Below are 57,671 nucleotides of genomic sequence, written 5' to 3' on the forward strand. Positions count from 1 at the left end.
CTGAGGTGGAAGTGTGGCGACACATGGAGCTGACAGATACTAATCGATCGAGGACTTAACCAATTTGAATGTATGCTTACTGTTATCTAGTTTTGAGAGAACACTCTCAATGGTTTGGTGGCGATAGCGAAGAGGTCACACCCGTTCCCATGCCGAACACGGAAGTTAAGCTCTTCAGCGCCGATGGTAGTCGGGGGTTTCCCCCTGTGAGAGTAGGACGCCGCCAAGCTTTTCTAAAATTTTATCATCGCGGGGTGGAGCAGTTCGGTAGCTCGTCGGGCTCATAACCCGAAGGTCGCAGGTTCAAATCCTGCCCCCGCAACCAAAAATTAAATGGTCCGGTAGTTCAGTTGGTTAGAATGCCTGCCTGTCACGCAGGAGGTCGCGGGTTCGAGTCCCGTCCGGACCGCCATTTTTATTGTAAACGAAACGATCATGTTTTCGTTTTTTTTGTGTTTTCTTTTAAATGCTGGCAGCTTGGTATCTAACCAAGCTTTCTTTTATATCGTTAAAGTCTTGGATATTGAAACATAATCCGATACACTAGAAAGAGCTGTATTTCACAAGAGCGTCAGAAAGGGAGACGGGAGATATATGGATGAGTTTGATTTGATTCACAGTATTACGCCGCATTCGCATTATCATCCTTCCGTCGATGTAGGGATCGGTGATGATGGTGCGGTTTATACAGCGTCACCCCATATGCAGCAAATTGTCTGCCTTGATACAATGGTGGAGAATGTCCATTTTAAATTAGAGTATTCCTCTCCTCATGATATCGGTTATAAGGCGCTTGCTGTTAACATTAGTGACGTGGCGGCGATGGGAGGCATTCCGAAGTTTTATTTGGTTTCTCTAGCGGTTCCTTCTTGCTGGCAGAAAGCTGACGTCCAGGCAATGTATGAAGGAATGGCGGAACTGGCGAAACTATATCAAATGGATTTGATCGGGGGAGATACCGTCTCCGCTTCCGGTCAAGCCGTAATAACCGTTACTGTCATCGGAGAAGTTGAGAAGGATCGCGCTTGTCTGCGAAGCTCGGCAAGACCCGGGGATGTTGTGTTTGTTACGGGGGATATCGGCTCGTCCGCAGCAGGACTGTCTCTTTTGTTGGGAGAAACACTCCCTTCTGCTTTTCATACGAGTGATTATTTTATCCGAAAACATAAACGGCCCGTTCCGAGAGTTCAGGTCGGCCGCTTCTGCTCTCAGCTTCAGCGCGCGGCTCTGAATGATATCAGTGACGGATTGGCCAGTGAGCTGCATGAAATAGCTGAGGCAAGTTCAGTTACGATAGAAATTGAAGAACAACTTCTGCCGGTGCATCCGGATTTGCCTGAGGCAGATTCTGAGTGGAAGAAATGGGTGTTATTCGGCGGTGAAGATTTTGAATTGGTTGGAACGGTTTCTCAGCAAGAGTGGATTTCTTTGCTTGATTACTGCACTCAATCGGGCATTCCGATTGCGAAGATAGGAGCGGTGTCTGAACGGAAGGAAGCATGTGTTCTTTTGACAGCCAATGATCACAGACAAATCGTCCTTGAGAAAAAAGGATACAATCATTTTAAATAAGACGGGTGACTCACTTTGAAGACATTACAATGGAGAACGAAAAACCCCGAAGAAACGAAAGCCGTAGCCAAGCTTGCCGCTTCTTTGGCAAAGCCGGGAGACATTTTGACACTGGAAGGCGACTTAGGCGCGGGAAAAACGACTTTTACAAAGGGTTTTGCCGAAGGACTGGGAATCACGAGAGTGGTAAACAGCCCGACTTTTACAATTATAAAAGAATACCATGACGGTTCGCTTCCTCTATATCATATGGATGTGTATCGTATGGAGGATGAAAGCGAAGACTTAGGGCTTGAAGAATATTTTGAGGGACAAGGCGTCTGTTTAATTGAATGGGCTCATTTAATTCAGGATCAGCTGCCTGCTGAACGGCTGCAGATCGTCATCAAGAGAGCCGGTGATGAGGCAAGGGACATTACCTTTACGGCTTGCGGAACACGGTATGAAACGCTTTGTGAGGAGATAAATAAACATGACAATACTGGCAATTGATACGTCAAATTACACGCTGGGTGCCGCGCTCGTTCGTGACAAAACGGTGATGGCGGAGTATATTACATATTTAAAAAAGAATCATTCCGTGCGGGCCATGCCTGCTGTCAATTCATTGCTGAAGGATTGCGGCCTGACACCGCAGGATCTTACAAAAATAGCGGTGGCGAAAGGACCGGGATCGTATACAGGTGTCAGAATCGGTGTGACGCTGGCAAAAACATTGGCATGGTCGCTGAAGCTTCCGGTTTCCGCTGTCTCGAGTCTGGAGGTGCTGGCGGCTAACGGACGGCACTTTCAAGGACTGATCTGCCCGTTATTTGATGCCCGGCGCGGACAGGTATATACGGGACTTTATGAATATCAGGACGGCCGATTACAATCCGTTCTTCCAGATCAGAATGTCCTTTTGACTGATTGGCTCGGCATGCTGAAAGAAAAAGCGTCTCCGGTTTTATTTTTAGGGCACGATACAGCGATTCATGAAGAAACCATTCTGCATGAGCTGACATCTCAAGCAGTGATAGGAACGGCTGCACAGCATAATCCGCGGCCGTCAGAGCTGGCGTTTTTAGGCTTGGAAAAAGAAGAAGCGGATGTCCACAGCCTTGTTCCGGATTATTTGCGTCTGGCAGAGGCTGAAGCGAAATGGATGGAATCTCAAAAATAGGGTGATAGGGATGAAAACGAAAACGGCGATTCGAAGCATGCGGCCGGAAGATATTGATCAAATTTATGAAATTGAAACAGCATCCTTTACTTCTCCGTGGACGAAGGATTCATTTTATCATGAGCTTTTGGAAAATCCGTATGCCCACTACCTTGTCATTGAAAAGGACGGCTGTCTGGCGGGGTATTGCGGAATCTGGATTATTATAGATGACGCGCAGATTACGAACATAGCCATTAAGCCGGAATATCGGGGCCAATCATTGGGAGAAGCGCTGTTTCGCTCTGCGATAGAATTGTGCAGAGAAAAAAAGGCAAGAAGGCTCTCTCTCGAAGTCAGGGTCTCAAATCATCCCGCCCAATCCTTATATAAAAAATTCGGTCTTCAGGCCGGTGGAATCAGAAAACAATACTATACAGATAACGGGGAAGATGCGTTATTAATGTGGGTGACATTACATGAGTGAAAAACAAGATATTTATGTATTAGGAATCGAAACAAGCTGTGATGAAACAGCGGCCTCAGTCGTAAAAAACGGGAATGAAACTATTTCAAACGTTGTCGCTTCTCAAATTGAAAGCCATAAACGTTTCGGCGGGGTCGTGCCTGAAATAGCGTCCAGACATCATGTGGAGCAGATTACCCTTGTGATTGAGGAAGCTCTTTCAAAAGCGGAGATGGGCTTTGATGATCTTGATGCGATTGCCGTAACGGAAGGACCCGGACTTGTCGGAGCTCTGTTAATCGGAGTTAATGCGGCAAAGGCGTTAAGCTTTGCCCATCAAATACCGCTAGTCGGTGTCCATCACATAGCGGGTCATATTTATGCAAACAGGCTGATAGGAGAGCTTCAGTTCCCGGCGCTTGCTTTGGTTGTGTCAGGCGGACATACGGAATTGGTTTATATGAAAGAGCACGGTTCATTCGAGGTTATCGGTGAAACGCTGGATGATGCCGCAGGCGAAGCTTACGACAAAGTGGCAAGAACGATGGGGCTTCCTTATCCGGGAGGGCCGCAGATTGATAAGCTGGCTGCTGTGGGAACGGATTCCATTCCGCTTCCGCGTGCATGGCTGGAAGAAGGGTCTTACAATTTCAGCTTCAGCGGCCTAAAGTCAGCCGTGATTAACACGCTTCATAACGCCTCGCAAAAAAATGAGGTGATTCCTCCGGAGGATCTTGCAGCAAGCTTTCAGCAGAGTGTCATTGATGTACTGACGGTAAAAACCTCTAAGGCCGCGAAACAATACGGGGTTAAACAAGTGCTGCTGGCAGGGGGCGTAGCCGCTAACAAAGGGCTGAGAGCCGCACTGCAGCAGGAATTCAGCCATTCGGGAGATCCCGAGCTTGTCATCCCGCCGCTTTCTTTATGCACGGACAATGCAGCGATGATTGCGGCTGCCGGAACCGTTGCTTTTGAAAAGGGGATTCGGGGCTCATATGATATGAACGGACAGCCCGGTTTGGAATTAACATCCTTTGATCGTCTCACGTTGTAAAACGTGAGGCTTTTTTTACTTATTAACAGATAATTCTAACATATCCACAGGATTGTGAGTATATCCAGAAATCCAGGCTGGATAAGGGGCTGTAAGTTGTTAGTAAAGTGGATAAAGTCAGAAAATTTTGTGGATAGTGTGTATAAAACGCTTACTTACATGGCTGACAAGGAGGATAGCTGTGGATAAAAAAGCACCCCTTAAAGAGGTGCTTGACGTTTTCTATTCTTCTGAGGAGAGTTCCTCCCATTCTGCTAATAAGTTTTCGAGCTCTTGATTCAGAGTTTCATTCTCCGCGTGAATGGTCTGTACCTTTTCATGATCCTGATACACGTCAGGATCGCACAGCAGCTCCTCATTGGCGCTGATTTTCTCTTCGGCGGATGAGACGGCCGCTTCGATTTCTTCAATGCGTCTCAGGCGCTGCCGTTCTTTCTTCTTCCATTCTTTTTCTTCCTCGTAAGTTCTTTTCGTATCCTGTTTGACCTTGCCGGCAGGCTGAGCCTGCTCCTTTTCCTGCCGCTTCATTTCTTCCAGTTCCAGCTGCTGGGCTTTTTTCTCGGTGTAATAGTCATAGTCTCCCAAATATTCTTCTGCATGATCAGGTGACAGCTCCAGCACTCTTGTGGCGATTCTGTTAATAAAGTAACGGTCATGCGAGACAAATAACAGTGTTCCCGGGTAGTCGATCAGGGCGTTTTCCAGCACCTCTTTACTGTCCAGGTCAAGGTGGTTTGTCGGTTCATCTAGGATGAGAAAGTTTGCTTTTTGAAGCATCAGCTTGGCAAGCGCGACTCTTGCTTTCTCCCCGCCGCTTAACGAACGGACCGGTTTCAGGACATCGTCTCCGCTGAACAGAAAGTTGCCGAGGCATGTCCTGATCTCTTTTTCCGGCATGTCCGGATATTCATCCCACAGCTCGTCCAGCACGCGTTTGGACGAGGTCAGTTCAGCCTGCTCCTGATCATAATAGCCGATTGTGACATTGGAACCGTACGTGATCGATCCGGATTCCGGACTGATTGTATTCATAATGGTTTTCAGCAAGGTTGATTTGCCGATTCCGTTCGGACCGACGAGGGCGGCGCTTTCGCCTCTTGTGATGCCGAAGGTCAGGTTTTTCAAGAGCGGCGGCTGGCCGTCATAGCTGATGGAAACATCCTGTACGCGCAGGACGTCGTTTCCGCTCTGTTTTGTAATGTCAAAACGGAAGGCGGCTGATTTTTCATCCCCGAGCGGTTTTGCCATGACGTCCATCCGTTCAAGCTGTTTTCGTCTGCTTTGAGCTCTTTTCGTTGTAGAAGCTCTGGCCAGATTGCGGTCGACAAAATCTTGAAGCTTGGCGATTTCGTCCTGCTGTTTTTCATACAGCTTCAGGTCTTTCTCATACTGCTCAGCTTTTTTTTCTAAATAGGCGCTGTAGTTGCCGAGGTATTTTTTGCTTTCTGTCCGTGAGACCTCGTACACTTGGCTGACGACTTTATCAAGAAAGTATCTGTCGTGGGAAACGATCAGAATGGCGCCTGAATATCCCTGTAAATAATGCTCAAGCCATGTAAGCGTATCGATGTCGAGATGGTTCGTCGGTTCATCCAGAATAAGCAGATCAGGCTGGGTCAGCAGCAGCTTTCCGAGCGCAAGTCTTGTTTTCTGACCGCCGCTCAGGCTTTGCACTTTCACGGAATCGTCAAATTTTCCGAAGCCGAGGCCGTGAAGGATAGAGCGGACGTCCGCTTCATATTGATAGCCGCCTTTATCCTTGAAATCCTGCTGAAGCCTGTCATAGGTTTTCATCAGCGTCTCAAGCTCCGCCGGGGCGGCCGTGGCCATCTTTTCTTCAATAGAGCGCATCTCTTTTTCCATTGCTTTCAGGAAATCAAAAACGCTCAGCAGTTCTTCTTTTATGGTAAGCTGGGATTCCAAGCCTGTGTGCTGGGCAAGATATCCCATCGTTAATTCTTTCGGTTTGATTAATTCACCCTTTTCATATGAAAGGTGACCTGCGATAATTTTAAGGAGAGTTGATTTGCCGGCTCCGTTTCTGCCTACTATGGCGATGCGATCCCGAGATCTGACTTCAAGCTTTATATTGTTTAAAATAGGATCAGCGCCAAAAGATTTGGATAGCTGATTAATTTGTAAGATCATCATATTATTTCACCTCTGTTATAATAAGTTAAGTGTAGCTTATCAACCTGCTGTCAGCAAACAATACATCAGAATTGGAACATTATAGGATAAGACATCAGGGAGAAAATAGTGTATGATCAGAAGTAAGGAGAGTTTAAATATGAATGGATTTTCTCATTTTAATGAAGAAGGCCGTGCCCGCATGGTGGATATAAGCGATAAATCTTCAACAGTCCGTACTGCCGCTGCGATATCCAGCGTACACATGAAGCATGACGTGTACAGCAGAATCAAAAACCGCGAGATCGGAAAAGGAGACGTGCTGGCTGTCGCACAGGTGGCAGGAATTATGGCCGCAAAGCAGACGTCAGCGATTATCCCGATGTGCCACCCGCTTTCTTTAAGCAGCGTCGACATTTCATTCGGCTGGGAGGAAAAGGATTCCGAAGCCGTTCTTCATATACAGGCAAGCGTAAAAACGAAAGGGAGTACAGGTGTGGAAATGGAAGCGCTAACTTCCGCTTCAGTCTGCGCTTTGACCGTTTATGACATGTGCAAGGCGCTGGATAAAGGAATGGTCATCGGCCCGACCTGCCTCATGGAAAAAACAGGAGGCAAAAACGGTGATTTTAAAAGAGATGCATCTGAGTATAAAGTGGAGGACCAATCATGAACAAGGATCAATCAAAAATTCCACAGGCGACGGCAAAACGGCTGCCGCTTTATTATCGCTTTTTAAAGAATTTACACGCGTCAGGAAAGCAGCGCGTTTCATCAGCTGAACTGAGCGACGCGGTAAAAGTCGATTCGGCCACGATCCGCCGGGATTTTTCCTATTTCGGGGCGCTCGGCAAAAAAGGATACGGCTATAATGTGGATTACCTGCTGTCATTTTTCAGAAAAACACTGGATCAGGATGAAACGACGAATGTCATTTTGATCGGTGTCGGGAATTTAGGGACGGCGTTTCTTCACTATAATTTCACAAAAAATAATAACACCAAAATATCTATGGCTTTTGATGTGAATCAGAGTAAAATAGGAACTGAGGTAGGCGGTGTGCCTGTCTTTGATCTTAATGATTTAGAGCTTCACATTAAGGATGAACCCGTGGCGATTCTTACCGTTCCGGCGGTTGCCGCGCAGTCAATCACCGACCGGCTCGTGTCGCTCGGAATCAAGGGAATCCTTAACTTTACGCCGGCCCGTTTGAATGTGCCGGATCACATTCGAATTCATCATATAGATTTAGCTGTAGAGCTTCAATCATTGGTTTATTTCTTAAAGCATTATTCTGTTTTGGAAGAAATTGAATAGCGAAAGGAGGAGCTGCACATGATCGGTCCTGGAAGCCTGGCGGTTATCGGTGTGGTGGCGGTGATTATTTTCGGTCCGAAGAAGCTTCCCGAATTAGGAAAAGCGGCGGGAGACACGCTTCGTGAATTTAAGAACGCTACTAAGGGATTAGCCGGTGAAGAAGAGGAAAAAAAGAAAGAAGAACAGTAAGATAGGATGACGCGTATGAGAGTGAATCAAATGACGCTTGTGGAGCATATTGCCGAACTTCGGAAACGATTGCTGATTGTGGCGTTATCCTTTACGGTTTTCTTTATTGCCGGCTTTTTTCTGGCAAAACCTATCATTGTGTATCTTCAAAAAGCCGATGAAGTAAAAGAGCTCACCCTTAATGCTTTTAACCTGACGGATCCGCTGTTTATCTTTTTGCAGTTCGCGTTTATCATCGGCATCATTTTGACTTCGCCGATTATTCTCTATCAGATTTGGGCGTTTGTCAGCCCGGGTCTGTATGAGAAGGAGCGCAAAGTAACACTCAGCTATATTCCGATTTCGATCGTGCTGTTTGTCGGCGGTGTGTCGTTTTCTTATTATATTTTATTTCCGCTGGTCGTTGATTTTATGAAGCGGGTTTCGAATGACCTGGATGTCAACCAGGTGATCGGGATTACCGAGTACTTTCATTTTCTGCTGCAGCTGACGATTCCGTTCGGACTGCTGTTTCAGATGCCGGTGCTGATCATGTTTTTAACGAGACTCGGTGTTATCACGCCGAGGTTTTTATCGAAGATCAGGAAGTATGCGTATTTTGTGCTGCTTGTGATCGCCGCGATGATTGCGCCGCCTGAGCTGCTGTCTCACTTGATGATTACCATTCCGCTTTGCATTTTATACGAGATCAGCATTCTGATTTCAAAAGCGGCGTACCGGAAAAGACAGACCGGCAGTGAATCTGACCAGGACGTATCAGCATAAAAAAAGCCATTTCTCCATGATGAGAAATGGCTTTTCTTTTATTTTTGATTTTTCTTCACTTTAAATGAGAAGGCGAACATTTTAAACGAGATGCTGATATTATAAGCGGCGAAAACCATCAGCAGTATGGAATAAAAAGACCACATGCTTCCCGGAGAGCTTGCGGCCAAATACGTAAAGATACAGCCGACTGCGAAATAAATCAAGCCCCAAGTCATTGGGTTCCTCATACAAACAATCCTCCAATAATTAATTGCATTTGCTCACTATGCTGTTCAATATATTTTTGGGCGGGGCCGAGCTGCATGACCACGACAATGGTATTCATCATGACATGGGCGAATATCGGCACAATAATCCGTTTCGTCTGCACATACAAGAACGCAAAGGTAAAGCCCATGGCCGTATACAGCAGCAGGTGCGTGAGGTCTTGATGCACAATGCCGAAAATGACGGAACTGATCAGTCCGGCGATAAAGAAATTCGTTTTTTCATATAATACACCGAAGATGATCTTCCGGAAAATGATTTCTTCAAGAATCGGCCCGACGATAGAAGAAACGATAATCATGAGCGGCATGGCTTTAATAATGTTGAGAATGGCTTTCGTGTTTTCGGAACCGCTGCCCACATGAAAGACATACTGCTCAATCATCCCGGCGATTCCCTGAGAAAATAAAGCGAGCCATATTCCCGCGACCGCCCAGAGAACGGACATGCCGGCGGATGCTTTCTTCCCGTTTCTTAATGTCTGCTTCGGCGCGGTTCTCAAAATCAAGAGAACGATAATCAGGCAGATAAAAAAGCTTACGACGGAATAAATCCCTTGAGCCATGGTGAGATTCGCATTCGTAGGATGCCCGCCCGCATAGCCGAATTTGTACATTAAAGGAATGCCGATCAATGCGGAAAGCTGCATGATAACGTATGTCAAAATGATATACCAATACTGTTTTCTCAAATGATATGTACTCCTTTATCCTATAAAATCAACTTATTTGTTCTTATTGTAACACAAGTGAACCAGACGTGAAAAAAGGAGAAAATCAGTGTGAGAGAGAATGATGTAAGCGTGAAAATTTTTTATTCTTATGACTTGAAATTGGAAGTGAGATTCTTTATTATAATAATTGTGTTAGCACTCTTTAGAGCTGAGTGCTAAAATTACATATTCATACTATTGAGGAGGTTATTACATTGTTAAAGCCATTAGGTGATCGCGTTGTCATTGAACTCGTAGAATCTGAAGAAAAAACTGCCAGCGGAATCGTATTACCGGATTCTGCAAAAGAAAAGCCGCAAGAAGGCAAAATCGTGGCAGCCGGTTCAGGTCGCGTGTTGGAAAGCGGAGAGCGCGTTGCTTTAGAAGTAAAAGAGGGCGACCGCATTATCTTCTCAAAATACGCCGGTACTGAAGTGAAATACGAAGGTACTGAATACTTAATCTTACGTGAAAGCGACATTTTAGCTGTTATCGGCTAAGCAAATAAATACTTTTAAAAATTCGAGGAGGTTTCGTTAACATGGCAAAAGATATTAAGTTTAGTGAAGAAGCACGCCGCGCTATGCTTCGCGGTGTCGATGCGCTTGCTGACGCTGTAAAAGTAACTTTAGGGCCAAAAGGACGCAACGTGGTTCTGGAGAAAAAATTCGGTTCTCCGTTAATTACAAATGACGGTGTGACAATCGCAAAAGAAATTGAACTTGAAGACGCGTTTGAAAACATGGGTGCGAAGCTTGTAGCTGAAGTAGCCAGCAAAACAAACGACGTTGCCGGTGACGGTACGACGACTGCGACTGTACTTGCGCAGGCTATGATCCGCGAAGGCTTGAAAAACGTAACTGCGGGGGCTAACCCTGTCGGCGTGCGTAAAGGTATGGAACAAGCCGTGACTGTAGCAATCGAAAACTTAAAAGAAATTTCTAAGCCGATCGAAGGCAAAGAGTCTATCGCTCAGGTTGCTGCGATCTCTGCTGCTGATGAGGAAGTCGGAAGCCTTATCGCTGAAGCAATGGAGCGCGTAGGAAACGACGGCGTCATCACAATCGAAGAGTCTAAAGGCTTCACAACTGAGCTTGAAGTTGTGGAAGGTATGCAATTCGATCGCGGATATGCGTCTCCTTACATGGTGACTGACTCTGATAAGATGGAAGCGGTTCTTGATAATCCTTACATCTTAATCACAGACAAAAAAATCACAAACATCCAAGAAATCCTTCCTGTGCTTGAGCAAGTTGTACAGCAAGGCAAACCATTGCTTCTGATCGCTGAAGATGTTGAAGGGGAAGCTCTTGCTACACTCGTTGTCAACAAACTTCGCGGCACATTCAACGCTGTTGCCGTTAAAGCTCCTGGCTTCGGTGACCGCCGTAAAGCAATGCTCGAAGACATCTCTGTTCTTACAGGCGGAGAAGTAATCACAGAAGACTTAGGCCTTGACCTGAAATCTACTGAAATCGGACAATTGGGACGCGCTTCTAAAGTTGTGGTAACGAAAGAAAACACAACAATCGTAGAAGGCGCCGGCGACACTGAAAAAATCGCTGCACGCGTCAACCAAATCCGCGCTCAAGTGGAAGAAACAACTTCTGAATTCGACAGAGAAAAATTACAAGAGCGTCTTGCGAAACTTGCCGGCGGCGTAGCTGTCATCAAAGTCGGCGCTGCGACTGAAACTGAGCTGAAAGAGCGTAAACTTCGCATCGAAGACGCCCTCAACTCAACTCGCGCAGCAGTTGAAGAAGGCATCGTATCCGGCGGTGGTACAGCGCTAGTCAACGTATACAACAAAGTCGCTGCAGTGGAAGCTGAAGGCGATGCGCAAACAGGTATCAACATCGTGCTTCGCGCGCTTGAAGAGCCGATCCGTCAAATCGCACACAATGCAGGTCTTGAAGGATCTGTCATCGTTGAGCGCCTGAAAAACGAAAAAATCGGCGTAGGCTTCAACGCTGCAACCGGCGAATGGGTAAACATGATCGAAAAAGGTATCGTTGACCCGACAAAAGTTACACGTTCAGCCCTGCAAAACGCAGCTTCTGTAGCAGCAATGCTCTTAACAACTGAAGCCGTTGTCGCTGACAAACCGGAAGAAAACGCCGGCGGCGCAGGAATGCCTGACATGGGCGGCATGGGCGGTATGGGCGGCATGATGTAATTAAACGGCGAAAACCCTTGATATAACAAGGGTTTGTAAGCAGAAAATAATTTAGGTGCCGTAAAGGTTCCTAAAACTTTTAATAAATGGAGGTTTCTCATTAGTTTAGCAAACTTTTGAGAAACCTCTATTTTTTCTTTTGTAATACGTAAATAAACTGTATAGTGGTTTCAGTTTCTGTATGCCCAAGCAGTCCATAATTTGAAGTGATGTCACACTAGCTTCAGCAAACTATAATATGTGAGTATGGACATTATGAACGTAGTGTAACCCTTCTGTTTTTAGATGGTGTTTTCTTGAACTCGCGATGTCTTATTGAAAAAGGATCTTGATTCAGGAGCAAAGATTAGTTAGTTTTATGGATTTGACAATTTTTTTATTATTTCGTGATGTATTCAGCATTGCTTGATAGCACTACATAACAAGGTTATTCCGGCACAATTCTGCTCCATGAATTTTATATAAAAATGGAGGTGGATTTTCAACAAGTGGAGGAAATTGAGTTTGGATAAAGCTTTTATTAGGGAATTACAGGAGTGGTTTTGTTTTACATATTGTTTATATCCTCCTAAGGTCAAACAAACCAGTTTTGTCTCGGTGAAGCAGCTAAGGAATATGAGAATTTTCAAAAATTGAATCATTACTTAGCTCTTTTGAGTTTTTATATCAAGAAATCACAGAGTGCATTTCACTTTTGTTGGGTACATATCAACAACATTTGATAACGCATCTCAACTTAAAGGTCTCTTTTGGAATCCATTGCTGTATTAAATTTTAAAACGTATGTTAAACAGTTAAAGTGATTAATTGAATAAATAATTATTTCATTTTTTGAAAAAGTGTTTTTTCTATAACCGCTAATGCGTTCATTCTCTGAATCAATATTTGATAAATAAAACTCCTTTGACATGAGATATGTATTAGTAGCTAATAAGCTGCAATAAAATAATGTTCAGTATATAGAACCAGTGTATGGAGTTTTTTAATTGGTATTTTAACATTAATATCCAATGATTTTTATGACATTTTTGAAATTTTATGTTATGTTTTATCTGAGTCAAAATTTTAGAAAGGAGAGGGATTCGTTGGAGAAAAAATTAACAGGAAATAAACTTTAATTGGTTATTATGTATCTACTTTGGAAAATTGAGCATCACAATAGCATGAAAACAAAGTCCTTTTTTTAATAAACGATTGTGAAGGATTAAGGAGGAAAAAATGTATACAGAAATCTTTAACAAGAAAATAAATTCCTTAAAAGAAAGTGGTCAATACCGGGAGTTTTTAACAATTAACAGAATTAATGGACAATATCCATCAGCTATATTAAATGGGAAAGAAGATAAAAACTCTGTAGTGGTTTGGTGTAGCAATGACTATTTAGGTATGTCGCAGCATCCCCTTGTTACTGAAGCTATGCATAAGGCAATTAGATTATATGGTGCAGGATCAGGAGGATCTAGAAACATTGGGGGTACACATTATCACTATTCTTTACTTGAGTCTTCATTAGCAGATTGGCATGGTAAGGAAGCCGCACTTGTATTTCCAACTGGCTATAGTTCAAATGATGCTACTTTACAATGTTTGTTGCGATTATTACCAGATTGTATTGTTTTTTCGGATGAACTTAATCATGCTTCAATTATTAATGGAATACGTAGTACAAAGGCAGATTGTCAAATTTTTAAACATAATGATGTAGAACACTTAGAGTCATTATTAACTGCTCAACCGTATGAGCGACCAAAAATTATTATTTTTGAATCTGTGTATTCAATGGATGGAGATATCTCCCCAATTGAAAAAATTGCAGATCTTGCTGAAAAATATAATGCGCTAACCTTTCTTGACGAAGTACATGCAATTGGTATGTATGGTCCCCGTGGGGCTGGAATGGCAGCTTCTTTAGGAGTAGCAAATCGTATAGATTTTATTCAAGGTACTATGGCTAAAGCAATTGGTATAATTGGAGGTTACGTCACTGGGACAAATGTACTTATTGATGCTATCCGGTCATTTGCTACAGGTTTCATATTCACCACTTCTTTACCACCAGGTGTTGTGGCTGCTTGTTATGCAAGTATTGAACATTTAAAAACCTCTGACAAAGAGAGAAATGAACTACATAACAAAACAAAACTATTGAGAAATTTTCTTGCTGAGGCTGGTATCCCAGTTTTGGATTGCAGTGAAACACATATCCTTCCGGTTCTAATTGGTAACGCGAAAAAATGTAAGGATGCGGCGAAAAGATTATTAGAGAAACATCTTATCTATTTACAACCAATAAACTCTCCGACTGTACCCGTAGGGACAGAACGTTTTAGAGTAAATGTAACACCGAATCATTCAGAGGAGCAGTTACTACAACTAACAAACGCATTAGTTGAAACTTTTGATTATTTTGATATCCCTCTTACGGAAAAAGGATTATTGCAAATATGATCCCATTCATGTATGTATTTTGCCTCTTAGCATGGGGATTGAACTTCATTGCAGTCAAAATACAAGGTGCTCCTGTCAGTCCGGCAGTGTCATTAACTTACCGTATTATTGGATCTGCAATTATGTTTGTGATACTTACTTTAATAGTACGCCCAAAAGGACGCCCATCCTTTAAAGATATAGGGCCTCTTGTCACTTTCGGGATATGTAACTTCGCCCTTAGTTACTTATTTTTATATTATGCAACTATTTGGAGTACTGCTGCCTTAGTGACTTTAATATACTCCCTAAAAACTGTTTTAACTCCAGTTGCTCTACGTGTTTTCATAGGAGATCGCCTTCATCCTCGTATTTTAATTGGTGGTTTAATAGGAATTACTGGTGTGTGTATATTAATTTATCCTCTTCTTACAGAGAGCTTGAGCTTGGATAATTTAAAGGGGATAGGGATAGCACTGTTGGGCACAATACTGACAGCAATAGGAGACGCAAGCTCAGCAGTAAATGCCAGAAATAGAATTAATCCTTTATACGCTAACAGTGTTGGGTTTATCGTAGCTTCTTTACTCCTTCTTATAATATGTTTGTTTCAGGGACTGAAGTTTACTTTACCTATATCGGTATCCTATCTGAGCTCCCTTATTTATCTAACAGTAATAGCTTCTTTTTTTGCGTGGTTTTTCTACCTAAAATTAATCGAAAGAATTGGGGCAGCAATAAGCAGTTACATGGTTGCACTTTTTCCAGCAGTAGGTGGAATAGCATCAGTTTGTATTGGAGATTCGAAACCAACAATTTATTTATTTCTTGGCTGCTTATTTAGTTGTGTCGGAGCTGCTATTGCTTTAGGATTTCTCTTTTCTATAAAGAGAGTCAAAAACACATCTACTGACAAAACAACTGAACAACAGACGTAAACGAACCTTTATACTACAGGAGAATATTGTCTGACAGTTTTATGAGAACCTAATGAGGTCTAGGGTAACACATGAAAATTCATTGTAAATAAGGTGATAAATGGGTTGCATTCTTATTTGAAACAGGAAATGATAAAGAGCAATCTGTCATTAAGACTTCATATCTTAAAGATAGCAGCTCTAGCCACCTGCTAGTCAATGCCGCATGCTTAGCTAGTGTGCGGTTTAATTAAGGTTATATATGATGTTATCATGTTATCCGAAATCTGTGGATAGAATAATGGAAATCAACGAAAAAGCATTATTAAGTCTGTTATAAACTTCAGAGGCTTCTCTCTTAGTGAAAAGCCTCTTTCGACTGTTGTAGTGCATAAAAAATTGAATTAGTATAGCTTAACCATCCATCTAGTCTATGCTGAATTTACTTCGCTTTTTAATTTCTTATTCTAGAAATTTGGTGTGATTTTTTCGAATTGATAGTTAACTGAATTTGAATAAAGAGTATTGTATGTCATAATTGCTGAACAGATCCAAATAATTCATTCCACAGTAAGGCGGTCTTTGTTTTTTCAGTGATGGTTTTGGAGAAATCAGGCATTATCGGGTATGAGAAAACAGCTAAACTTTTTAGAATATGAAAATTATCCAGTGCATTCAGGTTTTTAATTTCAGTAATAAATTCTTTTATTAAGGTAGCAATAGTCTTTAAAGAGAAAACTTCAAGTTGAAATGCCTGATAGAAACGTTCCGTATAGGTTTCCAATAACAAAGCGATAGGCTCAGTGATTTCTCGATTTAAAGATTCAATAGTGCTTATCAGCATATTTAATTCTTTAAAATTTTCGTACTCCTTAGCTACTTCCTTAGGCTGATAACTGGTTTGTTGAGTTTCCGGAGAGGTTAAAGATAAGTAATAACGTACAAAATCACAGGTATATTCATCAATAAAATCTTTTCCCCATATTGCATTTCCTCTACTCGTGGAAAATTTATCTCCATTTATTAAATAAAATTCGTTCGAATAGAAATATTTTGGAATAATCTTATTATTCATTGCATGAAGTAAAGCAGGGTACATCACTAAATAATAAAAAATATTATCAAACCCAAAAAACTGGATAATGTTTGTTTCTGAATTTGATTCCTTATTCCAGAGCGAATCTTGGGAATCAGAATTATTGATATGACCTGGCAATATCTCGAACCAAGCATTTATAACTTGTCCCTCAAATCCCCTTATTGGTACATTAATACCCCAGTCATTCATGTTAGTAAGAATAATATCATTTAAATGTTTGTTTATAATTTCCTTCGTATAATTTTGTGTGTTTTTACGCCATAAATAATTATATTTCCTATAAAAGTTTTTTAAAAAAGGTTTGTATTTTTCAATAGGAAATACAATTACATCTAATTCTTTAAGTTGAGCGTCTCTCCCGCATTTCTTACACTTTGGATACTGAAGAGTTTCAGAATCATTTGGCAGACCACATTTTTCACAGTAGCTCCCCCCGCATTGGTGAGCACAATGCGGACATTCACCAATCACATAAGCTTCATATAGGTATTGGTTACATTGCTCACAGTGATTAATCTTTATTGTTTTCTTAATAAAAACACCTTTTTCATATAAGTCCACAAACAATTTTTGTGTATACTTCTGATGTTCAATTCTAAAAGGATTATAAAAGTCAAGATGTACATTTAATTTTTGTAATGTATTTAATATGTTATTGGTGTTGTCCACACTGACTTGTTTGGGTGATTTCCCTAATTGGAAGGCTTTAAAAGTTACATAACTTTGGAAACTATCTGTGCTAAAAGGATATTGATATTGTTTATTATTTAATTTGAATATTCTAGAAAGCACGTCCGCAGCTAAAAAGGGCCCTGATAAATGGCCAATGTGAAGGTCTCCATTAGGTGTAGGCGGCGGAACTGTTATAAGATATCTTTTATTCATATTTTCCTCCTATTTGTTCCAATAAATTGTTAGAAAAATAAGTTTATTTTCTTTCTTATTTTTAATGGTATGCTCCTTATTAGGAGAGATATAAATGACGTCACCGCTTGTAACTATTTTTTCTTCTCCATCTATATTTAGTATTCCTTCACCTTCAGTTATGAAGAAAACTTCATGGAGATCATGCCGGTGAGGATCAGTAAATTTATTTTTTTCCACTATGACCCATGATGATGAAAAAGGTATATTTGAATCTATACATTGTTCATTTGCTGGAAATAGCCTCCTTAGAATAACGTTATATTCTTCTGTGAAATTCTCTGGATTTCTACTAATGACTTGCAAATAAACTCCCCCTATAAATTTACATATTGTAATTTTCACAATAATCATTATAATGAAAATAGTGGTATTTATCAACATATATGGGGGGCTGTTTTTTGAAAACTAATGAGGCAATTCTTTTTAAAAAGAGTGATTTAGAAGCAGGGATAAACGTCCCAGACTGGTTTACGGAAGAATATCTCAATTACAAAGAGAAGGTATGTAATAAAGATTTTCCTTGCTATTTTGCTACAACGGCTGAAAACAAAGGGGATTTATATTATTCATATGTTGAGGATGACTTGTTAGATGCTGTTAAAGCTTTGAAAACGTTCCTAGAAAAAAGGGATGCAAATAATATATACGAACAGAACATTATTATTTTTTTTAAACCAGAATTACAAAAAAAAAATATTGAATTTTATCGGAAAAGAACGTGGGAAATACTTAATTTTCTTCATGAAAATGATCCATCAGGTTGGCCATCAGATGTACCAAAAGATCCTGAAGATCCCCAGTGGGGATTTTGTTTTGGTGGAGAGGAGTTATTCATTACCTCATGTTTTCCCCCATTATTGAAAAGAAAGAGCAGAAACCTTGGGAATTCACTTGTATTAGTAATACAGCCTAACTCTATTTTTAATGGGATCGAAAGTCATAATCCTAAAGGCAGGAAGGTGCGACAGCTTATTAGAACTAGATTAGGAAAATGGGATGATGTACCTCCGCATCCCGATCTTTCAGAATTGGGGGAAGTTCAAGGCGAGAGATGGAAGAATTATGTTTATGATGATGACAATATTCCATTTAAGGGAAAATGTCCATTCAAAAATACTCTGCAATACAAATAAAATTTAACTAAAAAATAAAGGATGTTGTTCTTATGTCAAAAATTGATTTGAAAATTAGACCTGTTACGAAAAACGATACACTTGAGTTAATCCCTGTGGTTAGATCTTATATTGTTGATTTTTATAAATGCCCAGATCCTACTGATAATGAATTAGAAAATCATATAAATTATTTAGTCGATAACCCCGGATCAGGAAAACAGTTTTTGATGGAGAAAAATGGTGAGATTATTGGTTTTGCTACTTTATATTTCACATTTAGTACTACTAAGGTTAAAGCAATATCTATTCTAAACGATTTATTTATTTCATCAGAATATAGAGGGAAAGGGTTAGGAGAAATGTTGTTTAAATATGCCTTGGAATTTTCTAAAGAAAACGGCTATGCAGTCATGAATTGGAAAACATCTCATGATAATTTGAAAGCTCAGACACTTTACGAAAAAATGGGTGGTGTGAATACTAATAAAAATTGGATAAACTATGAAATAATACTATGAAAATGCATTTTGATGTAGTAATTATTGGTGCAGGTATAATGGGAGCAAGTTTATCATACTATTTAACAAAATTAGGGTTGAAAAATATTGCGTTATGTGAACAAGGTATTCCACCAGGGAATGGAGCAACACACAAATCTGGTGGATTCATAAGAATTTTTCATGAAAACGAATGGTATACTAAAAGGGCTGTTGAAAGTTATGATACTTACGCTGACTGGGGAAATAAAATTGGTGGAAGCTGCGGTTTTAAAAAAACTGGGTTTTCATTTATAACAGATTCTACTCGTTCAGACCAATTAAGAGCAAATGCGAAAAAAGTAAACCGATATTGTTCCCAGGTCTCAGTTTTGTCACCAGATGAGTTCCAACAGTTTCAACCAGATTTTTCTCTTGAGGGAATAGGTGCGATTGTTTACGAGCCTAACGGCGGTTATGCCGATCCTGCAAAAACTGCTTTAACCTTTATTAAACAATCTGAAAAGAAAGGTATGAAGCTTTTAGAAGGGGTCAAAGTCGAGAGGATATTACATCACAGAAAAAAGATTACAGGGATACAAACAAATATCGGGAGTATTCGTGCAGATAAATATGTGGTTGCCAATAATATATGGGCAAATTTTTTGTTGGAAGAACTAGGATTGAGACTGCCTATGTTTAAGAAATCGATTGGCCTTGGTTTTATTGAATGGGATAAAGAAAAATCGGTATCACACTTAACAAGCTGTATTGACGAAACTATAGGTACATACTTTCGAATTTTCTCAAATTACCGTCTTTTATTTGGAGTTCAAATGAGTCACTCAGGTGCTCTGCTTCAAGATCGTTCTTATTTAGACTATGGAGATATGCAGATTGCAAAAGAGAAACTGGTAGGAAGATTACCTTTGCTTCATAAGGCAGAGTATCTTGGGAGCAGACTAAGTTTCGATTCTTATACAAGTGATGGGCTTCCAATTATCGGGGTTCATCCTGAATTTGATGATCTGTATCTTATGGTTGGATTTAATGGCAGCGGCTTTAAAATTGCACCTTCTATAGGATTAATCTTGGCAAGAGAGATTTTCCATAACGAAAGAATGGCTGAATTGAATAATACCAGAATGGAAAGGTTCAATAAACAAAGCCCAATATAGTTTTTTGGGCTTTTTGTGTTTAAAGATATGTTTCTTAATCTTAATAGGAGAGATACTATGGAGGACAAACTATGGACAAATTCGTTTATGGCCTTAATAACAGCCAGTTTTTTTATGTTCTTCAGTTACTATATGTTAATGGCTGTATTACCAATGTATGTAGTTGACATAATGAATAAAAGTTCAATCAGTGCCGGAATTATTTTAACAGTATTTATTATTGGCTCAACAATTGCAAGATTTTTTATTGGAAATTGCCTCGATAGTTTTGATAGAAGAATATTATTACTAATATCCTCTATATTATTTTTAATTGCTAACCTTTTATATTATGGAGCACAGACATTTGAATCTTTGCTATTGCTTAGAATATTTCATGGTTGTACTTATGGTATGATGACTACAACTCTAAGTACAATTACAGCCGAACTTGTTCCAAGCTCAAGAAAGGGAGAAGGCATAGGATACTATGGCACTGGAATGAGCCTTGGAATGGTACTAGGTCCTTTTGTAGGTCTATATATATTCTCAAATTTTGGAGTTCACGAAATGTTTTTAATTGCAACAGTATCTTCATTTTTAACATTTTTGATAGGTATGTTGGTTCAAGTTCCTCGCATGAATAAAGAAGGGAAAATAAAAAGAAAAATTAAGTTTTTTGAGAGAGCTGTTTTGAAAATTTCTTTTATAGCATTTTTATTAGCACTTGGATACTGCTCGATCAGTTCTTTTTTGTCTCTGTATACTGAGGCTATGGATGAGCCCCATGCTGGTGGTTATTTTTTTCTATGTTATGGGGTTGCAATGATTATATCTCGTCCTGTAATTGGAAAAATATTTGATAAGGCTCAAGGGAAAAAAATTATAACTGTTTCATATTTTGTTTATATCTGTGGAATGTTATTGCTTAGTTATTCCTCTTCATATGTAGATTTTTGCATTGCAGGTTTATTATTGGGGATTGGTTTCGGATCTGTATTTTCTTGTTTGCAAACCATTATGGTGAATAGTGTTAATTCCTCGGCTCTAGGGACAGCGAATTCAACCTATTATTTATTTTTCGATAGCGGAATTGCATTAGGTTCTTGTTTATTGGGGCTTTTGGTGAATATTTTGGGATTTCAGTGGATGTTCAGAATTTCAAGTTTAATTATTTTTTATTCATTTCTGTTCTTCTATTTGTTCTTTATTAGACAGACAAATGTTCTACGAATAAATAAAGGTAAAGGAAGAGATAGTTCCTTGAATTAAAATATTTAAAAGGAATGATAACAAATTAATTTGGTTCGATTTAAATTGAAGATTCCTAATATTAACTGAATTCGAAAAATGATCGCAAGTTTTTCTATTTCCCATTTGGAACAGTCCCATTAGAATTATTATCTGACTCATATATTCAGTATGGTCTGTCAATCGTAGCTATAAATGAATAGAACATGGATCGAATTTGCTGTAATTAACTTGAATAACTATTTGATTTTATCTGAAATGCTCATGAGGCCCTATCAGATAGCCCTTATCAGTTTACTCAACTGATAAGGCCTGATTTATTTATAAATAAGGTGTGAGGGGTTTATCTTAGATGGAATTCACACTTTCCTAACTACAATGTGACTTCACCATTTCCTTCAAGCACCATTCTCAGCTGCTCCACCTCACCCCGAATCCCAATCCCCGGCTCCCACGAATCAATCAGACGAATTGCTTTCTGATTCGATTCTATTGCTTTCGTTTTCTCTCCTTTTCGGTACAACAGCTGTGCCATTCCATAATGATAATAGATCAGTTCAACTTGATTGGCGTTGTGTTTGTCATAGAGCATCTGTTCAAAGGCTTTTTCCGCTTTTTCGAGTTGATCACACTTGACGTAAGCCATGCCGAGGTTGAAATAGGCTTCTATCGTTTTTTCGCCGCCGTATGCGGCGCTGGTTGTGTTTGCCGCTTCGTATAATGTGATGGCTTCTTCATAGTGAGAGCGGGCGAAACTCAGGTCGCCGCGGACCAGAAGAACCCTGTGCCGGATAATGGGCGAGACGGGCTGATCTTTGATGCCGTCCAGCATTGCTGCCGCTTTGTCCGGATCTCCGGTTTTTAACAGCAGCCTCGATTGCAGGGCGATTCCCCATACTTTCAAGTCATCGTGATCCGGTGCGCCTGATTGTTCGAGTATCTTCAGGCCGGCTTCTATTTGCCTGAGAGCTCCGTCTGAATCGTTGACTTCCATCAGCGCCCAGCCTGCCGTGTCGATCCTGAAGTAGGCTTCCCGTGTGTGTTCGTCTGATTGACGGGCGGCATCGGCGGCTTTTAATCCGTATTCGATTCGCAGAGGCAGGTTGATTCTGCTTAGAAAATGGCTGATGCGGATGATGAGTTTAATCAGGATGTCATGTTGTCCGGTTTCGCCCGACCATTCGATGACCTTTAGGATGTTCGGCCATTCCTTTTTCATTAGCTCTAAATTCCGTCCCAGCAGATAGCTCCAATAGACGGAATTCGGCTTTTCCCGTTTTATATGGGTTTCCGCATAATCCATATAATAATGCGCCCAGCGGCTTCGGGCTTCTTTTGCAAAATCATGATTTTCAGATAAGTGCTGTTCTCCGTAAGCGACAACGGTTTGATGGGCTGCGTATTGAATTCTTCCTGCGCTTCGTTCCGGCTGTATTAAAGCATATGACCGCATTTGCTCAATCGCGTAATGAAACCGCCGGACGTCTAATCCGGCCGCTTGAGCCAAGCTTTTTTCATCAGGGGGCTTAGCGAAAAAGCAAAGCGTCTGCCATAGTTTTCGTGTGTCTTCATGACATCTGTCCCATGTGCGGCCAAAGAGAACCTCAAACAATTCCAATAATGAGTAGCCCGCTTGTTTAAGTTCTTGAATGAGCTGCGGAGCGGGGATGTCGTCGTCTGACATGTAAGCGATGCTCAGTGCCATGGCCTTCGGGTTGCCGGCGGCTGCTAAGATGAATTCATTTTTAAGGTCAGGCGATAGCTCCAACAGCTGCTCCAGCTTTTCCCGTTTTTGCGGGAGGTTGCATGTTTGCAGACAGCGGTGCACTTCTTGATGGAAAAATTCAAGGGCATCCGTTTGTTCAAGGCCGCTCAGCTGGATGGCCGCCAGTTCCCCGAGGCCGTCCCGGTATGTCTGTTTTACGTTTTCCCGTGCGGTAAGGAGGACTTTTACGCCTTGCGGAAGGCCGATGATAAATTCGTGAATGTCACGTTCCGCTGTATCGATGCTGTCAACGATCAGCAATACCGGTTTTTTATTTGAATGAGCGGCTAATGCATTGCGGACGACGAACCGTTTTTCGTTGATTGATTTATCGATTTGTTCGGTGCGTCCGAGCTGATAGGCGATCGTGTTTAAAAAATCGCTGAAGCTCAATCCTTTCCAGTCAGCGCTGATCCAGATGATGCTGTTGAATGCTGGCCAGTCTGGTGAACTGCCGGCACAAAGGTAGGCTGCTTCAAGAGCGATCGTTGTTTTCCCCATGCCGGCCCAGCCTGTGATTAAACAGACCGGTGACGGAGACAGCATCCATTGCCGGATCGCCTCTATATCAAAGTCGCGGCCGATAAAGTTTCCCGTCCGGCGTGACGGTAAGTTATGCGTGACGGAGTTTCTTGTAAGCGCATTCGTTTCGTGGCTTGGTCTGTCATGAAACAGCCGCTTTACTGCTTTTTCAACATCGTCATCACTCGGCGCTCCGAATGATCCGTCTTTCCGGAGTATTTTTGCTTTTTTTAGACAAGACGCCGTCCAAACGGGCAATGCGGGTTTGATGACGGGAATGGTGGTGGTTTCCAGAAGATCGGTCAGCCATTCAGAATCCATATCAGTCTTTTCTATAATGATCCAGATCATGCCGAACAGCTTTCCGTCGTCAATTCGTCCGGGAATGTAGTTTCCGCCCATCTGTCCGATCCAGCTTTTGATCGTGTTAGAGGAAACGCCTAATCGGAGTGCGATTTGATCTATATAAGACTGTCCTGTTTTTTCGTTCTTTTTCCTTCTGACTTTATAATCAGGATGAAGTTTCAGCGATTTGACGGCAGGTGCCAGCAGTTCTGCAAAATGTGTCCGGTTTTCAAGTTCAGCCATTAGCCTGCACCTCCTATTAGTACTATTTTATCAATTCAGTGTTTTTTGTATATGAAAAAATAAAAAGTACAGTGCGGCTGTCCTTTTATACAGCAGGAAAGGCTGTTGAACGTATGGAAAAGCAGATAAAATAGGGACAGTAATAGAGAAAACAAAAATGTATGCACTTACATTTCAGAGCAGAGAAAGGATTTTGCCAAATGACTCACACAGTGCCTCAAAACATGAAAGCGGCGGTTATGCACAACACGAGAGAAATCAAAATCGAAACATTGCCCGTGCCTGACATCAATCATGATGAAGTGTTGATTAAGGTGATGGCTGTCGGAATTTGCGGATCTGATCTGCATTACTATACAAATGGCAGAATAGGCAATTATGTAGTGGAAAAACCATTTATCCTCGGTCATGAATGTGCGGGAGAAATTGCCGCCGTCGGATCGTCTGTCGATCAATTCAAGGTGGGAGACTGTGTCGCCGTCGAACCCGGTGTCACATGCGGACGCTGTGAGGCGTGTAAGGAAGGGCGTTATAACCTTTGCCCGGATGTACAGTTTTTGGCGACACCGCCGGTTGACGGCGCGTTTGTCCAATATATCAAAATGCGCCAGGACTTTGTTTTCTCGATTCCGGATTCACTATCCTATGAAGATGCGGCTTTGATTGAACCGTTTTCTGTCGGCATTCATGCGGCCGCGAGAACGAAGCTTCAGCCCGGTTCAACAGTTGCGATCATGGGAATGGGTCCTGTGGGGCTGATGGCCGTTGCGGCAGCGAAAGCATACGGGGCAGGCACAATCATTGTGACCGACTTGGAGCTGCTGCGGTTAGATGCCGCGAAAAAAATGGGAGCGACGCATGTCATTAATGTACGGGAACAGGACGCCGGTGAAGAAATCAAAACGATCACGAATGGCAGAGGCGTTGATGCTGCCTGGGAAACAGCGGGGAATCCGGCGGCATTGCAATCCGCACTGGCTTCCGTGCGCCGGGGCGGAAAACTGGCGATTGTCGGTTTGCCTTCTCAGAACGAGATTCCGCTCAATGTGCCGTTTATTGCGGATAACGAGATTGATATTTACGGAATCTTCCGTTATGCGAATACGTATCCGAAGGGAATTGAATTTCTCGCTTCCGGCATAGTGGACACGAAGCACCTTATAACGGACCAATATCCGCTGGAGAAGACGCAAGAGGCGATGGAACGGGCCTTTCAATACAAAAATGAATGCTTAAAAGTGATGGTGTATCCAAATCGCTGAGTGAACGGGGAGGATCTTTGCATTCTCCCTCTTGCTTATCAAAAATGAAAACGGATTCTTGGGGTGGGAAATGATGATTGAAACAGAAAAAGCAGCGGCAGTAAAGACGAAATATCGCGGCCTGTCCTGGATGGAACGGATCGGCTACGGATTCGGCGATATGTCGTACAATATTATCTTTCAGTTTGTAAACGCATACTTATTATTCTACTATACAGACGTCGGCGGCATTAAGCCTGCGGTCATTGCAGCTTTGTTTCTTATCGTAAGGGTGCTGGATGCTATTTTTGACCCGATTATGGGCGTGATTTTAGACAAGACGAATACAAGATGGGGAAAGGCAAGGCCGTATCTTTTGTGGGTGGCGTTTCCTTTTGCGCTATTCACATTCTTATGTTTCACGACGCCTCATTTCGGCGAGACGGGGAACATGGTTTATGCGTACATCACTTATATTCTGCTTGGGATGTCCTTCAGCATGCAGACGATTCCGGTCAACAGCTTAACGGGGCGGATGACGAATTCCGTGGAGGAACGGACGGTTCTGACGACGACCCGGATGATTTTGGTTTATATCGGAATTCTGTTATCGATTTCCTGTGCGACACCGCTTGCAGATCTGATCGGCGGGAAAGATCAGGCGTTTGGATTCCAGATGACGGCGCTTATCTATGCGGCGGTGAGCATCGCGTTGAATCTGTTCAGTTTCTTTACTGTGCGGGAACGGATTCAGCCTGAAAAAAGAAAAAAACAAGGAATGAAAAAGACGTTGTCTGTTTTGTTCCGAAACAAGCCTTTGCTCATTTTGGTTTCTGCATTTTTGGCGTTTGCGATTGGGTTTAACATTAAGCTCAGCACGATGGTGTACTATTTTACGTATAACGTCAGCCATAAGGAATTTGTGTTTTTAGGAACCGTGTTGTTTTTCGGCGCAGCGCTGATCAGCAATCTGTTTATTCCTTTCTTTTCTGAGAAGCGGGGCCGGAAGCAGGTTATGATCATCACGGCGGCGCTATCGCTGATTTCTTATGCGGGCCTTCAGTTTACATCGTATTCTTCGCTGCCGCTTATTTTCTTTTGGCTTTTCGTTTCGGGATTTTTTACGACGCCTTTAAATACGCTTGCTTGGGGAATGGTTGCCGATTGTGTCGATTATGCAGAATGGAAAACCGGAGTCCGGGCTGATGGCGTGGTGATTTCGAGCATGAGTTTCATCAATAAGCTCGGAGTTGCGCTAGCCGGGTCATTTTCGGCCGTTTATCTCGGAATCGCCGGATATGCCGCGAATACCGATCAGACGGCCTCGTCATTGAATGCGATTAAAAATATGAATGCGCTCATCCCGGGATTGTTCATTCTGCTGTCTATTATTCTTATTTCTTTTTATCCTTTAACTGAAAAAAAATATCAGCAGATGATGTCTGATCTGGAGCAAAGGGCTGCCAGATAAGTATACGTAAAATTTAAAATATTCTATGTAAACGGTTGTATTTATGACAGAAAGCACTATACTGAAACTATAATCGAGAATTGATAAATGAGTGTGATAATGTGGGAAGCCAATCTGTTATTTGTATTGGAGAATTGTTAATTGATTTCTTTTGTACCGATGTGGATGTTGATTTGACGGAAGGACGTAATTTCTTAAAAAGTGCCGGCGGGGCACCGGCGAATGTGTCGGCAGCCATTGCTAAGCTGGGCGGAGACGCCGCTTTCAGCGGAAAAACAGGCAAAGATCCGTTCGGGTATTTTCTGAAGCAGACATTGGACGCCGTACACGTCGATACCTCTATGCTGGTGATGGATGAGAAAGCGCCTACAACGCTTGCGTTTGTTTCATTAAAACAAAATGGGGAGCGCGACTTTGTGTTTAACAGAGGAGCGGACGCTTTGTTTACGCTGGATGATATTGATCTGGAAAAGGTAAACGATGCGAAAATCCTTCATTTCGGATCAGCGACAGCATTGTTATCTGATCCGTTTTGCTCAGCCTATTTACGGCTGATGTCGATTGCGAAAGACAATGGACAGTTTATTTCCTTCGATCCTAACTACCGTGAGGATTTATGGAAAGGAAGAGTTTCAGAGTTTATAAACACCGCAAAAAAAGCCGTTGCCGTAAGTGATTTTGTGAAAGTCAGTGACGAAGAGCTTGAGATCATCAGCGGTGCGAAGGATCATAAAGAAGGTGTTGCGGTTCTTCATGAGATCGGAGCCGGCATTGTGGCGGTGACACTCGGGAAAAGCGGAACCCTTCTATCAAATGGGAAGGATATTGACATCATTCCGAGCATTCCGGTGACATCAATAGACTCAACGGGAGCGGGAGATGCGTTTGTCGGCGCGGCGCTGTATCAGCTGGCGCGCACCGATGAGATTCAGACGGCAGCCGATGATTTTGCGAAGCTGCGTGATATTGTCTCATTTGCCAATAAGGTGGGGGCGCTCGTGTGCACCAAAATCGGTGCGATCGATGCTTTGCCGAGCTTAAAAGAGGTTGAAGTATCACTGTAAAGTATGGAGGATGTTTCTTGAAAGTCATCGGACTTCGGGAAGCATCCTCTTTATTTAGGTCTGAAACCCTTTACGATATACGGTATACTTTAGAAAGGCATCCAGTAAATTGAACCGCTGTGAAGTACATACAATCACGTTTTTATCAGTTCTGAGTAAAACCAAGTTTCTGCTGCTGCCGTCATGTATAGTGTGACGGCCTATGATATTGAACCGCGGAGGAATGTTTTTCATGAAACATGTTTTTCTTATTGTGCAATGCGCGTTTTCTGTTTTGTGTTTTCTTTGTCTCGCCGCTGTCAATTGGTATCAGGGGAGTGAGCTTGTTTCTGATTCGTTTGATTGGAATTATACGGCTAAATTCTCAAAGCTTTTGAATGGGACGGATACGATTACAAGTCCTGAACAGATTTCGCAGCTTGATTTCTTTGTGTATGCTGCGAAACATTATCCGTTAATGAGCGGGTTGATGATCGGGCTGTTTGTTTATTTTTTGTTCTCACTGTATCTGCTCATAAAGAATTTCCGCCGGCACAAATGGGCTGAATGAGACTATTTTCATATAAAAATACATAAATTAAAGAGAAAATGAAACTTTTTTTGAAAAAAACAGTATAGATAACTGTGAACTTGTTACTATTTAATTTTGGGAGGAAAATGAAAAATGAGTATTTTAGGAAGATTTAAAGACATCATGTCAAGCAATATCAATGCGCTGCTGGATAAAGCTGAAAACCCTGAAAAAATGGTTGATCAATATTTGCGGAATCTGAACAGTGATTTAGGAAAAGTGAAAGCGGAGACGGCTTCTGTCATGGCTGAGGAACAGCGGGCGAAAAGAGCGTTAACAGAATGCCAGGCTGATGCCGAAAAGATGGAAAATTATGCGATGAAAGCATTGCAGGCCGGCAATGAAGCTGATGCGCGGACATTTTTGGAAAGGAAAGCGGCTGTTGAATCAAGACTGACCGAGCTGCAAACGGCTTATCAGCTCGCTTCATCCAACGCGTCTCAAATGCGCAAAATGCATGACAAGCTTGTCGCTGATATCGGAGAGCTTGAGTCGCGCCGAAATGCCATCAAAGCGAAGTGGTCTGTGGCAAAAACGCAGGAGAGAATGAACAAATTGGGGTCCTCTGTGTCAAATGCGGGCCAATCGCTGACAGCTTTCGGCAGAATGGAAGACAAGGTCAACCAAGCGCTTGATCACGCCAATGCGATGGCTGAGCTGAACGCGTCTCCGAAAGACGATATTGACGAGCTGACGGCTAAATATGACAGCAATCAAAGCAGTGTCGATGATGAATTGGCGGCGCTCAAGCAGAAAATGCTTTTCAGTAAAGATCAATAGACAGCGGGCTGCAGCTTTGTCCGATATAAAGAGAAAGTGAGAGAAACAGAATGATCATTTCTTATAAATGCCCGAACTGCGGCGATGATATGGTCTTTGACAGTTCATCCGGCATGCTGACATGTCACAGCTGCGGGCGGCAGGATCAGATTGAGAGCCTGCCAAAAGAGTATATAACGACGAGATTTTCTGAAAATGAGGCGAACGAGTACCGCTGTGAGAATTGCGGCGCGGTATTAATGACTGAGGCGGAAACGACGGCCACGACGTGCGGGTTTTGCGGAGGAGCCGCCGTTCTCGCCGACCGATTATCGGGAAATCTCGCGCCTTCGATGGTGATCCCTTTTACGATCAGTAAAGAAGAGGCCATGAGCGCTTTTAAAAAGTGGTGCCGAAACGGCCGTCTGACACCGAAAGGATTTATGTCTGCCGACCGGGTGAAGAGCATAACCGGCATGTACGTGCCGTTTTGGATGTTTGATTTAAACAGCAAGGTTCAGGTCAATGCCGTTTGTACGAGAGTGCATCACTATGATGATGGAGAATACCGGGTGACGGAGACCGAGTATTACAACGCGTACCGCGATATCAATCTTGATTATCTCAAAATTCCGGTCGACGCTTCAGAAAAAATGAATGATGAATTAATGGACAAATTGGAGCCTTACTCATACAGTGAGCTGAAGGAGTTTAATACGGCCTATTTAGCGGGATATATAGCGGAAAAGTACAATTATACCGATGACGATCTCTTTCCGCGGGCGAAGGATAAAATCAGCCATTATATTGATTCTTATATCAGATCCACCTTCTCCGGATATACGACGGCTGACATTACGGATGAGCAGATTCAGACCGATAAAATCAGCAGCTTTTACGTACTGCTTCCGGTCTGGATGGTCAGCTACGACTATGAGCGGGCTGAGCACATTTTTGCGATGAACGGGCAGACGGGCAAGGTTGTCGGCAAACCGCCGATCAGTGCCGGAAAAGTGGCCGCGTGGTTCGGCGGCATAACCGCCGGTGCGTTTGTAGCATTAAGACTCGTCTCACTTATGATAGGAGGCGGTTTTTGATGAAAGTATCCATAAAAAAAGCGTGTCTCTTCTGCTTTGTCCTTTTTCTGATGCTGTCTTTTTCTTTACATACATCGGCGTCTGCCGCGGAACAGAAGCAATATGTTTACGACAATGCTCATTTATTAACGAAGGATGAAACGAAGAAACTTGAGGAATTGGCCGGGAAGCTCGGGGCAAAGCGCCATACCGATTTTATCATTCTGACCGCAAACGGAACGGGCGGTAAGGACATCGAGCAGTACGCCGGTGATTTTTATGACAGTCATTTTAGCGGAAGTACGGCGATATTGACCATTGATATGAAAAATCGGGAAGTATTTATCTCCGGATATAAAAAGGCGGAGACGTATTTGAATAACAGCCGGCTGAATACGATCAGGAATACGATCTCGTCAGATATTTCCGCAGGCCATTATGAAAAGGCGTTTCAGACCTACATCAAGATGGCTTATAAAGATATGGGGAAAAGCCCGGACGACAAGTCTGACAATCTGCTGCTCACATGGTGGTTTCAGCTGATTATCGCCGCAGCCGCGGCCGGAATCGCCGTCACCGTGATGGTGTACAATTCCGGCGGCAGGGTCACCGTCACCGGCAGCACGTATATGGATCACGATACGTCTGAAGTGCTGAGCCAGCACGACACATATATCCGAACCGACGTTACAAGAGAAAAAAAGCCTGATAAAGATAATGACAATGACGGCGGAGTCACGAGGGGCGGCACGAGTTACAGCGGAAGCAAGGGAAGTTTTTAAATTATATGTAAAGGATTTGAGCATACATGGGTTTTTTCAGAAATCAGTTAGCAAATGTGGTGGAGTGGGAAGAATTCAGAGACGACATGGTTTTCTATAAATGGAACAACCGTGAAATTAAAAAAGGCAGCCGTCTGATCATCCGGCCGGGACAGGATGCCATCTTTTTATACAACGGGAAGATTGAAGGGATTTTCCGTGATGACGGCGATTATGATATCGAATCAGAAATCATTCCGTTTCTATCTACACTAAAAGGGTTTAAGTTTGGTTTTAACAGCGGCATGCGGGCTGAAGTGCTGTTTGTGAATACGAAGGAGTTCACCGTGAAGTGGGGCACAAAAAACGCTATCAACATTCCGGCGGCGGGTATGCCGGGCGGTATGCCGATCCGCGCAAACGGCACATTTAACTTCAAGGTCATTGACTACATCGGATTGATTGATAAGATTGCGGGTGTCAAAGACAGCTATTTAGTGGAGGACATTAAAATCCGGATTACGTCTATTCTCGATCAGCTTTTGATGAAATGGATCACCAGAGAAGGAAAAGACATGTTCAATCTGCAGTCGAATTCCTTTGAAATCGGAAAAGGGATTCAAGAAGATCTTGATATGCAGCTGATCGGAGACGGCATGTCGATTACGGGCTTCAATATTATGAGCTTTAACTATCCGCAGGAAGTTCAGGATATGATTACGAAAAACGCTTCTTACGGCATGGTGGGCGATGTGAACCGCTATCAGCAGATTTCCATGACGGACGGAATGTCATCCGGCAAAATGAACGGAAGCGGCGCCGCCTCAGACATGGCGGGCATGATGATGGGAATGAATGTGGCAAATCAAATGATGAACCAAATGAACCAAAATCAGCAGAACCAGCCGCAGCAAGATCAAAGTCAGCAGAATCAGGGGACGGCACCGGCGAACGGCTCGGAAGGAGCGGATAAGCCGAAATTCTGTCCGAACTGCGGAACGAAAACGGAAGGCGCGAATTTTTGCCCGAATTGCGGACAGAAGCTTGCCTGACGATATACGAAAAAGAGGCCTTTTTGGGGCCTCTTTTTTTTGTCATGATTTCATCGTTTGAACGATGAGGGATGTCAGCGCTTTAGAACCCTCAGGTATGAGATGGACGCCGTCCGGTGTGAAGTATTCAGGGTGCTGCAATGCTTTTGCGTGCCAATCGACAAGCGTCACATTTTTCCGTGACTCGGCCTGCCGGCGCAATGATTCGTTTACTTTGCTTTCCCACTGCCGCGGCACACGTGTGTTGACAAGATAGATATCGGCTTTTGAAAAGGAGCTGATCAGTGATTCAATTTGGCTGTTTGTGAAATAGCCGTTCGTCCCTAACTCGATGATGACCGCTTTGTTCGGCTGATTAAATGACGCATATTCCGAAGTGAGCCGGAGTGCTTGAGAGACTTGTCTTCCTACCTTTCCGTCGATGGTGACATGAGGGAGGGACTGCCGCAGGTATGACGCAATGTCCAGCATCACCGAGTCACCGATGGCCAGCACGTCTTGCTGAGGCTGTGTTTGTTTTGAATCAGCCGTTTTTTGAGATGACCGTTCCTTTTTCTCTTCGTTTTTCTTTGTATTTGATTTGTCTGTTGGTTCTTTCTTGTTTTTGTCTGACGCGGTGTCCGTTTTTTCGCCGCCGTGTTTTTTCTTGCTGTCTTCTTCTTTTGCAGGCTGATCGTGATCGGCCGTTTTGTGCGAAGAGGCGGCGGTTTCTTGCTGATCATTTTGCGCGTACGTCCATTGCGGCTGTTTTTTCTCTTCGGCTATCCCTGACAGCCCGCCCGCAAATACGAGAATGGCGGCAAGAATGAGGCCGAGCGACATTCTGCTGATGACAGAGGACGTCTTCCATTCCAGAAAGCGGTTCAGAAACACGCGGCGTAAAAATGGCCGGAAGCCCGCAGTGCGGATCGGCTGTTCAATGAAATGGTAAGATAGCTCGGCAAGAATGAAAGTGGCGCCGATTCTGACGGCGCAGTGCCAATAAACCGGATTTCCGATTTCCTGTACGGGTGTGCTCAGCACGATAACCGGGTAATGCCAAAGATAGATTCCGTATGATCTCGTTCCGATCCAGCGAAGCGGCTTCCATGAAAGAACATGTCCCAAAAAGCTGCTCGGATGGCATAAACATGCGACAAGAACCGCTGCGGTGATGCTGATCAAAAGCATGCCGCCCTTGTACAGGAAGGGTTCATATTCATCCGTGTAAAAGACGCAAAGCAGCAGCGCGGCAAAAGCGGCAAGCTCCGTCCCGTGAAGCAGGTGTTTCATGCTGCTAGGCAGCCGTTTGGAAGATAATCGTTTCATCGGCCACACTAAAGCTAAAGCGCAGCCGATCAGCAATTCAAATGAGCGGGTATCCGTCCCGTAATAAACGCGGCTCGGATCTCCGCCAGGCACATACATCATACTCATTACGACTGCCGAACATAACGCGAGGAACATGACCGCGGCCGCAAGCCGGGCCCGTGTTTTACATATGTACATTCCCGCAAGCAGCAGGAAGGGCCATATGATATAAAACTGTTCTTCAATCGCCAGCGACCAAAGGTTTTTTAATGGCGAAGGGGAGCCGAAGCTGTCGAAATAAGAAAGTTGATGAAAGATAAACCACCAATTGCTTATGTAAAAAAGAGAGGAGACCGCATCTCCGCGTACGGTATGCAGGAGCTCGCTGTTAAACAATACGACCCAAATGACCGTCGTGATAATCATGAGATAAGCCGCCGGCAGAAGCCGCCTGATCCGGCGCACCCAAAAATCACGCAAATCAAGGGTGATGGCATTGCCTTGGGCAGGCAATATAATAGATGTAATTAAATACCCCGATAAAACAAAAAAGATATCAACACCGATGAAACCGCCGTCGGCCCAGTTAAAATTCAGATGATATGCGATAACTGCGAGGACGGCAAAGGCGCGAAGTCCATCCAGTCCGGGAATATAGCGGTGATGCAGTGACTTGTCTGACATGGTATTCCTCCAATAATGTGTGCGGAAATTCTCGCTGTTTTGCGGATGGCTATGGCAGATTTCTGTACAGTCTTCCATTTGTTCCGTTAATTAGACGCATTCGGAAGGGGATTTTGTTTCAGAAAAAATGAATGAAATGCTGTGATTTTCTTAAACTTTTCAGCCCCTGTCCGGCGTCTGTTATATGAAAAGGGTCCCTTGTGCATCTTGGCTGTTGCGGGACGAAAGAAAAAATCCATGATCTGCGGATATCATGGATTTTTTTCTTTCTTTATCTGATGTAGCGGTCTCCGACAAGCAGCTTGGAGATGACCGAGGTCGGTATTGTAAACTCTGTAACGCCCATATATCCGGGTGCCGCTTCGTATTCATCAAATGAAATAACAAGTTTGTGCTTATCTGTAATATAAAAATTCTGGTCGGCGCGGATGGCTTTAAAAGGCTCCGTCATATCATCTTCTTCGACCCAGTATATTTTATTCGGATCTTCTTTCATCTGTTTTTTCATTTGTTCTTTAATATTTTCGCTGATGACTTTAATATAACGGTCATCTTTAAATAAACTCTTTAACGTAAGCACGGCCTCATTCTTTTTATCAATCGTGATGTAACGGCTTTGCGTATAAGATGAAGCTTGCGTTTTTTCGATATCACGGCGGATTGAGATCAGATCCGCTGTGTCAGTAACGGTTTCATAATCGCTGTAAATACTGAGGTGGCCTTTTTTGCTTTTTGAGGTCGCCTTCATAAATTCCTGATACAGCTCTTTGCTTTCTTTCATATAATGCCGGTTGATGCTGTCTTCGAGTTTATGATCGGAAAGTCCGGACAGAGCGGGCGTTTTCACATCAATGCTTGATTGGTTCTTTTCTTCCTTCATCTCCGTGAATGTGATGGCTTGGACGACTTTGCCGATGACGGGGATTTTAGACATGGCTTGTGCGGCATCCGGATTGATATTGACAACGGCGGTAAATAAGACGGCCGCAGCGACTGCCGCGGATGTCGGCCACATCACGATTCGTTTTTTCTTCGGTTTTTGCCGAAGGGCTTTTTCGACAATGCTGTCCAGTTCCTTAGGAATGGGCACACTTTTATACTCTTCTCTTAATTGTTCTAATCTCTTTTCCATTAAGAAAGATCCTCCTTCGTCAGCTGAATGCGCATGAGCTTCAGCCCCCTGTAAAGGCGTGTTTTGACGGTGTTGATGTTTTCCCCCGTGATGTCCGCGATTTCTTCTAATTTCAGGTCTTCAAAGAAACGCAGAATGATAATGGTTTTATATTGATGCGGCAGGTCATCGAGCGCTTCGTGAAGGTCTGTGTCCTTGTAGTGATCTTCCTTTCCGCGGCTTAAAAACTCGATCGTTTCATCGTCCATCACTTTCAGTTTTTTCTGTTTGCGGAGAAAATCAATGGCCGTGCGGACTAAAATTTTATAAAACCAGCTTTTGATCACATCGGGGTTTTTGACGGATTCGACCGATGTCAGCGCTTTTTGAATTGATTCCTGAACAATATCTAACGCGTCATCCTTGTTCTTTACGTAACTGTACGCCAGCCGGTAAAAGTCTTCCTTGCGCTCAGTTATGCACGTCACAAGCGACGCTTTGGCTGTTTCGTTCTTCATTGCTTCAAAGGGCTCCTTTTTTAAAAATACGTATCATAGGCTGCTGCCTAAGGATAGACGGGACAGGGTAAAAAATAGTTTGCGCAGAGGGGATCATTTTTAAAAGGAAAAGGAAGGAAAGACGATGAGATGAAAAAAAGAGCCGGAACGGCTCTTTTTCGGATGAGTCTGATATTCAGCTAACGGTTTAGTTCGGTTTGACTAAGATTTTCACTTGGTTTTTCTCTTTGATTAAAGCGCCGAAGCCTTCTTCAATCAGGTCGTCGAGCACGATTTTTTTCGTGACGAGCTTATCTGCTGAGAAGTAGCCCTCTTTCATCAGTGCAAGAACGGAAGGGAAGATGTCACGGTATCCGATAATGCCTTTTACGGTCCGTTCTTTGATGACGATATCGTTCGGATGAATTTCCGCTCCTTTTTCCCAGATGCTGACGATAACCGTTTCACCGGCAATGTTTGTTGACTGGATCGCCTGGCGGAGAACGACAGGAACGCCTGTTACTTCATAAGAAACATCAACGCCGCCGTTTGTGCGTTTAGCGATTTCTTCAACGACATCGTCCGTTTTTGACGGATCAATGATGATAGCGCCGAGTTCTTTCGCTTTTTCCTGACGTTCCGGTGAAAGTTCAACCGCGTAAATATCTGTGGCGCCGGCCGCTTTCAGGGCTTCAATCACAAGCAGCCCGATCGGTCCGCAGCCAAAAACTGCCGCCTTGTCGCCCGCTTTTAATTTGCTTTGGCGGACGGCGTAAAGCGCTACCGCTGACGGCTCAACAAGCGCGCCCTGTTCGTAAGAAAGCTCTTCAGGAAGCTTAAACAGCAATTCTTCGTCAACGGATACATATTCAGAAAATCCGCCGCCGCCTCCGGCTAAGCCTAAGAATCCCATTTGTTCATCAAGGTTATAGGCTCCCTGATGTCCGTGTGTGGCAAAAATCGGTTCCACGACGACACGGTCGCCGACGCTGTAATTTTTGACGCCTTCGCCCACTTCAACGACTTCTCCTGAGAATTCGTGACCCATCGTGACGGGCGCCATTTCGTTTGTTAACGGATGAGGTTCGCCGACCGGAATAAAGATCGGGCCTCCCAAATATTCATGAAGGTCGCTTCCGCAAATCCCGCACCATTTGACTTTAATTTTGACTTTACCCGGTTCTGCTTTAGGTTCATCAATGTTTTCGATTCGAATGTCTTTTTGATTGTGCCATCTTGCCGCTTTCATTGATTATCACTCCTAGTCTGATTGAAACGAGTATAGGTACATGATCAATATGAACCACGGTTAAAAGGAATAAAGTGCCTGCTTCCTAAAGCCTGATTTCTCAAAATATATCATATTACGCAACTATCAATAGGCCTTATAAAAAGTCCATATTGAATGCAGAAATACTCTATGAATATTATAACGCTAATGAATTAAATTTTGTAGCATAATTTACCATGGAATTATATAGAACAGGAAATTGTGCCGTCGTTATGTGCATGTCTCATCACGTTGTAATGAACATGTAAAGTGATTGAAATATTATAATCGTCTTTCTGGTGTATAATTTTGCCTAGAATAAAGAATCAGGAGGACGAAAGCTTGAAGAAGTTATTCTTAGCCTTATTGATTTTAGCAGGAAGCACGCTGGGAGCGATCAGTTACTCTTCTGATGCAAGTGCTAAAAAAGTGAACGGAAATATTACATGGTATAATGGAGTCGGTAAAAAAGGATCTTCCGGTAAAAAACTGGGACACTGGGATTGCGCGACAAAATTAGGATTTGACGTTCCGAGAAACGGAACGAAAATCAGAGCTTATGCGAAAGCAAAACCGAAAAAGGTTATCACCGTATACAAAAATGATGTAGGCCGTCTGCCGAATGCCGTATTGGATGTCAGCCCGAAAGCGTTCAAAGCGCTCGGATATCCGTTAAGCAAAGGAAGAGTATCCGGACACTACAGCTATTAAAATAGACCATCTTAAAAAGCAAGGACACTGATTCTTGCTTTTTCTGATTGACGGAGAGATTGATAATGAAGAAGAAACGATGGATCTGGATGTTGCTGGCCGCCGTTTTGGCGGCGGCGGTCATCGCGGCCGTTTTACTGATTAAAGGAAAAAGCGACGGCGGCGGGAAAGCCGTTGTCTCCGGCGGTCATGACAAGCTGCTTGTTTCCATTACAGACAAAGATCTGATGACGAAATATTACGAGGACGGCCGCGTGCTGTACGAGGAAAAGCTTTCGGCATATCCGGCGTTTGCGCTGGATGATGCCCATCAGGTGCTCTATTTTGTCGGGAATAATGACCAAAATGAGATGCGTCTGTATAAGCTTGATCTGAAGACGAAAAAGAAGACGGTGCTTTATAAAGGAACGGCAAGCGCTGACAGTCTGTTTTTATCAAAGGATCTGACGCACATTTATTTCCGTCTCGGAAAAGCGGATGAAGATATTTTCCGTCTCGCATCTTTTGATTTGAAAACGAAACGTTATGAAAATCTGTATCCCGCCGCCGATGAGAAAGACGACAGTGTAAGCAGCTTCTTTTATAACCGCAGCCAAAACGATTTTGCGCTTCTGCATTATTCCGTAAAAGAGGATTATCAAAAAACGGATGAGGCAAATGAGAAGGGGATTGACCCTGAACCGACGAATATCCGGTTTGCGGCAGGAGCGGGCGAACACCTTCAGGATCTGACAAACCTTGAACAGTTTATCAGCGACGTGGCGGTGTCACCGGACGGAAAGAACCTTGTCTTTACATCTTATACACAAAAAGGGACGGAACAAAAAGCGTCCATCCGTCTGATGAATGTCAAAACGAAAAAAGATGAAACGATTATCTCAAACGGGAAGGACTTCGCTCCGCTGATTGATGCCCAGCCTCAGTTTTCTAAAGACGGCAGCATCATTTATTTCATGGCGGAAGCAAAAGGCGCTAAGCGTCTGAAGGATGAAACGGGGCGGAATGCGAAGGTCCGGACCATTTATGCTTATCATTTGGATACGAAAAAATGCGAAAAAGTCTGGGAAAATGACAACGGCATTATCAACAGTTTTTCCGTCATCCAATCATGAAAAAAACACTCAGCGCCTGCTGGGTGTTTTTTAAATGAACAAAGCTGGCTGCGGCTGAGGCGAGCCATTTGAAAAAACGGAGAATCGGAACGGCAAAATGGAGCGTTTCGATGAATGACTGTGCGGCAAGGTTCATTTTCCGCCGTTTTGCCATTTCCTTCAGATCTTTCTGCTGCCGATCGTTTTTCATGTTCATTACTCCTTTGCATCATAAAAGGACATGATAACGCAAAGGCCTCTCATGAGACATGGAGGCCTTCTCTATGTTGAGACTCGTAAAAGGGAGGTCTAACTTGATGCCGTTTGATTATTGTTTTGGAGATTTACCAACGAACGGACGCCGTCGATCATTTTACTGCCGCAAAGGGGGCAAGTCGGGGTATCACTGCCGGCAAAATTCTTTCTGCTCCAGCCGATACAGTCCTCTTTTGTGCATTCCCACGTACTGACATCTTCTTTAGGCAGCGGTTCCTGATTACGTTTGTTGTAGTAAGACATAAAGTCACTTCTTCCCTTATGAATTTTCGTGCACTCCTTCATTGTCTCATACTTTTCCCTAATCTCCTAATTCCTTTTTCTATCCAGATTTCCAATGAGGGTGCATCGTCTTCCTGTTATTACAGTATATGCAAATAAGTGTCTTCTTATTTTTTCTTTTTGGATAAATGAAAAAAGCCCCTTCTGGAGAAAAGGGGGAGATGTTTGTTTACTGCTTATCCGTGACGTCCATCGGTCTCATCATGTCGTAATCTTCGTGCTCTAAAATATGACAGTGCCATACGTAGCGTCCGCTGTATGGAGCGAAAGTCGCCGCGATTCTGATGACTTCCCCCGAGTGCGCCTGCACGGTGTCTTTCCAGCCTTTTTCACTTGGAGGAGGCGGGACGGCGGGGCCTGTATACACAATGTCGCCGAATTTGTTATAACGCTCTAAGTCAAAAGGACGCCGGTCAAGGATTTGGAAGGACACAAGGTGCAGGTGTATCGGATGGGTTCCCCCCATCGGATTGATAATCGACCAGATTTCCGTTGTGCCGAGCTTCGGCGCTTCTGTCACAGGATCATGCCATCGCTTGTTATTCAGCGTCAAAACGGGCCGGCCGTATTTGTCTTGCGTATTTGTGAGTTTAAGCGTCCTGATATTGTGTATTCTCTTTGATGTCACATTAGGCATTGTTGAAAGATATTTAGGCTTCCGGCTTGTGTCTTCTCCCTTCAGCGGTTTTGTGACGCGGAATTGCATCACATTGGCGTCTGTATCCGGATCGGCGTCGCCCCCGCAGCCGGTGCCGTTCGTTAAAATGATATGTTCTCCGTCAAAAGCGGAGAAATCAATCAGCACATCATACCGCTCTGCCGGGGCTAAGCTGATAGATTGTGTTTTGACAGAGCGGGGAAGCAGTCCGCCGTCAGAACCGATTTGGATAAACTTCCCGCCGTTATTGAGCGAGAGAGAAAATGTTCTCGTATTGGAGGCATTAAGGATGCGGAAGCGATATGTCCGCGGTTCAACTTCCATATACGGCCACGCTTTACCATTAACGAGAATGGTATTTCCGCAAAAAAACGGGACGATGGAAGGATCGGGCAGCGTTTCGGAAGGGTTAGCAGGTCCGCTCGGATAAGACAAGGAACCGTCGTCATTTAACGTGCGGTCCAAAATCATAAGCGGTACGTCATACTCTCCGGAGGGAAGCTTCAGCTGCTTTTCTTTTCGCTCGCGGATGATATACATCCCGGCAAGCCCGGCGTACACATTGAGCCTCGTAATCGCCATGGCGTGATCGTGATACCATAACAGAGCCCCGCGCTGTTTGTTTGGATAATGGTATACCTCTTTCTCAAAATAAGGACCCGTTTCCTTAAAATCCTTTGTGAACCATGCTTCCGGGTAGCCGTCGCTGTCCGGCGGGGTTGCTCCTCCGTGTAAATGGACGACGGTTTTGACATCGGGTTCCTGATGGCCGCTTTCTGAATGGTGAATGGTATGATCCACGGGCAGAAAATGCTTATCCGGAAGGTCATTCATCCATTTAATATAGACGTTCTCATCTTGGTTCACGTCGATCGTCGGGCCGGGAAATAAACCGTTATACCCCCACAGCCGGGTCGGCGGGAGATCGCGGTGCAGCTTGTGAAAGCATTCCTTCATGGTGACTTCATAATACGTGCTGCCGTCTGATTTCTTCTGCGGCTGGAGTGTTTCGATAATCGGCAGTTCATCTGCAAATTTTTCTAGTGCCATTTTTCATCCTGTCCTTATCATTTATTGAAATCCTGTACTACAGTTAATGCTGCCTGGAACAGGTTGGTTAAAAAAACACCCGCCCTTTTTTGAGGGGGGTGTTTGCGGTTATTGCGCAACCCGGCTTTCGGAAGCGCTCTCTTTCGGTTTTTGTTTTTTGCGGAATACATATGAGGCAAGCACCAGCAGAGTAATAAATCCTGTCAGCAGAAATTCAGACCGCATTGAACTGATAAACAGCATAGATAACAAGATGGCGCAAATGGCGATGATCGTCAGGTAGGTTAAGTACGGATAGAACCACATTTTGATTTTAAGAGATTCAGGGTTTGTCCGTTCGATTTTCTTTCTCATTCTCAGATGTGAGACGGCGATGACGAGATAGACGAGCAGTGCGATCGCCCCTGATGAATTGACCAGAAATAAGAATACGGAGTCGGGAGAAAAGTAGTTCATAACAACGGCAATATAGGAGAAAAAGGTGCCGGCGATAATGGCTTGAACCGGTACGCCTCTTTTACTCAGTTTCATAAAATGCCGCGGCGCTTCATTTCGTTCTGCCAGTGAATACAGCATCCGTGACGTCGTATAAAGCCCGGAGTTCAGGCAGGACAGAACGGCTGTCAGGACGATAAAATTCATGATTTGAGCGGCTGCGGGAACCCCGATATGGCTCAAAACGGCAACGAAGGGGCTTTCCAAAATATTGGCTGAATCCCACGGCAGCAGTGTGACCACAACCGCAATGGAGCCGACGTAAAAAATAATGATCCGCCAAACGACTGAGCGGGTCGCCTTTGTGACGGATTCGACCGGATTTGACGTTTCTCCCGCTGCGATTGCGACGATTTCAGATCCCATGAAAGAAAAAATGACAACGACGATGCCGAGCAGAACGGAACTTGGACCTTTAGGGAAAAATCCGCCGCTGCCCGCCAGATTTTCCAGCCCGACCGGCTTGCTGCCGGGGATGATTCCGAAAATGAACGCAAATCCCGCGATTAAGAAGACAACGATCGTCGCTACCTTCACTAAGGAAAGCCAGTATTCAAATTCGCCGAACGATTTAACTGAATAAATATTCGTCAGTGTTAACAGCACGGTCAGAAGCAGACTCGTCAGCCATAACGGAATGCCCGGGAACCAGTACTGTATGATTCCGGCGCCTGCAATGGCTTCAATGGCAATGACGATGACCCAGAAAAACCAATACAGCCATCCGATCGTAAAACCGGCCCAAGGACCGATGGCGTCATGCGCGTACTGTGAAAACGAACCGCTTGTCGGGTTGACGGAGGACATTTCCCCCAGCATTCTCATAATAAAAATCACTAATAATCCTGCTAAAGCGTAGGAGACAATCGCTCCGGGTCCGGTGGAATGAATGACGGATCCGCTTCCGACAAATAATCCGGCGCCGATCACGCCGGCAATTGAAATCATAGTCATATGCCGGGTTTTTAATCCCTTTGATAAAGAGTTAGGCTGATTCATTCTTTGCCTCCTTTTGGCTTGTTTATGCTGAATATTCCGACAAGTATTATTCTATCATAAATGCCACAGACAGTTGAAAATGATGTAAGAAAATATGACATTTTTTCTCGTCCGTACAGCAGAAGGTGCCGGAAGGAAAAGAAATAATTTTCTGTTATTTTTGTGTTTTAATGGGTTTGAAAATAATTCCATGAACATAGGGTGGCGAGAATCCTTGATACGATTGGGATGAGAGGGGTTTCGTGAATAAAAATAAGTTTCCTGAGCGCATAAATGTTCTATGCTTACTATTTTTCTGTGGAAAGTGAATCATGTTTCTATAGACCCACTGTGTCTTCGCTTTGTATGATAATGAAGGAAAAATTGAACGGGAAGGAGGATTTTCAGTGGAGAGATATCATGAATTGAAAAAAGGCGAAACCGGAGCGATTGTCAGTATTGGCGCATATGCGGCATTGTCGGCTGTGAAGCTTGTGATCGGTTATTTGTTTCACTCAGAAGCGCTTCAGGCCGACGGTTTAAATAATACGACTGATATCGTGGCATCTGCGGCTGTTTTCATCGGTTTGCGCATCTCTCAGAAACCTCCTGACGAAGATCATCCTTACGGCCATTTTCGGGCAGAGACCGTCGCGTCACTCATCGCTTCCATTATTATGATGCTTGTCGGAATGCAAGTGCTGTTCAGCGCCGCGCAATCTATTTTTTCCGTTAAAGAGGAAACACCGGATATGATAGCCGCCTGGACGGCCGCGGGGAGCGCCGTCGTGATGCTGGTGGTCTACCGCTATACGAAAGGGCTTGCCAAAAAGGTAAACAGCCAGGCCCTTTCAGCTGCGGCCGCTGATAATAAATCAGATGCGCTCGTCAGTATCGGCACGTTTATCGGAATTTTTGCTTCACAGTTCCATTTGGCTTGGGTGGATACGGTTACCGCGTTTATCATCGGGGTGATCATCTGCAAAACCGCGTGGGATATTTTTAAGGAATCCTCTCATTCGCTGACTGACGGTTTTGATGTCAAACATATTTCTGATTATAAAAAGACGATTGAACAGATTGCGGGCGTCAGCCGTTTAAAAGATATTAAAGCGAGATATCTGGGCAGCTCCGTTCATATTGATGTCGTCATTGAAGTGCCGTCTGATCTGAACATTAAAGAGAGTCATGAGATCGCAAATGAGGTAGAACGCAAGATGAAAGAGGAACATGCCATTGACCATTCACACGTTCATATGGAGCCTCTCCAGCTGAAATAAAGCTTCCTTTCTAAAGGGAGCTTTTTCCTTTTTCAGACTGGAAACAATTCGCTGGAAACGTTTTTTTATACTGTTTATATTTTGTGGTAAAGTTAGGTTACGATAATTGAAATTTGAGAGATGACTAGGAGGAGAAGAATGGCTTATAAAGAAGAGCTGCATCCGCTGCTGGAGAAAGCCGTTGAGCATATTGAAAACATCATCATAGGAAAACGGGATATCGCCATACTCAGTCTGGCCGCCATTCTTGCAAAAGGGCATGTGCTGCTGGAAGACGTGCCGGGAGTCGGAAAAACGATGATGGTCCGCGCTTTGGCCAAGCTGATCGGAGCTGACTTTAAGAGGATTCAGTTCACGCCGGATCTTCTGCCGTCAGACGTGACGGGTGTCTCTATTTATAATACGAAAACGATGGAATTTGAATACCGCCCGGGACCGATCATGGGGAATATCGTGCTGGCTGATGAAATTAACAGAACCTCTCCGAAAACGCAGTCTTCCCTGCTTGAGGCGATGGAGGAAGGGAATGTCACGATTGACGGAAAGACAATGCGGCTGGCTGAGCCGTTTTTCGTCATGGCCACACAAAACCCGGTTGAATATGAAGGAACGTATCCGCTTCCCGAAGCCCAGCTTGACCGGTTTTTATTTAAGCTGCGCATGGGCTACCCGACTGCCGAGGAAGAGCTTCAAGTTCTGTCTTTGCAGGAAGGGCGCAATCCGCTTGAAACAATCGAGCCCGTCATTTCTAAAGAACAGTTTATCAGCCTTCAGCAAAAACTGGAGCAGGTGCGGGTGGATGATGGAATTAAAGCGTATATCGTCGGCATTACTCAGCATACCCGCCGGCATCCGTCCGTACATCTGGGCGTAAGTCCGCGTGGTTCAATCTCATTAATGAAAGCCGCGCAGGCGTACGCGCTGCTTCATGACCGCGATTACGTCATTCCTGATGACGTCCAGTATTTGGCTCCGTATACGCTGCCGCACAGAATGATCTTGACCGCCGAGGCGAAATTTAACGATGTGACGCCGGAAGCGATTATAGAAGACATCATGCAAACGGAAAAAGTGCCCGTTCAAAGGATGTCGGTCCGCTAATGAGAAAGAAGATGCATTGGCTTCTATATGGCTGGAAGCTGCTTATGTTGGCCGTACTGACGGCGGCTGTCTTTTCTTATGCCATGTTTCAGGGCGGATTTGTGAGCTGGTTTTTATTTTATGCGTTTTTGCCGTTTACCGTTTACGCCGGGCTGGTCGCTGTGTACCCGCTGCGGGCGTTTCAGGTGACGCGTGACGTGTCCTCTGCCCAGTTAACCTCAGGCGACAGGCTGTCTGTCACCATCAGGCTGACGAGGCGCCTGCCGTTTCCGCTGACATATATGGTCATTGAAGATGTGATGCCGGAAACGCTTGGCGAGAGGCGCAGTGCGAAACAGCTCGTGTTTCCGTGGTTTCAAAGGAAGCTGACGTTACAATATGAGCTGCCGCAGGTGCCGCGCGGAGAGCATCATTTACATACGATAAGAGTGCGGACGGGAGATGTTCTCGGGCTTTTGGACAAGACGGCGTCGTTTTCCGTTACGGATACGGTTCTGGTTTTCCCGGCGTACGGGTCTGTTCACTATAAGCCGCAGGCCGCATCCGGAGAAGAGGGTGCGGCTGCCGGCGCTCCGTTTCAGGTACACCGCTCCGCAATGGCTGCGAGCGTCAGAAATTATCAGCCGGGCGACCGGTTTTCCGCACTTGACTGGAAAACATCAGCGCGGCGAAATGAGCTGATGACGAAGGAATTTGACCCGCTGCAGAGTGTGAATATGACTCTCCTTTTGGACTGCAGGCCGTCCCCATCGTTTGAAGCCGCGGTATCAGCTTCGGCATCCCTGCTTTACACGGCGCTTGTGAAGGGCTCTCCCGCAGGATTTATTTCATTGGGGAGCGACCGGACCGTATTTCCCGTCCGGGAGGGAGACCGGCATTTCAGAAAGATGCTGCGTTACCTGGCATCAGCTTCAGAATCGGAAGAAGCTGATGCAGGCGGGCGTTTAGGAAAAGAGCTGGCGGATCCGCGCGTCCGCAAAGCTTCCATTGCCGTCGTGACGGGCAGTCTTACAGAAGACCTTCTCAAACAGGCTGAGCCCGGCCGTGCTGACATGACGGTGTTTTTGGCGAAAGAAACGAATGCCGCGCTTTCAGAGAAAGAACGGAAACTCGCTCTCATCTTCGCTCAAAAAAATATTAAGGTGCAAATGATCAGGGACAAACGGGTGTCCCATGTTGTTTAGAAAGAGAGGTGGCGCGCCATGCCGCATGACGAGAACCAGGGAAGCAGGCTGAGTCTGCTGCTGTTTTATTTTCTCGCTTTTTTATTGTTATGGGAATGGCTCAGGCCGCTGCACAATTTTACAGATACAAAACATACCGGTTTTTTCATCGTTTTTATCGGTTTGGCATTTCTGCTGTCATTCTTCCGGATGAGGTGGTACGTCACCGTGCCGTCCTGCATTCTGTTTACGTTGATCAGTATTCACATCCTGTTTTATAAAGGTTCGGTTTTTCAGCCGGAATGGCTCGTTTCTTTTTTGCGGGACGTGATGCAAAATGCCCGCCACATCGGGTCCGGAAGATGGAATGACATGAATCCGTCATTCCGCACATTGCTGTTTTTTGTGCTTTTATGGCTGCTCGTGTATTTGCTGCATTACTGGGTGATCTATCAGCGGAAAATATTATTCTTTTTTATCATGACGGTGGCGTATATCACCGTGCTTGATACGTTTACTCCTTATGATGCCGCGTACGCCGTCATCCGGATCGTCTTTATCGGCTTTTTGATGATGGGGCTTTTGTATATGGAGCGCATCCGGCTTACGGAACACATAGCGTTTAAAAAAAGATTGATACTCAAATGGTTTCTGCCGCTGATGCTGTTTATCTGCGCTTCCGTCGTGTTCGGGCTGGCGGCTCCGAAATCAGACCCGAACTGGCCGGACCCCGTGCCGTTTCTTAAAAAAATAACAAACCACAAGGAAGTGCCCGCCGCCGAAAGCAAAATCGGCTACGGCAATCATGATGAAACATTGGGCGGCCCTTTTCAGCAGGATGATACGCCGGTTTTTACATGGAAGGGAAAAGAACGGGCGTACTTCCGGGTGGAAACGAAGGATACATACACGGGGAAAGGCTGGGTGGAGACCGATCAGGGCATGTCCTATAAACTGAACGGCGGCAACGTGGAAGATATATGGTTTGACCGGAGTGTGCAGACGAGCCGGTATACGGCACAGGTGTCCATTGATGAGAATTATCTCTATAATCACGTCATGTATCCGATCGGCGTCTCCAATATTAAACCGAAGCACTCGATTCAGCTTGAAATGAACGGAAACACCGAGCAAATTACGCCGGTCAGTGAACAAGTGGGCAACATCCGCAATATGGGACGGTACACGGTGACTTTTCAGGCGCCCGTCTTTAAGCTGAATGATCTCAGAAAAGTGAAAGTGAAACGATACCGTGAGCAGAATCAATTCAATGACCGGTATTTACAGGTCCCCGACAGCCTTCCGAAAAGAGTGAGACAGCTTGCGGACAGACTGACGCGGGATCATCATAATATGTTCGATAAAGCGAAGGCGATCGAGGATTATCTCGGATCTTCCGCATTTTCGTATCATACACAGGATGTCGCGGTTCCGGAGCCCAATCAGGATTATGTCGATCAATTTCTGTTTGAAACGAAAAGAGGATATTGTGATAACTTTTCATCGGCAATGGCTGTGCTGCTCCGCTCTGCGGGAATTCCCGCCCGTTGGGTGAAGGGCTATACATCCGGCGAATATAAAGGGGCAGGCGACCATAACGGCCACATTTATGAAGTCACAAACAATAACGCCCATTCGTGGGTAGAAGTGTATTTTCCCGATCAGGGCTGGGTGACGTTTGAGCCGACAAAAGGCTTCACCAATCCGACGGAGTTTACGTCAGAGCAAAATCATACCGCGGCAAAAGACAGCGGAGGCTCAGCGGGGAATTCGGATTCACCGTCTGACAAGCAGCGTCAGGAAACAAAGCCGGAAAAAGAAGAAACACCGAAAAAGCGGGATCACAGTGCGGCACCGCAGCCTGTGATCCGCAACAAAACCGCGGCACACCTGTGGCCGTATGCAGCCATCGTCATCGTGATTTCAGCCGCGGCGGCACTCGCCTGGCTGCTCCGGGCGCGCTGGATTCCGCACGTTACAGCAGCCAGATTGAAGCGGCGAACGGATGAAGACGTCTTTTTCGACGCATATGCCGCGCTGCTCCGCCAGCTGAAACGAAAAGGATTCAGCAGGGGAGACGGAGAAACACTGCGCGATTTTGCCGCGAGGATTGACGAGGCGTACCATACAAACGACATGTCCGAGCTGACGCTGCTCTATGAGCGGGCCTTATACCGCAGGGATAATGCAGCGGAGCTTTGGAATGAATCGGGACAGTTGTGGGAAAATATAATTAAAAGAAGATAGTCTTGACCGCATATCGTCCTGTTGTTAGAATAAATGAATGTTAAATGGGAGCCCGGGAGCGTTAAAAAGCCGGGCTTCCGGACAAGTCTTGCCGACAGAGGGCTGAACGTGTGTCCTCCGTTTTTTCTGTGTCAAAAACTTAGAGGAGATTAGGTGACAACCATGACGAAGTTAGTGAATGAAATGATTCTTGTTCTTGATTTCGGCAGTCAGTATAACCAGCTGATTACCCGCCGGATCCGTGAATTTGGCGTATATAGCGAGCTGCATCCCCATACGTTGACAGCTGAGGAAATCAAAGAAATGAATCCAAAAGGAATTATCCTTTCAGGCGGACCAAACAGTGTATATGATGAAGGATCTTTCCGCTGTGATGAAAAAATCTTTGAACTTGATATTCCTGTATTGGGCATCTGCTACGGCATGCAGCTGATGACTCATTACCTCGGAGGGAAAGTCGAGGCGGCAAGCCAGCGCGAATACGGAAAAGCGAGCATTCAGATTCAAGGAACTCCTGACTTGTTCAAAGATCTTCCGGAAGAACAAGTTGTCTGGATGAGCCACGGCGACTTAGTCGTACAAGTGCCGGAAGGGTTTACGGTAGACGCGACAAGCCATCACTGCCCGAACTCGGCGATGAGCAAAAAAGACAAAAAATGGTACGGTGTTCAGTTCCATCCGGAAGTCCGTCATTCAGAATACGGAAATGACCTTCTGAAAAACTTTGTCTTCGGGCCTTGTGAATGTAAAGGCGAATGGTCAATGGAAAACTTTATCGAAATCGAAATGCAAAAAATCCGCGAAACCGTCGGAGACAAACAAGTGCTTTGCGCTTTGAGCGGCGGAGTCGATTCTTCTGTCGTAGCCGTTTTGATTCATAAAGCGATCGGCGACCAGCTGACTTGTATTTTCGTAGATCACGGCCTTCTCCGCAAAGGCGAAGCGGAAGGCGTCATGAAAACGTTCAGCGAAGGCTTTAATATGAATGTCATTAAAGTTGATGCGAAAGACAGATTCTTAAACAAGCTGAAAGGTGTTTCTGATCCTGAGCAAAAACGCAAAATCATCGGCAACGAATTCATTTACGTGTTTGATGATGAAGCGGACAGGCTGAAAGGAATCGACTACCTTGCACAAGGAACGCTTTACACAGACATTATTGAAAGCGGAACGGCAACTGCGCAAACGATCAAATCGCACCACAATGTCGGCGGACTTCCTGAAGATATGCAGTTTGAACTGATCGAACCGCTGAACACTCTTTTCAAAGATGAAGTGCGCGCGCTCGGCACAGAGCTCGGCATCCCGGATGATATCGTATGGCGTCAGCCGTTCCCGGGCCCTGGACTTGGCATCCGCGTACTCGGCGAAGTAACGGAAGAAAAACTTGAGATCGTTCGTGAATCAGACGCGATTCTGCGTGAAGAAGTGGCGAACCACGGCCTTGAGCGCGACATCTGGCAGTACTTCACGGTTCTTCCTGACATCCGCAGCGTCGGCGTCATGGGAGATGCGAGAACGTATGATTACACAATCGGTATCCGTGCCGTAACATCAATTGACGGCATGACATCTGACTGGGCGCGTATCCCTTGGGATGTGCTTGAAGTGATTTCGACACGGATCGTCAATGAAGTGAAACACATCAACCGCGTCGTGTATGACATTACGAGCAAGCCGCCTGCAACGATTGAGTGGGAATAAGAAACTAAAATGATTTGAATTGAAAAAGCCTATTTTACAGTGTTTATTGTGATGATAAACTTGTGAAATAGGCTTATATTAATTTGATTCCCCCCAAAACTCCCCCCCAATAAGACATATTTACTTATGATATTCCAATGCATTTAATTCAATTTATTGTAGCAATGAATAATAATGATTTTTTATGATTCAATTTGGAAGTTCCACTTATTAGATGATATAATAATATTAAAGATTCTATAAGATTCTTCATTTGGAAGGAGTTTTGACTATGGCAAAAATGGGACGAAAAGTATCTTATAATTTGACCTTAGCTAATGAAGAAAAAGAAAGAAAAGTTCGTGAGAAATGGGAAGAAGAAGGGGGGAGAGTCACTACTGCTTATGTTTTGAATAAAGCAATGGCTTTGTTGTATGAGAAAGAATTCCCTGAGGACGTAGATAATAATAAAAATGATAAAAAATAATAAAATCATAAGTATATTGACTAATCCGATAAGGTACTCTTATCGGATTTTTTTATGTGAATTCAAGAAGATTTAAGATGATTTAAGAAGATTACGGTTGACTTTGTGATCTTTAAATAATATTCTTTAAGAGTATTAAGGAATATTTGATATTCTTTAAGGATATTTACCGAGTTTGGGGAGGTGTTAATTAAAATGTTTGAAGAAGAACTTGAAAATTTGTCAGAAGAAGAACAACTTGAGGTCATTGAGTATTTAGGTGAGTATATGGAATCTGTTGCTCTTGGAAACGGTGATTATCGTATTGGTTCAAATGACGAGATTATTGTTGAAGACTAATTTACAAAAGGTAAGAAGGGATGAAAAATGATACAAGGATTACCAGAGCAAGTTTTGAAGAAGGTTCATGCACAAGAAGGAAAAATAAGAGGAACAAAAAATGTTCCTGACAATATCTTGGTAGCTAATGCACAAAAAGAGTTAGAGGAAATTTTTTCTGGTGCTGGACGTGTAAACCCTAAATACGCTAGAGAGACATTGATAGCACTGAATTATGCAAAAGAAAATCACCATTTTACTACTGGGAGATCTATGCTAGATGACATTATCAATCATAAGAGAATTGTATTTAACAATTATCTTATCGAGTATCGGTGAACTAAATAGAGAGTGGCTAAACTAGTTACTCTCTAATTTATTGCAAAATCAGAAGAAGTGTCTCTGGAGGGGAAGATGAAAAATAAAATTAAAGTAGTAATCAAATTTATTCTTGAGACCATAGTTAGTCTATTACCGTTATGCATCTCTTATATACTATTAAGCATGTGGCTATCTAATGTTACAGATTTCGGTAGGACATTTGTGGTTCCTTCTGGAACAGATTTTAAAGAAGTTTATGGGTCTGCAGTAAAATACGGCTGGATAGAGTTTGATACCTTGGGTCAAGGAATTAAGAATTACAATTTTGAAGTTTCCAAAGTTTTTTGGGGAGGGTTAATATCTGTAATTCTTTTAGTTTTAATTGGCAAGCTAATTTACATAGTACTAGTAAGGTTGCTAGAGAAACGAGTAAAAATAAAACGTTTAATTGAGAAGGGGTGAACGCATGAATGTTCAGACACTTACCAATATGTTGAGTAGAAATAAGAATGATTGGAAGCAAGTTGTTTATCCACAGAAGAAAAATAAATTATTAATATATTTTCTTGTAATATTCATTCTTATGCTGACTATATTCTTGGTTCAAGTGTCAAATGCCATTCCTCCGTTAATTATCAATGTTCCATTGATTTATCGTTCAATAAGTTTTAGTTGGCTTGTTGAGCTGATAATACTGGTTCTATGGGGATATTCTATTTATAAAGCAATTAGGTTTTACTCTAAGCTAGTTAAAAGAAATAAGTCTTGGATTGCGAATAATCTAGCTTACATGATAGGTTCCTTAAAATTATATGATGAAGAATTCTTTGAAACGACCAATAAAGACGACAAAGTCATTAAAGAAAAGCGAATTGTAAGAGTTATACGCATTTTTTATAGAGAAACTGAAAAACATGTTTGTGTGAGAATAATGCGTGATGGTGACCGTTTTACAAGTGAGGCAACTAAATTAGGAGAAAACTTGGAATCTAGTTTAGGACTAGAGCTAGACTCAAGTAGTCAGACTGTAGATTTTGCTGAATATGTATTTTTAAAGCATAAAGATGAACGTATAGATTTAAATTCTACTGTAACTAACGTAAATGACTCAGATGAAATCAAAATAACCAGCAACATATCTTATGAGCTTCATAAGGTTCCCCATTCCCTCATTGTAGGAGGTACTGGATCAGGAAAGTCATTCTTTATTTTAGGGAAAATTGTAAGTTATTTAAAGCTTTCTCCACAGGCTGATTTACGAATCATTGACCCTAAAAAAGCTGATTTGAGTTTACTTCGATTTGTTACAGGGTTTGAAAGTAAGGTTGCAACTGAAGCTAATCAAATATGTCGAATGTTACGAGAAACTGTCGAATTAATGGAGCGAAGATATACAGATTATTTTAATGATGTATCAGCATTTGGGAAAACGTATAGAGATTTTAATTTACCTGTAGTAATCGTGATTTTTGATGAATTTGCCGCGTTTATGCATTCCGTAGATAAGAAATTAGCTAAAGAAGCCCTAGACTACGTTTTTACTCTGGTTATGAAAGGCAGACAAGCAGGGGTAATGATTGAAATACTAATGCAACGACCATCAGCAGATGACTTACCAACAAATATTAGGGCACAAATGGGCTTTAAAGCTGGATTAGGGGCTATGGATTCGATTGGCTATAACATGATCTTTGACACGAATAATATTGAATATAAGACAGTTACAGAAAAAGGTGGAGGTTATATTCAAATAGATGGACAACACACTGCCCCTGTTTATTTTGAAACTCCCTATATAGATAAAGATTTTGATTTTATAGCCGAAATTGAAAATTTAATGAAGAAGGGTTGAATATCAAAGTAATTGTGAATCGACATTACTGTTAATGGTGGTACAGAATATCAAAGATTACTTTGGCTACCTGGAAAGAGAATGGATGGCAGTATTAAAATGTTTCAGCCTCACCCCACAATTGACCGTCATTTTTTGTGAAGGGTTGAGGCGGTGGCGGAGCCATCCGAACGGAGTGACCGAAAACGTTCACGAAAAATGATGGCCTCATGTTGAGCGTTCTTTGCTCAACATGATTTAACAGCCAAAAAACGCTGCACCCGTTGAGTAACACGGGTGATTCTCCCTCAGCGGAAATCGTGGGAAACGTTGGGGCTCTAGGTATGAAAAGCTGTCGGAAATCCCGAGACTGGGGATTAACTAACTATAAAGTTTTTGTTAAAAAGGAGCTGGAAAACATGGCAAAATTAATCTTGAAGTCTTCAAAACTAATCTCTTTAAATGATTCGGAAAATATCGATTTAGGTGAGTTGCATTTTGATATTTCACAATTCAAAGTTCCCTCAGCTATGGTAGTGCAGAAAGATGATTTTACATCTAGAGTGGCAAGAGAGAGAAATGCAAATGGTGAACTCGTAGAAACTGGAGAGTATACTATTACTTTCAAAGTCTATGACAGAAATTTTATAGAAATGGTCTTGGGGAATGGTAGTACAGAAATTGGTTCTCCTATCACTGTAGTAGTTGAAAAACAAGATAGCTTACCTATCTTTGATAATTATGAAGATGGTGAATTTATTCCTATCACTTTTAAAGGGCTTAATGTGAAACCACGAAAGGTTCAAAAGAAATCTTTTGTGGGACAAGGAAAACCTATGGTAGATACATGGCAATATTCCGAAATAAAAATTGAGGCTGACAGTTATACTATTGGAGAAGTCAATGAGCCGAAAGCTAAGTAATCAGTGTTTAATTGATTATTTGCGATTTTCAATTCCAAATAGCGATTTTACGATAATTGCTAATGAAATATTAGGAATCCCTATCTCCGAATTCTCTTCGGAGGTTAAGGGATCACCTTACCCCACTTATGATGAATCTATAAGTTTTGCAAATATTAAACTTCATTCATCTAAAAATCATAGCAGTATTCTTGTAGATATGTCAGGACAAGCATGTCGCCAATATGAAGAATATATGTCTAGGGTAGATGGGTGGCACTGGCATGGATTCATTTCATTTATTTTAGATAGGCAAGGTAAAATAACAAGAATTGACCTCGCTTTAGATATTTTTGATGATTCAACACCGAGTGTTAAAGTATTACAAGATTATATAAAACGAGGGCAGTTAAGTACAAAAAGTCACAAATTCATTGAAATCAACAGTGGTAGAATCCTTGATGGGAAATTGACAGGTTTTTCATTGTATATTGGCTCATCTCCTCAAATATTGAGAATTTATGATAAGAAACAGGAAAGAAAAGATAATAATGATGAGGTTGTAAATGTTGAAAAGTGGGTGAGGTGGGAACTTGAGTTGACTGACGGAAAGGCTATGCAAGTAGGCTTTCATATGACTGGTGGAAAGCCTCTTAGTGTTATAGTCAAAGGAATTTTGTCAGCTCACTATTGTTTCAAAACTCAGCCTAAAAAAGCTAGTGATTTTCATAATAAAAATAGGTTGCCAACTATGAAATGGTGGCAAAAATTTATAGATGGCATTGAAACGATACCTTTAAAAGTAACTCGTGACAAGATCACTTTAAAGAAAAAGAAAGGCTGGATTGAAAAGTCTACCGTAAAATCAATCAGTATGGTTTATGAGTCATTTGCTAGATTATATGGGGAAGAATATGCTGATCTCTATTTGAAAGAGTTAATACATATGGGGAAAGGAAAAATAACTGAATCTGACCAAACATTAATCGAGCAACGTGTATTAGAACTTATGAGCGAAGATGAATATTAGCGTGGAAAGGGAGTGTTGTAATGGGTACAACAATATGTAAAGATGATTTAATTAAACTGGGATATAAAAAATATCAAGCTATTTCATTAATTAGGCAAGCAAAAGCAATCATGGTGCAAAAAGGTTGTCCTTATTATAACAACAAAAGACTGGGGAGAGTTCCTAGAGACGTGGTTGAATCCATTTTAGGAGTGTCTCTTATAAAAGAAATGAGCAACTCCCAATGAAAAATAAGACGCAACAAACAACGAAATATCCTGGTGTATATGTTGATGATAAAGGAAATTACTTTTATCAATCAGAATTTGGTATTGATCGGGTTACAGGAAAACGAATACGAAAAAAAGGAAGAAAAGACGTTAATGGCAAACCCTTTTCTTCCGCATTCGAAGCTAACAAAGAGTTAACTCGTTTAAAAAGAGAATATCATAAAGTCAACAGTTACGCTAACTATAAAATGACTTACGAGCAATTTATGAATAATGTGTATATACCTTACTATCAAACAGACGTTGAAGAAAGTACATTCTCTGTTAAGCAAAGAATATTGGAAAAGATAAGGGATAGATTTGCTTCTATCCCCCTCCGTTCTATTTCAGTTGAGGACGTGCAAAATTTTCGTACGTGGTTATTAACAAGTCAAGAAAATGGCGGAGCTGGGTATGCTCAGTCTTATGCTAGTCTAATTTTTGGAGTGTTTCGCAAAAGCTTGGATAAAGCTGTAGAAATGCAATACTTGGAGCATAATGTTTCGAAAAAAGTTAAAGCAATCCCAAAAGGAAAAGCAATTGTACCCTATTGGACCAAGCTAGAATTTGAAAAAGTGATAAATCAAATCTATATTGGTGATTTTTATGAACATTTGAATTTCGTTATGTTGTGGGTCTATTATATGTCAGGGATTCGTGTGAATGAAGGAACAGCTTTATATTGGAATGACATTGATTTAACAAAGAAACGTATACGAGTTCATCATATGCTTATTATGAAAAACAGAACGGATTGGAAACGAAATTCATATACAAAAACAGAAGATGGAAAGAGAATAATTGCGCTTGATGATGACACTATAAAAATTTTAAAAGAGTGGAAAAATAGACAAACAGAAGTTGGTTTAGGTAAGGAAAATAATTTTGTCTTTAGTTATGATGGGTTACCGATGATTAAATCAACGATAGCTCGAATTATTGCACGTTATTCTAAGCTTGCAGGAGTAAAAAAGATACAAGCTAAAGGGTTGCGGCATTCCCACGCTTCCTACCTTATTAATGAATTTAACGTTTCGGTTCTTGTTCTATCTCAACGTATGGGGCATTCAAGTCCAGAAATCACTTTAAAACATTATGCTCATATGTGGAGTGGTGCTGATACTGCAATTGCTGATGCAATGACTGGAAATATTGAAATCAAAACTGCTGAACGAACAAAAATCAAATTTAATGGAAATCAAGCATTAAATAAGGTTAACGTAAGAGGTAAAACGGCTATAAAGGAGCAGAAGGAACTTTATAATCATTTGTCTAAGGAGCATTGAGATATGGCTAATACATATAAGCTTTCACTTAAAAATGGTGAAATAGTGGTGTTTACATCAAACATGAACGAACAAGAAATAGACGGATTACCACATTTCGCCAACCAGCATGATTTTTTTAGCTATTTTAAAGACAAAGGAATCATACTTCATGGAATCGTTAAACCACCATTGGTGAATGGCGATGAAAAAGAGTAGTATCCCACCGAGAACCCCACCAAATTAATTTATACAGTTGAGAAACCTAGAATTTTAAAGGGTTTTTGGATACACTATATACAATCGAGTGGGAATAATGAGAAAAGCCTCAAATCTTTTATTTATAAAGATTTGAGGCTTTTTTAATTTACATGGTTCTAGGAATAATGGGCCTTTTATCATTAACACCGGAGAAGATGTGCAGCAGTTTTTTATATATTCGAGTTTTTTAATCAGTTGTATTCCTAATATTCTCCCTATAATTTCATTTTTTCTAATAAAACTGAATTCATAAAATATTCATTTAATAACAAATAATGTATGTTATTATGAATATATACAAATAAAACATATGATGGTTTGAGTTTTCCAAGGGGTTTTTTATCTTCTGCATTCAGTTCTTTAGAAACGCAGAAGGTTTCTAATTTGCAGAAAAAAATGTTGAAAGAGGCTCGGAAGGATGGAAAAACATATTTTATTTTTTAATGCTACTTATATTAAAAAAATTTCTACTTTGGAGACTGCTAAAAATTTGGGCTTGACGGTTTCTGTTGTCGGCCCTGAACTGCCTGAATGGTCGCGGCCATTCGTTGACCATTACATTTCCGCAAATACTTATCAGATTGATGAGACTATAGCTGTTCTGAAGGAAACTGCCAAAGAAAATCCTTTTGATGGAGTCATTACATTCTGGGATAGAGATGTGGTTCCGGTGGCGGTAACTGCCCGAGAACTTAACTTAAAGGGCAGTCCGGTGGAAGCGGCAGAACGGGCTCGAAACAAATGGAAGATGCGTCAATTTTTGAACCGCGCACAAGTTCCTCATCCAAAATATTGCAAATTTACAAATTGGACCGAATTATATCATGCAAGCATTGATATGGAATACCCATTGATCGTTAAACCTGTGGGTGCTTCTGCCAGTAAAGGCGTATTCCGAATATCAAAGCCTGAAGATTTAAACCGCGCATATCAGCAGCTGTTAAACGCTGCGGTGCCGGAAAACGATAAAATGTTTTCTTTTTATCAAAACGAGTATATTGTTGAAGAGTTTATGAACGGACAAGAAGTCAGCATTGAGGGAGTGATTTCCGACGGAGTCATTCACTTTGCAGGTGTTACTGAAAAATGGACGGATCAGTATTTCGAAGA

57 protein-coding genes, 2 tRNA genes and 2 rRNA genes (2 of these 61 cut by a window edge) are annotated in these 57,671 nt (G+C 42.9%); 47 read left to right on the forward strand and 14 right to left on the reverse strand.

Features of this window, described 5'->3' with window-relative positions; genetic code table 11:
- The 9 genes from NYE38_RS02975 to tsaD form a co-directional block, all read left to right on the forward strand.
- Window positions 1–63 (forward strand): 23S ribosomal RNA (locus tag NYE38_RS02975) (it extends 2,867 nt beyond the left edge of the window).
- Between the two features lie 50 nt (window positions 64–113).
- Window positions 114–229, forward strand: a 5S ribosomal RNA gene (rrf, locus tag NYE38_RS02980).
- Between the two features lie 19 nt (window positions 230–248).
- Window positions 249–325, forward strand: a tRNA-Met gene (locus NYE38_RS02985).
- A 10-nt stretch (window positions 326–335) separates the two neighbouring features.
- Window positions 336–412 (forward strand) — tRNA-Asp (locus NYE38_RS02990).
- Window positions 413–594: 182 nt separating this feature from the next.
- Window positions 595–1,572, forward strand: coding sequence for a thiamine-phosphate kinase (gene thiL, locus NYE38_RS02995; protein WP_025649874.1), 978 nt, complete (start codon window positions 595–597; stop codon window positions 1,570–1,572).
- Window positions 1,573–1,587: 15 nt separating this feature from the next.
- Entirely contained in the window at window positions 1,588–2,064 is a 477-nt protein-coding gene (gene tsaE, locus NYE38_RS03000; protein ID WP_014417064.1) for a tRNA (adenosine(37)-N6)-threonylcarbamoyltransferase complex ATPase subunit type 1 TsaE, read from the forward strand.
- Entirely contained in the window at window positions 2,045–2,734 is a 690-nt protein-coding gene (tsaB, locus tag NYE38_RS03005; protein WP_007408854.1) for a tRNA (adenosine(37)-N6)-threonylcarbamoyltransferase complex dimerization subunit type 1 TsaB, read from the forward strand. The genes tsaE and tsaB overlap by 20 nt, the downstream gene beginning before the upstream one ends.
- 10 nt (window positions 2,735–2,744) lie before the next feature.
- The gene (rimI, locus tag NYE38_RS03010; RefSeq protein ID WP_003155993.1) at window positions 2,745–3,200 is read left to right on the forward strand and encodes a ribosomal protein S18-alanine N-acetyltransferase; all 456 of its coding nucleotides are present in this window, start codon (window positions 2,745–2,747) and stop codon (window positions 3,198–3,200) included.
- The gene (gene tsaD, locus NYE38_RS03015) at window positions 3,193–4,233 is read left to right on the forward strand and encodes a tRNA (adenosine(37)-N6)-threonylcarbamoyltransferase complex transferase subunit TsaD (RefSeq protein WP_025649875.1); all 1,041 of its coding nucleotides are present in this window, start codon (window positions 3,193–3,195) and stop codon (window positions 4,231–4,233) included. The genes rimI and tsaD overlap by 8 nt, the downstream gene beginning before the upstream one ends.
- A gap of 222 nt (window positions 4,234–4,455) precedes the next feature.
- Here tsaD and NYE38_RS03020 read toward each other — a convergent pair whose 3' ends face one another.
- Entirely contained in the window at window positions 4,456–6,384 is a 1,929-nt protein-coding gene (locus NYE38_RS03020; protein WP_017418987.1) for an ABC-F family ATP-binding cassette domain-containing protein, read from the reverse strand.
- A gap of 139 nt (window positions 6,385–6,523) precedes the next feature.
- Between NYE38_RS03020 and moaC the strand changes: the two genes are divergently transcribed.
- Genes moaC through tatC form a run of 4 tightly spaced genes read left to right on the forward strand, consistent with a single transcriptional unit; the run spans window position 6,524 to window position 8,634 of the window.
- Window positions 6,524–7,036, forward strand: coding sequence for a cyclic pyranopterin monophosphate synthase MoaC (gene moaC / locus NYE38_RS03025; RefSeq protein WP_003155986.1), 513 nt, complete (start codon window positions 6,524–6,526; stop codon window positions 7,034–7,036).
- Window positions 7,033–7,680, forward strand: coding sequence for a redox-sensing transcriptional repressor Rex (locus tag NYE38_RS03030; protein WP_003155984.1), 648 nt, complete (start codon window positions 7,033–7,035; stop codon window positions 7,678–7,680). Before moaC ends, NYE38_RS03030 begins: the two co-directional genes overlap by 4 nt.
- An 18-nt stretch (window positions 7,681–7,698) precedes the next feature.
- The gene (locus NYE38_RS03035) at window positions 7,699–7,869 is read left to right on the forward strand and encodes a twin-arginine translocase TatA/TatE family subunit (protein ID WP_003155981.1); all 171 of its coding nucleotides are present in this window, start codon (window positions 7,699–7,701) and stop codon (window positions 7,867–7,869) included.
- 6 nt (window positions 7,870–7,875) lie between these two features.
- A complete protein-coding gene (tatC, locus tag NYE38_RS03040) occupies window positions 7,876–8,634 on the forward strand; it encodes a twin-arginine translocase subunit TatC (RefSeq protein ID WP_007609791.1) in 759 nt (252 codons plus the stop codon).
- A 38-nt stretch (window positions 8,635–8,672) separates the two neighbouring features.
- Here tatC and NYE38_RS03045 read toward each other — a convergent pair whose 3' ends face one another.
- A complete protein-coding gene (locus tag NYE38_RS03045) occupies window positions 8,673–8,864 on the reverse strand; it encodes a YdiK family protein (protein ID WP_003155975.1) in 192 nt (63 codons plus the stop codon).
- Window positions 8,861–9,595, reverse strand: coding sequence for a type II CAAX endopeptidase family protein (locus tag NYE38_RS03050; protein ID WP_003155972.1), 735 nt, complete (start codon window positions 9,593–9,595; stop codon window positions 8,861–8,863). Before NYE38_RS03050 ends, NYE38_RS03045 begins: the two co-directional genes overlap by 4 nt.
- A gap of 236 nt (window positions 9,596–9,831) precedes the next feature.
- On the opposite strand from NYE38_RS03050, the gene groES reads away from it, so the two are divergent.
- From groES to NYE38_RS03070, 4 genes are all read left to right on the forward strand, one after another.
- Window positions 9,832–10,116, forward strand: coding sequence for a co-chaperone GroES (groES, locus tag NYE38_RS03055; protein ID WP_003155970.1), 285 nt, complete (start codon window positions 9,832–9,834; stop codon window positions 10,114–10,116).
- A gap of 41 nt (window positions 10,117–10,157) precedes the next feature.
- Window positions 10,158–11,792, forward strand: a complete 1,635-nt coding sequence (groL, locus tag NYE38_RS03060) for a chaperonin GroEL (protein WP_003155941.1) — start codon at window positions 10,158–10,160, stop codon at window positions 11,790–11,792.
- 1,218 nt (window positions 11,793–13,010) lie between these two features.
- Window positions 13,011–14,240: a 5-aminolevulinate synthase gene (gene hemA, locus NYE38_RS03065; protein ID WP_017418988.1), complete on the forward strand. Its 1,230-nt coding sequence runs from the start codon at window positions 13,011–13,013 to the stop codon at window positions 14,238–14,240.
- Entirely contained in the window at window positions 14,237–15,157 is a 921-nt protein-coding gene (locus tag NYE38_RS03070) for a DMT family transporter (RefSeq protein WP_017418989.1), read from the forward strand. Before hemA ends, NYE38_RS03070 begins: the two co-directional genes overlap by 4 nt.
- Window positions 15,158–15,668: 511 nt before the next feature.
- Here NYE38_RS03070 and NYE38_RS03075 read toward each other — a convergent pair.
- Both NYE38_RS03075 and NYE38_RS03080 read right to left on the reverse strand, forming a co-directional pair.
- The gene (locus NYE38_RS03075) at window positions 15,669–17,120 is read right to left on the reverse strand and encodes a class I tRNA ligase family protein (protein WP_017418990.1); all 1,452 of its coding nucleotides are present in this window, start codon (window positions 17,118–17,120) and stop codon (window positions 15,669–15,671) included.
- A 9-nt stretch (window positions 17,121–17,129) separates the two neighbouring features.
- Complete coding sequence (locus NYE38_RS03080) at window positions 17,130–17,465, reverse strand: cupin domain-containing protein (protein ID WP_017418991.1); 336 nt, start codon at window positions 17,463–17,465, stop codon at window positions 17,130–17,132.
- A 95-nt stretch (window positions 17,466–17,560) separates the two neighbouring features.
- On the opposite strand from NYE38_RS03080, the gene NYE38_RS03085 reads away from it, so the two are divergent.
- From NYE38_RS03085 to NYE38_RS03100, 4 genes are read left to right on the forward strand one after another with little or no spacing between them, the layout of a single operon-like run.
- Window positions 17,561–18,295: a YqcI/YcgG family protein gene (locus tag NYE38_RS03085; protein ID WP_017418992.1), complete on the forward strand. Its 735-nt coding sequence runs from the start codon at window positions 17,561–17,563 to the stop codon at window positions 18,293–18,295.
- Window positions 18,296–18,327: 32 nt separating this feature from the next.
- Entirely contained in the window at window positions 18,328–18,795 is a 468-nt protein-coding gene (locus tag NYE38_RS03090) for a GNAT family N-acetyltransferase (RefSeq protein WP_017418993.1), read from the forward strand.
- Window positions 18,792–19,931 carry an FAD-binding oxidoreductase gene (locus NYE38_RS03095; RefSeq protein ID WP_017418994.1) on the forward strand — a complete coding sequence of 380 codons (1,140 nt, stop codon included), beginning with the start codon at window positions 18,792–18,794 and terminating at the stop codon, window positions 19,929–19,931. The genes NYE38_RS03090 and NYE38_RS03095 overlap by 4 nt, the downstream gene beginning before the upstream one ends.
- 57 nt (window positions 19,932–19,988) lie before the next feature.
- A complete protein-coding gene (locus tag NYE38_RS03100) occupies window positions 19,989–21,182 on the forward strand; it encodes an MFS transporter (protein ID WP_017418995.1) in 1,194 nt (397 codons plus the stop codon).
- A 352-nt stretch (window positions 21,183–21,534) separates the two neighbouring features.
- Here the strand turns inward: NYE38_RS03100 and NYE38_RS03105 are convergent, their stop codons facing one another.
- Window positions 21,535–24,036 (reverse strand): NB-ARC domain-containing protein, encoded by a 2,502-nt coding sequence (locus NYE38_RS03105; protein ID WP_340803139.1) that lies wholly within the window; start codon window positions 24,034–24,036, stop codon window positions 21,535–21,537.
- Between the two features lie 200 nt (window positions 24,037–24,236).
- Here NYE38_RS03105 and gutB point away from each other — a divergent pair, with 200 nt between their 5' ends.
- From gutB to NYE38_RS03145, 8 genes are all read left to right on the forward strand, one after another.
- Complete coding sequence (gene gutB, locus NYE38_RS03110; RefSeq protein WP_340803140.1) at window positions 24,237–25,298, forward strand: sorbitol dehydrogenase; 1,062 nt, start codon at window positions 24,237–24,239, stop codon at window positions 25,296–25,298.
- 73 nt (window positions 25,299–25,371) lie between these two features.
- Window positions 25,372–26,748 carry an MFS transporter gene (locus tag NYE38_RS03115; RefSeq protein ID WP_020861281.1) on the forward strand — a complete coding sequence of 459 codons (1,377 nt, stop codon included), beginning with the start codon at window positions 25,372–25,374 and terminating at the stop codon, window positions 26,746–26,748.
- A 101-nt stretch (window positions 26,749–26,849) separates the two neighbouring features.
- Complete coding sequence (locus tag NYE38_RS03120; protein WP_053285263.1) at window positions 26,850–27,812, forward strand: carbohydrate kinase; 963 nt, start codon at window positions 26,850–26,852, stop codon at window positions 27,810–27,812.
- A gap of 232 nt (window positions 27,813–28,044) precedes the next feature.
- The gene (locus tag NYE38_RS03125) at window positions 28,045–28,362 is read left to right on the forward strand and encodes a YjdJ family protein (protein WP_063637033.1); all 318 of its coding nucleotides are present in this window, start codon (window positions 28,045–28,047) and stop codon (window positions 28,360–28,362) included.
- A 114-nt stretch (window positions 28,363–28,476) separates the two neighbouring features.
- A complete protein-coding gene (locus tag NYE38_RS03130; protein WP_017419001.1) occupies window positions 28,477–29,163 on the forward strand; it encodes a PspA/IM30 family protein in 687 nt (228 codons plus the stop codon).
- 50 nt (window positions 29,164–29,213) lie between these two features.
- Complete coding sequence (locus NYE38_RS03135) at window positions 29,214–30,239, forward strand: TFIIB-type zinc ribbon-containing protein (protein ID WP_017419002.1); 1,026 nt, start codon at window positions 29,214–29,216, stop codon at window positions 30,237–30,239.
- A complete protein-coding gene (locus tag NYE38_RS03140; protein WP_340803141.1) occupies window positions 30,239–31,000 on the forward strand; it encodes a TPM domain-containing protein in 762 nt (253 codons plus the stop codon). Before NYE38_RS03135 ends, NYE38_RS03140 begins: the two co-directional genes overlap by 1 nt.
- Window positions 31,001–31,026: 26 nt before the next feature.
- Entirely contained in the window at window positions 31,027–32,031 is a 1,005-nt protein-coding gene (locus NYE38_RS03145) for an SPFH domain-containing protein (protein WP_014417078.1), read from the forward strand.
- A gap of 42 nt (window positions 32,032–32,073) precedes the next feature.
- Here NYE38_RS03145 and NYE38_RS03150 read toward each other — a convergent pair whose 3' ends face one another.
- The 4 genes from NYE38_RS03150 to NYE38_RS03165 all read right to left on the reverse strand — a co-directional run bounded on the left by NYE38_RS03150 (window position 32,074) and on the right by NYE38_RS03165 (window position 36,862).
- Window positions 32,074–34,005 (reverse strand): acyltransferase family protein, encoded by a 1,932-nt coding sequence (locus NYE38_RS03150; RefSeq protein WP_014417079.1) that lies wholly within the window; start codon window positions 34,003–34,005, stop codon window positions 32,074–32,076.
- Window positions 34,006–34,276: 271 nt separating this feature from the next.
- The gene (gene rsiV, locus NYE38_RS03155; protein WP_151140179.1) at window positions 34,277–35,137 is read right to left on the reverse strand and encodes an anti-sigma-V factor RsiV; all 861 of its coding nucleotides are present in this window, start codon (window positions 35,135–35,137) and stop codon (window positions 34,277–34,279) included.
- Window positions 35,137–35,634, reverse strand: coding sequence for an RNA polymerase sigma factor (locus NYE38_RS03160; RefSeq protein ID WP_003155802.1), 498 nt, complete (start codon window positions 35,632–35,634; stop codon window positions 35,137–35,139). Before NYE38_RS03160 ends, rsiV begins: the two co-directional genes overlap by 1 nt.
- 187 nt (window positions 35,635–35,821) lie before the next feature.
- Complete coding sequence (locus NYE38_RS03165; protein ID WP_003155800.1) at window positions 35,822–36,862, reverse strand: 2,3-butanediol dehydrogenase; 1,041 nt, start codon at window positions 36,860–36,862, stop codon at window positions 35,822–35,824.
- Window positions 36,863–37,225: 363 nt separating this feature from the next.
- Here NYE38_RS03165 and NYE38_RS03170 point away from each other — a divergent pair, with 363 nt between their 5' ends.
- Both NYE38_RS03170 and NYE38_RS03175 read left to right on the forward strand, forming a co-directional pair.
- Window positions 37,226–37,594, forward strand: a complete 369-nt coding sequence (locus tag NYE38_RS03170; protein WP_007408877.1) for an RlpA-like double-psi beta-barrel domain-containing protein — start codon at window positions 37,226–37,228, stop codon at window positions 37,592–37,594.
- 65 nt (window positions 37,595–37,659) lie between these two features.
- Complete coding sequence (locus NYE38_RS03175) at window positions 37,660–38,706, forward strand: PD40 domain-containing protein (protein WP_012116984.1); 1,047 nt, start codon at window positions 37,660–37,662, stop codon at window positions 38,704–38,706.
- Here the strand turns inward: NYE38_RS03175 and NYE38_RS03180 are convergent.
- The 4 genes from NYE38_RS03180 to gabP form a co-directional block, all read right to left on the reverse strand.
- Window positions 38,693–38,896 (reverse strand): hypothetical protein, encoded by a 204-nt coding sequence (locus NYE38_RS03180; RefSeq protein ID WP_017419005.1) that lies wholly within the window; start codon window positions 38,894–38,896, stop codon window positions 38,693–38,695. The two genes, NYE38_RS03175 and NYE38_RS03180, sit on opposite strands and share 14 nt — an antisense overlap.
- Before the next feature lie 98 nt (window positions 38,897–38,994).
- Entirely contained in the window at window positions 38,995–39,204 is a 210-nt protein-coding gene (locus tag NYE38_RS03185; protein ID WP_007408879.1) for a cold-shock protein, read from the reverse strand.
- Window positions 39,205–39,412: 208 nt separating this feature from the next.
- The gene (gene cotA / locus NYE38_RS03190) at window positions 39,413–40,951 is read right to left on the reverse strand and encodes an outer spore coat copper-dependent laccase CotA (RefSeq protein WP_014417082.1); all 1,539 of its coding nucleotides are present in this window, start codon (window positions 40,949–40,951) and stop codon (window positions 39,413–39,415) included.
- 108 nt (window positions 40,952–41,059) lie between these two features.
- A complete protein-coding gene (gene gabP, locus NYE38_RS03195) occupies window positions 41,060–42,445 on the reverse strand; it encodes a GABA permease (RefSeq protein WP_340803142.1) in 1,386 nt (461 codons plus the stop codon).
- A gap of 386 nt (window positions 42,446–42,831) precedes the next feature.
- Here gabP and NYE38_RS03200 point away from each other — a divergent pair, with 386 nt between their 5' ends.
- From NYE38_RS03200 to NYE38_RS03275, 16 genes are all read left to right on the forward strand, one after another.
- Window positions 42,832–43,704, forward strand: a complete 873-nt coding sequence (locus NYE38_RS03200; protein WP_017419009.1) for a cation diffusion facilitator family transporter — start codon at window positions 42,832–42,834, stop codon at window positions 43,702–43,704.
- 138 nt (window positions 43,705–43,842) lie between these two features.
- Window positions 43,843–44,805, forward strand: a complete 963-nt coding sequence (locus NYE38_RS03205) for a MoxR family ATPase (protein ID WP_012116989.1) — start codon at window positions 43,843–43,845, stop codon at window positions 44,803–44,805.
- A complete protein-coding gene (locus tag NYE38_RS03210; protein WP_017419010.1) occupies window positions 44,805–45,989 on the forward strand; it encodes a DUF58 domain-containing protein in 1,185 nt (394 codons plus the stop codon). Before NYE38_RS03205 ends, NYE38_RS03210 begins: the two co-directional genes overlap by 1 nt.
- Before the next feature lie 18 nt (window positions 45,990–46,007).
- On the forward strand, window positions 46,008–48,215 hold the full coding sequence (locus tag NYE38_RS03215; protein ID WP_017419011.1) for a transglutaminase domain-containing protein: 2,208 nt from the start codon (window positions 46,008–46,010) through the stop codon (window positions 48,213–48,215).
- Between the two features lie 162 nt (window positions 48,216–48,377).
- Complete coding sequence (gene guaA, locus NYE38_RS03220) at window positions 48,378–49,919, forward strand: glutamine-hydrolyzing GMP synthase (protein WP_017419012.1); 1,542 nt, start codon at window positions 48,378–48,380, stop codon at window positions 49,917–49,919.
- Between the two features lie 271 nt (window positions 49,920–50,190).
- Entirely contained in the window at window positions 50,191–50,385 is a 195-nt protein-coding gene (locus tag NYE38_RS03225) for a hypothetical protein (protein ID WP_224988915.1), read from the forward strand.
- 195 nt (window positions 50,386–50,580) lie between these two features.
- On the forward strand, window positions 50,581–50,724 hold the full coding sequence (locus NYE38_RS03230; RefSeq protein ID WP_224988917.1) for a hypothetical protein: 144 nt from the start codon (window positions 50,581–50,583) through the stop codon (window positions 50,722–50,724).
- A 27-nt stretch (window positions 50,725–50,751) separates the two neighbouring features.
- Window positions 50,752–51,042: a hypothetical protein gene (locus NYE38_RS03235; RefSeq protein ID WP_340803129.1), complete on the forward strand. Its 291-nt coding sequence runs from the start codon at window positions 50,752–50,754 to the stop codon at window positions 51,040–51,042.
- Between the two features lie 75 nt (window positions 51,043–51,117).
- Window positions 51,118–51,486: a hypothetical protein gene (locus NYE38_RS03240; RefSeq protein ID WP_224988921.1), complete on the forward strand. Its 369-nt coding sequence runs from the start codon at window positions 51,118–51,120 to the stop codon at window positions 51,484–51,486.
- 4 nt (window positions 51,487–51,490) lie between these two features.
- Window positions 51,491–52,876: an FtsK/SpoIIIE domain-containing protein gene (locus NYE38_RS03245; RefSeq protein WP_224988923.1), complete on the forward strand. Its 1,386-nt coding sequence runs from the start codon at window positions 51,491–51,493 to the stop codon at window positions 52,874–52,876.
- 398 nt (window positions 52,877–53,274) lie between these two features.
- The gene (locus NYE38_RS03250) at window positions 53,275–53,778 is read left to right on the forward strand and encodes a peptidase (protein WP_084990958.1); all 504 of its coding nucleotides are present in this window, start codon (window positions 53,275–53,277) and stop codon (window positions 53,776–53,778) included.
- Window positions 53,759–54,787 (forward strand): replication initiation factor domain-containing protein, encoded by a 1,029-nt coding sequence (locus NYE38_RS03255; RefSeq protein ID WP_230488040.1) that lies wholly within the window; start codon window positions 53,759–53,761, stop codon window positions 54,785–54,787. Before NYE38_RS03250 ends, NYE38_RS03255 begins: the two co-directional genes overlap by 20 nt.
- A gap of 20 nt (window positions 54,788–54,807) precedes the next feature.
- On the forward strand, window positions 54,808–55,014 hold the full coding sequence (locus NYE38_RS03260; RefSeq protein ID WP_084990903.1) for a DUF3173 domain-containing protein: 207 nt from the start codon (window positions 54,808–54,810) through the stop codon (window positions 55,012–55,014).
- Window positions 55,011–56,321, forward strand: coding sequence for a tyrosine-type recombinase/integrase (locus NYE38_RS03265; protein ID WP_340803128.1), 1,311 nt, complete (start codon window positions 55,011–55,013; stop codon window positions 56,319–56,321). The genes NYE38_RS03260 and NYE38_RS03265 overlap by 4 nt, the downstream gene beginning before the upstream one ends.
- Before the next feature lie 3 nt (window positions 56,322–56,324).
- Entirely contained in the window at window positions 56,325–56,519 is a 195-nt protein-coding gene (locus NYE38_RS03270; RefSeq protein ID WP_231834180.1) for a hypothetical protein, read from the forward strand.
- A 460-nt stretch (window positions 56,520–56,979) separates the two neighbouring features.
- Window positions 56,980–57,671 carry the 5' portion of an ATP-grasp domain-containing protein gene (locus tag NYE38_RS03275; RefSeq protein ID WP_017419013.1) on the forward strand. It continues 571 nt past the right edge of the window, so the window shows 692 of its 1,263 coding nt (coding positions 1–692); the start codon lies at window positions 56,980–56,982; the stop codon falls past the right edge of the window.

Origin of the sequence: Bacillus sp. EU63, assembly GCF_038592915.1 — a bacterium.
Lineage (GTDB): Bacteria > Bacillota > Bacilli > Bacillales > Bacillaceae > Bacillus > Bacillus velezensis.

Excerpts from the sequence above, each read along its gene's own strand:
- thiL (WP_025649874.1), top strand. The coding sequence starts at position 595 with ATGGATGAGTTTGATTTGATTCACAGTATTACGCCGCATTCGCATTAT.
- tsaB (WP_007408854.1), top strand. The coding sequence starts at position 2,045 with ATGACAATACTGGCAATTGATACGTCAAATTACACGCTGGGTGCCGCG.
- rimI (WP_003155993.1), top strand. The coding sequence starts at position 2,745 with ATGAAAACGAAAACGGCGATTCGAAGCATGCGGCCGGAAGATATTGAT.
- tsaD (WP_025649875.1), top strand. The coding sequence starts at position 3,193 with ATGAGTGAAAAACAAGATATTTATGTATTAGGAATCGAAACAAGCTGT.
- NYE38_RS03020 (WP_017418987.1), bottom strand. The coding sequence starts at position 6,384 with ATGATGATCTTACAAATTAATCAGCTATCCAAATCTTTTGGCGCTGAT.
- moaC (WP_003155986.1), top strand. The coding sequence starts at position 6,524 with ATGAATGGATTTTCTCATTTTAATGAAGAAGGCCGTGCCCGCATGGTG.
- NYE38_RS03030 (WP_003155984.1), top strand. The coding sequence starts at position 7,033 with ATGAACAAGGATCAATCAAAAATTCCACAGGCGACGGCAAAACGGCTG.
- NYE38_RS03035 (WP_003155981.1), top strand. The coding sequence starts at position 7,699 with ATGATCGGTCCTGGAAGCCTGGCGGTTATCGGTGTGGTGGCGGTGATT.
- tatC (WP_007609791.1), top strand. The coding sequence starts at position 7,876 with ATGACGCGTATGAGAGTGAATCAAATGACGCTTGTGGAGCATATTGCC.
- NYE38_RS03045 (WP_003155975.1), bottom strand. The coding sequence starts at position 8,864 with ATGAGGAACCCAATGACTTGGGGCTTGATTTATTTCGCAGTCGGCTGT.
- groL (WP_003155941.1), top strand. The coding sequence starts at position 10,158 with ATGGCAAAAGATATTAAGTTTAGTGAAGAAGCACGCCGCGCTATGCTT.
- hemA (WP_017418988.1), top strand. The coding sequence starts at position 13,011 with ATGTATACAGAAATCTTTAACAAGAAAATAAATTCCTTAAAAGAAAGT.
- NYE38_RS03070 (WP_017418989.1), top strand. The coding sequence starts at position 14,237 with ATGATCCCATTCATGTATGTATTTTGCCTCTTAGCATGGGGATTGAAC.
- NYE38_RS03075 (WP_017418990.1), bottom strand. The coding sequence starts at position 17,120 with ATGAATAAAAGATATCTTATAACAGTTCCGCCGCCTACACCTAATGGA.
- NYE38_RS03090 (WP_017418993.1), top strand. The coding sequence starts at position 18,328 with ATGTCAAAAATTGATTTGAAAATTAGACCTGTTACGAAAAACGATACA.
- NYE38_RS03095 (WP_017418994.1), top strand. The coding sequence starts at position 18,792 with ATGAAAATGCATTTTGATGTAGTAATTATTGGTGCAGGTATAATGGGA.
- NYE38_RS03100 (WP_017418995.1), top strand. The coding sequence starts at position 19,989 with ATGGAGGACAAACTATGGACAAATTCGTTTATGGCCTTAATAACAGCC.
- NYE38_RS03105 (WP_340803139.1), bottom strand. The coding sequence starts at position 24,036 with ATGGCTGAACTTGAAAACCGGACACATTTTGCAGAACTGCTGGCACCT.
- gutB (WP_340803140.1), top strand. The coding sequence starts at position 24,237 with ATGACTCACACAGTGCCTCAAAACATGAAAGCGGCGGTTATGCACAAC.
- NYE38_RS03115 (WP_020861281.1), top strand. The coding sequence starts at position 25,372 with ATGATTGAAACAGAAAAAGCAGCGGCAGTAAAGACGAAATATCGCGGC.
- NYE38_RS03125 (WP_063637033.1), top strand. The coding sequence starts at position 28,045 with ATGAAACATGTTTTTCTTATTGTGCAATGCGCGTTTTCTGTTTTGTGT.
- NYE38_RS03130 (WP_017419001.1), top strand. The coding sequence starts at position 28,477 with ATGAGTATTTTAGGAAGATTTAAAGACATCATGTCAAGCAATATCAAT.
- NYE38_RS03135 (WP_017419002.1), top strand. The coding sequence starts at position 29,214 with ATGATCATTTCTTATAAATGCCCGAACTGCGGCGATGATATGGTCTTT.
- NYE38_RS03140 (WP_340803141.1), top strand. The coding sequence starts at position 30,239 with ATGAAAGTATCCATAAAAAAAGCGTGTCTCTTCTGCTTTGTCCTTTTT.
- NYE38_RS03145 (WP_014417078.1), top strand. The coding sequence starts at position 31,027 with ATGGGTTTTTTCAGAAATCAGTTAGCAAATGTGGTGGAGTGGGAAGAA.
- NYE38_RS03150 (WP_014417079.1), bottom strand. The coding sequence starts at position 34,005 with ATGTCAGACAAGTCACTGCATCACCGCTATATTCCCGGACTGGATGGA.
- rsiV (WP_151140179.1), bottom strand. The coding sequence starts at position 35,137 with ATGGAAAAGAGATTAGAACAATTAAGAGAAGAGTATAAAAGTGTGCCC.
- NYE38_RS03160 (WP_003155802.1), bottom strand. The coding sequence starts at position 35,634 with ATGAAGAACGAAACAGCCAAAGCGTCGCTTGTGACGTGCATAACTGAG.
- NYE38_RS03165 (WP_003155800.1), bottom strand. The coding sequence starts at position 36,862 with ATGAAAGCGGCAAGATGGCACAATCAAAAAGACATTCGAATCGAAAAC.
- NYE38_RS03175 (WP_012116984.1), top strand. The coding sequence starts at position 37,660 with ATGAAGAAGAAACGATGGATCTGGATGTTGCTGGCCGCCGTTTTGGCG.
- NYE38_RS03180 (WP_017419005.1), bottom strand. The coding sequence starts at position 38,896 with ATGAAAAACGATCGGCAGCAGAAAGATCTGAAGGAAATGGCAAAACGG.
- NYE38_RS03185 (WP_007408879.1), bottom strand. The coding sequence starts at position 39,204 with ATGTCTTACTACAACAAACGTAATCAGGAACCGCTGCCTAAAGAAGAT.
- cotA (WP_014417082.1), bottom strand. The coding sequence starts at position 40,951 with ATGGCACTAGAAAAATTTGCAGATGAACTGCCGATTATCGAAACACTC.
- gabP (WP_340803142.1), bottom strand. The coding sequence starts at position 42,445 with ATGAATCAGCCTAACTCTTTATCAAAGGGATTAAAAACCCGGCATATG.
- NYE38_RS03205 (WP_012116989.1), top strand. The coding sequence starts at position 43,843 with ATGGCTTATAAAGAAGAGCTGCATCCGCTGCTGGAGAAAGCCGTTGAG.
- NYE38_RS03210 (WP_017419010.1), top strand. The coding sequence starts at position 44,805 with ATGAGAAAGAAGATGCATTGGCTTCTATATGGCTGGAAGCTGCTTATG.
- NYE38_RS03215 (WP_017419011.1), top strand. The coding sequence starts at position 46,008 with ATGCCGCATGACGAGAACCAGGGAAGCAGGCTGAGTCTGCTGCTGTTT.
- guaA (WP_017419012.1), top strand. The coding sequence starts at position 48,378 with ATGACGAAGTTAGTGAATGAAATGATTCTTGTTCTTGATTTCGGCAGT.
- NYE38_RS03225 (WP_224988915.1), top strand. The coding sequence starts at position 50,191 with ATGGCAAAAATGGGACGAAAAGTATCTTATAATTTGACCTTAGCTAAT.
- NYE38_RS03230 (WP_224988917.1), top strand. The coding sequence starts at position 50,581 with ATGTTTGAAGAAGAACTTGAAAATTTGTCAGAAGAAGAACAACTTGAG.
- NYE38_RS03235 (WP_340803129.1), top strand. The coding sequence starts at position 50,752 with ATGATACAAGGATTACCAGAGCAAGTTTTGAAGAAGGTTCATGCACAA.
- NYE38_RS03240 (WP_224988921.1), top strand. The coding sequence starts at position 51,118 with ATGAAAAATAAAATTAAAGTAGTAATCAAATTTATTCTTGAGACCATA.
- NYE38_RS03245 (WP_224988923.1), top strand. The coding sequence starts at position 51,491 with ATGAATGTTCAGACACTTACCAATATGTTGAGTAGAAATAAGAATGAT.
- NYE38_RS03250 (WP_084990958.1), top strand. The coding sequence starts at position 53,275 with ATGGCAAAATTAATCTTGAAGTCTTCAAAACTAATCTCTTTAAATGAT.
- NYE38_RS03255 (WP_230488040.1), top strand. The coding sequence starts at position 53,759 with ATGAGCCGAAAGCTAAGTAATCAGTGTTTAATTGATTATTTGCGATTT.
- NYE38_RS03260 (WP_084990903.1), top strand. The coding sequence starts at position 54,808 with ATGGGTACAACAATATGTAAAGATGATTTAATTAAACTGGGATATAAA.
- NYE38_RS03265 (WP_340803128.1), top strand. The coding sequence starts at position 55,011 with ATGAAAAATAAGACGCAACAAACAACGAAATATCCTGGTGTATATGTT.
- NYE38_RS03270 (WP_231834180.1), top strand. The coding sequence starts at position 56,325 with ATGGCTAATACATATAAGCTTTCACTTAAAAATGGTGAAATAGTGGTG.